Source organism: Actinoplanes sp. NPDC019969 (assembly GCF_055562375.1).
On the sequence record NZ_JBVHFK010000001.1, the window covers coordinates 906,385 to 962,833 of the forward strand.

The 56,449-nt window shown below is 70.0% G+C and carries 57 protein-coding genes (2 of these 57 running past the window's edge); 32 read left to right on the top strand and 25 right to left on the bottom strand.

Going from position 1 to position 56,449, the window contains the following annotated elements:
• From ACZ3II_RS04335 to ACZ3II_RS04345, 3 genes are all read right to left on the bottom strand, one after another.
• Positions 1–411 carry the 5' portion of a nucleoside deaminase gene (locus ACZ3II_RS04335; RefSeq protein WP_465516159.1) on the bottom strand. Its footprint begins 36 nt before the window's first position, so 411 of the gene's 447 nt are visible here — the first part of the coding sequence; the start codon lies at positions 409–411; its stop codon lies off the left edge, out of view.
• Entirely contained in the window at positions 408–914 is a 507-nt protein-coding gene (locus ACZ3II_RS04340; protein ID WP_465516160.1) for a tRNA adenosine deaminase-associated protein, read from the bottom strand. The genes ACZ3II_RS04335 and ACZ3II_RS04340 overlap by 4 nt, the downstream gene beginning before the upstream one ends.
• 356 nt (positions 915–1,270) lie before the next feature.
• Positions 1,271–1,672, bottom strand: coding sequence for a hypothetical protein (locus tag ACZ3II_RS04345; RefSeq protein WP_465516161.1), 402 nt, complete (start codon positions 1,670–1,672; stop codon positions 1,271–1,273).
• A gap of 115 nt (positions 1,673–1,787) precedes the next feature.
• Between ACZ3II_RS04345 and ACZ3II_RS04350 the strand changes: the two genes are divergently transcribed.
• From ACZ3II_RS04350 to ACZ3II_RS04360, 3 genes are read left to right on the top strand one after another with little or no spacing between them, the layout of a single operon-like run.
• Entirely contained in the window at positions 1,788–2,531 is a 744-nt protein-coding gene (locus ACZ3II_RS04350) for a M23 family metallopeptidase (RefSeq protein ID WP_465516162.1), read from the top strand.
• Positions 2,532–2,541: 10 nt separating this feature from the next.
• The gene (locus ACZ3II_RS04355; protein WP_465516163.1) at positions 2,542–3,474 is read left to right on the top strand and encodes a prephenate dehydrogenase; all 933 of its coding nucleotides are present in this window, start codon (positions 2,542–2,544) and stop codon (positions 3,472–3,474) included.
• A gap of 40 nt (positions 3,475–3,514) precedes the next feature.
• Positions 3,515–4,084, top strand: a complete 570-nt coding sequence (locus ACZ3II_RS04360) for a DinB family protein (protein WP_465516164.1) — start codon at positions 3,515–3,517, stop codon at positions 4,082–4,084.
• A 50-nt stretch (positions 4,085–4,134) separates the two neighbouring features.
• On the opposite strand, the gene mtnA is transcribed toward ACZ3II_RS04360, so the two are convergent.
• The gene (gene mtnA / locus ACZ3II_RS04365) at positions 4,135–5,097 is read right to left on the bottom strand and encodes an S-methyl-5-thioribose-1-phosphate isomerase (RefSeq protein ID WP_465516165.1); all 963 of its coding nucleotides are present in this window, start codon (positions 5,095–5,097) and stop codon (positions 4,135–4,137) included.
• A 2-nt stretch (positions 5,098–5,099) separates the two neighbouring features.
• Entirely contained in the window at positions 5,100–6,947 is a 1,848-nt protein-coding gene (locus tag ACZ3II_RS04370; protein WP_465516166.1) for a M48 family metallopeptidase, read from the bottom strand.
• A gap of 105 nt (positions 6,948–7,052) precedes the next feature.
• Here ACZ3II_RS04370 and ACZ3II_RS04375 point away from each other — a divergent pair, with 105 nt between their 5' ends.
• From ACZ3II_RS04375 to ACZ3II_RS04435, 13 genes are all read left to right on the top strand, one after another.
• The gene (locus ACZ3II_RS04375; protein WP_465516167.1) at positions 7,053–8,111 is read left to right on the top strand and encodes a PHP domain-containing protein; all 1,059 of its coding nucleotides are present in this window, start codon (positions 7,053–7,055) and stop codon (positions 8,109–8,111) included.
• A 20-nt stretch (positions 8,112–8,131) separates the two neighbouring features.
• On the top strand, positions 8,132–9,802 hold the full coding sequence (locus ACZ3II_RS04380; RefSeq protein ID WP_465516168.1) for a DUF885 domain-containing protein: 1,671 nt from the start codon (positions 8,132–8,134) through the stop codon (positions 9,800–9,802).
• A 473-nt stretch (positions 9,803–10,275) separates the two neighbouring features.
• The gene (locus tag ACZ3II_RS04385) at positions 10,276–11,343 is read left to right on the top strand and encodes a hypothetical protein (RefSeq protein ID WP_465516169.1); all 1,068 of its coding nucleotides are present in this window, start codon (positions 10,276–10,278) and stop codon (positions 11,341–11,343) included.
• A gap of 1 nt (position 11,344) precedes the next feature.
• Positions 11,345–14,299, top strand: a complete 2,955-nt coding sequence (locus ACZ3II_RS04390) for a sensor histidine kinase (RefSeq protein WP_465516170.1) — start codon at positions 11,345–11,347, stop codon at positions 14,297–14,299.
• Positions 14,296–14,742, top strand: a complete 447-nt coding sequence (locus ACZ3II_RS04395; RefSeq protein ID WP_043533024.1) for a roadblock/LC7 domain-containing protein — start codon at positions 14,296–14,298, stop codon at positions 14,740–14,742. The genes ACZ3II_RS04390 and ACZ3II_RS04395 overlap by 4 nt, the downstream gene beginning before the upstream one ends.
• On the top strand, positions 14,739–15,200 hold the full coding sequence (locus tag ACZ3II_RS04400; RefSeq protein WP_465516171.1) for a DUF742 domain-containing protein: 462 nt from the start codon (positions 14,739–14,741) through the stop codon (positions 15,198–15,200). The genes ACZ3II_RS04395 and ACZ3II_RS04400 overlap by 4 nt, the downstream gene beginning before the upstream one ends.
• Positions 15,178–15,804: a GTP-binding protein gene (locus ACZ3II_RS04405; RefSeq protein WP_465516172.1), complete on the top strand. Its 627-nt coding sequence runs from the start codon at positions 15,178–15,180 to the stop codon at positions 15,802–15,804. Before ACZ3II_RS04400 ends, ACZ3II_RS04405 begins: the two co-directional genes overlap by 23 nt.
• Before the next feature lie 114 nt (positions 15,805–15,918).
• Positions 15,919–16,815, top strand: a complete 897-nt coding sequence (locus ACZ3II_RS04410) for a hypothetical protein (protein ID WP_465516173.1) — start codon at positions 15,919–15,921, stop codon at positions 16,813–16,815.
• Positions 16,816–17,103: 288 nt separating this feature from the next.
• On the top strand, positions 17,104–18,432 hold the full coding sequence (locus ACZ3II_RS04415) for a glycosyltransferase (protein WP_465516174.1): 1,329 nt from the start codon (positions 17,104–17,106) through the stop codon (positions 18,430–18,432).
• Positions 18,433–18,466: 34 nt separating this feature from the next.
• Complete coding sequence (gene wecB / locus ACZ3II_RS04420; RefSeq protein ID WP_465516175.1) at positions 18,467–19,654, top strand: non-hydrolyzing UDP-N-acetylglucosamine 2-epimerase; 1,188 nt, start codon at positions 18,467–18,469, stop codon at positions 19,652–19,654.
• Positions 19,654–21,249 carry a DUF2334 domain-containing protein gene (locus tag ACZ3II_RS04425; protein ID WP_465516176.1) on the top strand — a complete coding sequence of 532 codons (1,596 nt, stop codon included), beginning with the start codon at positions 19,654–19,656 and terminating at the stop codon, positions 21,247–21,249. Before wecB ends, ACZ3II_RS04425 begins: the two co-directional genes overlap by 1 nt.
• Before the next feature lie 11 nt (positions 21,250–21,260).
• Positions 21,261–21,611 (top strand): hypothetical protein, encoded by a 351-nt coding sequence (locus ACZ3II_RS04430; protein WP_465516177.1) that lies wholly within the window; start codon positions 21,261–21,263, stop codon positions 21,609–21,611.
• A gap of 38 nt (positions 21,612–21,649) precedes the next feature.
• Positions 21,650–22,072 carry a VOC family protein gene (locus ACZ3II_RS04435; protein ID WP_465516178.1) on the top strand — a complete coding sequence of 141 codons (423 nt, stop codon included), beginning with the start codon at positions 21,650–21,652 and terminating at the stop codon, positions 22,070–22,072.
• On the opposite strand, the gene ACZ3II_RS04440 is transcribed toward ACZ3II_RS04435, so the two are convergent.
• Positions 22,069–22,818 (bottom strand): dienelactone hydrolase family protein, encoded by a 750-nt coding sequence (locus ACZ3II_RS04440; RefSeq protein WP_465516179.1) that lies wholly within the window; start codon positions 22,816–22,818, stop codon positions 22,069–22,071. The genes ACZ3II_RS04435 and ACZ3II_RS04440 overlap by 4 nt on opposite strands.
• Positions 22,819–22,953: 135 nt before the next feature.
• On the opposite strand from ACZ3II_RS04440, the gene ACZ3II_RS04445 reads away from it, so the two are divergent.
• A complete protein-coding gene (locus ACZ3II_RS04445) occupies positions 22,954–23,517 on the top strand; it encodes a TetR/AcrR family transcriptional regulator (RefSeq protein ID WP_465516180.1) in 564 nt (187 codons plus the stop codon).
• Positions 23,518–24,160: 643 nt separating this feature from the next.
• Here the strand turns inward: ACZ3II_RS04445 and ACZ3II_RS04450 are convergent.
• Positions 24,161–24,760 carry a TetR/AcrR family transcriptional regulator gene (locus tag ACZ3II_RS04450; RefSeq protein WP_465516181.1) on the bottom strand — a complete coding sequence of 200 codons (600 nt, stop codon included), beginning with the start codon at positions 24,758–24,760 and terminating at the stop codon, positions 24,161–24,163.
• A gap of 103 nt (positions 24,761–24,863) precedes the next feature.
• Between ACZ3II_RS04450 and ACZ3II_RS04455 the strand changes: the two genes are divergently transcribed.
• The 4 genes from ACZ3II_RS04455 (at position 24,864) to ACZ3II_RS04470 (ending at position 29,478) form a co-directional block, all read left to right on the top strand.
• The gene (locus ACZ3II_RS04455) at positions 24,864–25,307 is read left to right on the top strand and encodes a MarR family winged helix-turn-helix transcriptional regulator (RefSeq protein ID WP_465516182.1); all 444 of its coding nucleotides are present in this window, start codon (positions 24,864–24,866) and stop codon (positions 25,305–25,307) included.
• Positions 25,304–26,863, top strand: a complete 1,560-nt coding sequence (locus ACZ3II_RS04460) for an MDR family MFS transporter (protein ID WP_465516183.1) — start codon at positions 25,304–25,306, stop codon at positions 26,861–26,863. The genes ACZ3II_RS04455 and ACZ3II_RS04460 overlap by 4 nt, the downstream gene beginning before the upstream one ends.
• A gap of 136 nt (positions 26,864–26,999) precedes the next feature.
• Positions 27,000–28,571 (top strand): GGDEF domain-containing protein, encoded by a 1,572-nt coding sequence (locus ACZ3II_RS04465; protein ID WP_465516184.1) that lies wholly within the window; start codon positions 27,000–27,002, stop codon positions 28,569–28,571.
• Positions 28,572–28,656: 85 nt separating this feature from the next.
• Positions 28,657–29,478 (top strand): SAM-dependent methyltransferase, encoded by an 822-nt coding sequence (locus tag ACZ3II_RS04470; protein ID WP_465516185.1) that lies wholly within the window; start codon positions 28,657–28,659, stop codon positions 29,476–29,478.
• 185 nt (positions 29,479–29,663) lie between these two features.
• Here the strand turns inward: ACZ3II_RS04470 and ACZ3II_RS04475 are convergent, their stop codons facing one another.
• A complete protein-coding gene (locus ACZ3II_RS04475; RefSeq protein WP_465516186.1) occupies positions 29,664–30,023 on the bottom strand; it encodes a hypothetical protein in 360 nt (119 codons plus the stop codon).
• Positions 30,016–30,264 carry a hypothetical protein gene (locus ACZ3II_RS04480; RefSeq protein WP_465516187.1) on the bottom strand — a complete coding sequence of 83 codons (249 nt, stop codon included), beginning with the start codon at positions 30,262–30,264 and terminating at the stop codon, positions 30,016–30,018. Before ACZ3II_RS04480 ends, ACZ3II_RS04475 begins: the two co-directional genes overlap by 8 nt.
• Before the next feature lie 263 nt (positions 30,265–30,527).
• Between ACZ3II_RS04480 and ACZ3II_RS04485 the strand changes: the two genes are divergently transcribed.
• Entirely contained in the window at positions 30,528–30,764 is a 237-nt protein-coding gene (locus ACZ3II_RS04485; RefSeq protein WP_465516188.1) for a DUF397 domain-containing protein, read from the top strand.
• A gap of 35 nt (positions 30,765–30,799) precedes the next feature.
• On the opposite strand, the gene ACZ3II_RS04490 is transcribed toward ACZ3II_RS04485, so the two are convergent.
• Positions 30,800–31,690 (bottom strand): helix-turn-helix domain-containing protein, encoded by an 891-nt coding sequence (locus ACZ3II_RS04490; protein WP_465516189.1) that lies wholly within the window; start codon positions 31,688–31,690, stop codon positions 30,800–30,802.
• 273 nt (positions 31,691–31,963) lie between these two features.
• Here ACZ3II_RS04490 and ACZ3II_RS04495 point away from each other — a divergent pair, with 273 nt between their 5' ends.
• The 5 genes from ACZ3II_RS04495 (at position 31,964) to ACZ3II_RS04515 (ending at position 33,809) form a co-directional block, all read left to right on the top strand.
• Positions 31,964–32,245 carry a hypothetical protein gene (locus tag ACZ3II_RS04495; RefSeq protein WP_465516190.1) on the top strand — a complete coding sequence of 94 codons (282 nt, stop codon included), beginning with the start codon at positions 31,964–31,966 and terminating at the stop codon, positions 32,243–32,245.
• Positions 32,242–32,394, top strand: coding sequence for a hypothetical protein (locus ACZ3II_RS04500; protein WP_465516191.1), 153 nt, complete (start codon positions 32,242–32,244; stop codon positions 32,392–32,394). Before ACZ3II_RS04495 ends, ACZ3II_RS04500 begins: the two co-directional genes overlap by 4 nt.
• A gap of 10 nt (positions 32,395–32,404) precedes the next feature.
• Positions 32,405–32,740, top strand: a complete 336-nt coding sequence (locus ACZ3II_RS04505; protein WP_465516192.1) for a winged helix-turn-helix transcriptional regulator — start codon at positions 32,405–32,407, stop codon at positions 32,738–32,740.
• Positions 32,741–32,814: 74 nt separating this feature from the next.
• A complete protein-coding gene (locus tag ACZ3II_RS04510) occupies positions 32,815–33,429 on the top strand; it encodes a malonic semialdehyde reductase (RefSeq protein ID WP_465516193.1) in 615 nt (204 codons plus the stop codon).
• Positions 33,430–33,506: 77 nt separating this feature from the next.
• A complete protein-coding gene (locus ACZ3II_RS04515) occupies positions 33,507–33,809 on the top strand; it encodes a hypothetical protein (protein WP_465516194.1) in 303 nt (100 codons plus the stop codon).
• Here the strand turns inward: ACZ3II_RS04515 and ACZ3II_RS04520 are convergent.
• Positions 33,787–34,623 (bottom strand): phosphoribosylaminoimidazolesuccinocarboxamide synthase, encoded by an 837-nt coding sequence (locus tag ACZ3II_RS04520; protein ID WP_465516195.1) that lies wholly within the window; start codon positions 34,621–34,623, stop codon positions 33,787–33,789. The two genes, ACZ3II_RS04515 and ACZ3II_RS04520, sit on opposite strands and share 23 nt — an antisense overlap.
• Before the next feature lie 115 nt (positions 34,624–34,738).
• Between ACZ3II_RS04520 and ACZ3II_RS04525 the strand changes: the two genes are divergently transcribed.
• A complete protein-coding gene (locus ACZ3II_RS04525) occupies positions 34,739–37,828 on the top strand; it encodes a DUF3427 domain-containing protein (RefSeq protein ID WP_465516196.1) in 3,090 nt (1,029 codons plus the stop codon).
• Positions 37,829–37,888: 60 nt separating this feature from the next.
• Here ACZ3II_RS04525 and ACZ3II_RS04530 read toward each other — a convergent pair whose 3' ends face one another.
• The 6 genes from ACZ3II_RS04530 to ACZ3II_RS04555 all read right to left on the bottom strand — a co-directional run bounded on the left by ACZ3II_RS04530 (position 37,889) and on the right by ACZ3II_RS04555 (position 43,941).
• Positions 37,889–39,115: an MFS transporter gene (locus ACZ3II_RS04530; protein ID WP_465516197.1), complete on the bottom strand. Its 1,227-nt coding sequence runs from the start codon at positions 39,113–39,115 to the stop codon at positions 37,889–37,891.
• 161 nt (positions 39,116–39,276) lie between these two features.
• Positions 39,277–40,359 (bottom strand): outer membrane protein assembly factor BamB family protein, encoded by a 1,083-nt coding sequence (locus ACZ3II_RS04535; RefSeq protein WP_465516198.1) that lies wholly within the window; start codon positions 40,357–40,359, stop codon positions 39,277–39,279.
• Positions 40,360–40,419: 60 nt separating this feature from the next.
• Positions 40,420–41,037 (bottom strand): DUF305 domain-containing protein, encoded by a 618-nt coding sequence (locus ACZ3II_RS04540; RefSeq protein ID WP_465516199.1) that lies wholly within the window; start codon positions 41,035–41,037, stop codon positions 40,420–40,422.
• Positions 41,034–41,858, bottom strand: a complete 825-nt coding sequence (locus ACZ3II_RS04545; RefSeq protein WP_465516200.1) for a lytic polysaccharide monooxygenase — start codon at positions 41,856–41,858, stop codon at positions 41,034–41,036. Before ACZ3II_RS04545 ends, ACZ3II_RS04540 begins: the two co-directional genes overlap by 4 nt.
• 92 nt (positions 41,859–41,950) lie before the next feature.
• On the bottom strand, positions 41,951–43,258 hold the full coding sequence (locus ACZ3II_RS04550) for a HAMP domain-containing protein (RefSeq protein WP_465516201.1): 1,308 nt from the start codon (positions 43,256–43,258) through the stop codon (positions 41,951–41,953).
• On the bottom strand, positions 43,255–43,941 hold the full coding sequence (locus ACZ3II_RS04555; RefSeq protein WP_465516202.1) for a response regulator transcription factor: 687 nt from the start codon (positions 43,939–43,941) through the stop codon (positions 43,255–43,257). Before ACZ3II_RS04555 ends, ACZ3II_RS04550 begins: the two co-directional genes overlap by 4 nt.
• 36 nt (positions 43,942–43,977) lie before the next feature.
• On the opposite strand from ACZ3II_RS04555, the gene ACZ3II_RS04560 reads away from it, so the two are divergent.
• Positions 43,978–44,586 carry a DNA mismatch repair protein MutL gene (locus ACZ3II_RS04560; protein WP_465516203.1) on the top strand — a complete coding sequence of 203 codons (609 nt, stop codon included), beginning with the start codon at positions 43,978–43,980 and terminating at the stop codon, positions 44,584–44,586.
• 480 nt (positions 44,587–45,066) lie between these two features.
• Positions 45,067–45,615 (top strand): biotin transporter BioY, encoded by a 549-nt coding sequence (locus tag ACZ3II_RS04565; protein WP_465516610.1) that lies wholly within the window; start codon positions 45,067–45,069, stop codon positions 45,613–45,615.
• Between the two features lie 56 nt (positions 45,616–45,671).
• Here the strand turns inward: ACZ3II_RS04565 and ACZ3II_RS04570 are convergent, their stop codons facing one another.
• Positions 45,672–46,391: a YqjF family protein gene (locus tag ACZ3II_RS04570; protein WP_465516204.1), complete on the bottom strand. Its 720-nt coding sequence runs from the start codon at positions 46,389–46,391 to the stop codon at positions 45,672–45,674.
• A gap of 15 nt (positions 46,392–46,406) precedes the next feature.
• The gene (locus ACZ3II_RS04575; protein ID WP_043532996.1) at positions 46,407–46,778 is read right to left on the bottom strand and encodes a hypothetical protein; all 372 of its coding nucleotides are present in this window, start codon (positions 46,776–46,778) and stop codon (positions 46,407–46,409) included.
• A gap of 267 nt (positions 46,779–47,045) precedes the next feature.
• Between ACZ3II_RS04575 and ACZ3II_RS04580 the strand changes: the two genes are divergently transcribed.
• Positions 47,046–47,381, top strand: coding sequence for an ArsR/SmtB family transcription factor (locus ACZ3II_RS04580; protein ID WP_465516205.1), 336 nt, complete (start codon positions 47,046–47,048; stop codon positions 47,379–47,381).
• Here ACZ3II_RS04580 and ACZ3II_RS04585 read toward each other — a convergent pair whose 3' ends face one another.
• The 6 genes from ACZ3II_RS04585 to ACZ3II_RS04610 all read right to left on the bottom strand — a co-directional run bounded on the left by ACZ3II_RS04585 (position 47,382) and on the right by ACZ3II_RS04610 (position 54,216).
• Positions 47,382–48,740, bottom strand: coding sequence for a calcium-binding protein (locus ACZ3II_RS04585; protein WP_465516206.1), 1,359 nt, complete (start codon positions 48,738–48,740; stop codon positions 47,382–47,384). It abuts the gene before it with no gap.
• Between the two features lie 61 nt (positions 48,741–48,801).
• Positions 48,802–49,635: a phosphotransferase gene (locus ACZ3II_RS04590; RefSeq protein ID WP_465516207.1), complete on the bottom strand. Its 834-nt coding sequence runs from the start codon at positions 49,633–49,635 to the stop codon at positions 48,802–48,804.
• Positions 49,636–49,947: 312 nt separating this feature from the next.
• The gene (locus ACZ3II_RS04595; protein WP_465516208.1) at positions 49,948–50,739 is read right to left on the bottom strand and encodes a sugar phosphate isomerase/epimerase family protein; all 792 of its coding nucleotides are present in this window, start codon (positions 50,737–50,739) and stop codon (positions 49,948–49,950) included.
• Entirely contained in the window at positions 50,736–51,875 is a 1,140-nt protein-coding gene (locus tag ACZ3II_RS04600; RefSeq protein WP_465516209.1) for a dihydrodipicolinate synthase family protein, read from the bottom strand. Before ACZ3II_RS04600 ends, ACZ3II_RS04595 begins: the two co-directional genes overlap by 4 nt.
• Complete coding sequence (locus ACZ3II_RS04605) at positions 51,872–53,014, bottom strand: Gfo/Idh/MocA family protein (protein ID WP_465516210.1); 1,143 nt, start codon at positions 53,012–53,014, stop codon at positions 51,872–51,874. The genes ACZ3II_RS04600 and ACZ3II_RS04605 overlap by 4 nt, the downstream gene beginning before the upstream one ends.
• Positions 53,015–53,121: 107 nt before the next feature.
• Positions 53,122–54,216, bottom strand: a complete 1,095-nt coding sequence (locus tag ACZ3II_RS04610; RefSeq protein WP_465516211.1) for a threonine aldolase family protein — start codon at positions 54,214–54,216, stop codon at positions 53,122–53,124.
• A 58-nt stretch (positions 54,217–54,274) separates the two neighbouring features.
• On the opposite strand from ACZ3II_RS04610, the gene ACZ3II_RS04615 reads away from it, so the two are divergent.
• Positions 54,275–56,449, top strand: partial view of a DUF4132 domain-containing protein gene (locus tag ACZ3II_RS04615; protein ID WP_465516212.1) — the 5' portion only. The gene runs 1,431 nt beyond the window's last position; 2,175 of the gene's 3,606 nt are visible here — the first part of the coding sequence; the start codon lies at positions 54,275–54,277; its stop codon lies beyond the right edge, outside the window.

A 56,449-nucleotide genomic window follows, 5' to 3' on the forward strand; every position in this document is an offset into this window, starting at 1 on the left:
GGGTTCGAGGACGCCTGCGTAGACCTCGGGACGGTGGTTGAGACGGGAGTCGCGGACCACGTCCCAGAGCGAGCCGACAGCGCCGGTCTTGGGTTCCCAGGCGCCGAAGACCAGGGTCGAGATCCGGGCCAGGACCAGCGCTCCGGCGCACATCGTGCACGGTTCCAGGGTGACCACCAGGGTGCAGCCCTCCAGCCGCCACTCGCCCACCGACGCCGCGGCCCGGCGGATCGCCAGCACCTCGGCGTGCCCGGTCGGATCCCCGGTCAGTTCCCGCTCGTTGCCGGCGGCCGCCAGTTCGGCGCCGTCCGGGCCGAGGATCACGGCGCCGACCGGGACGTCCTCGGGAGAGGTGGATGCGACGGCCAGCGCCCGCCGCATCCACTCCTCATGCTGCCTGCGGCGTATCACGCCTCGCGCAGCTCCTCCATCTCGTCACCGCAGCCGATCTTCTGGCAGATCTCCGCGGTGACGTCGGACGGCAGCATCCCCTCCATGCCGCAGAGGGCGAGCAGCCGCTGGGCGTTCACGCCCAGGTCGCCGAGCAGGTCGGCGTCGCCGATCGGGTCGGCGTCCGGATCGGCCGGCTTGTCGTCCTCGTCGTCGGCGGCGGCCAGCTCGTCCAGCCCGAGGGCCGGAGTCTCCACCTCACCGAGCAGCACCGAGCCGATCCGGGACTCCTCGGCGAAGGCCGAGTCCGAACCGAAGACCCGTACGTCCTCGCCCTCGTCGAGACGCAGGATGGCCAGGTACTCGTCGTCGCTCTCGACGAACAGCAGCGCGAGGTCGGCGTCCGGCTCGGCATCCCTGAGCGCGTCCACCACCTCGTCGATGTCGGCCAGGGCCGAGAGGTCCAGCTCCGACGCCGTCCAACCGTTCTTGCTCCGGGCGACAGCGGCAGCGAAAATCGACACGATTCCCCCAACGCGACTCTAATCTCTCAGCGCCTGACGGTAGCGGGTGGGACGGCGGGCGCATCGCGCCACGCCTTGACCGACCCGAAGTCAGTTGGCCGGGCGGCGGCGCGTGGCGATCAGCTCACGGATCCGGAGACCGCGCAATCGCGGCGACCGCATCGACTCTCGTGTGGATTTCGCCTGCGCGAGAGCCGCCAGCAACTGAAGACGACGGCGGCTGCGATCGGGGTCGAGCCGCTGTGGCGAGGGGGCCATGTGCCGAGCGTGCGACAGGCCCGCACGTTCGTCAAGGGTCGATGGCCACATCGGCCTGACCAGTGCTCACAGCTACCAAAAGGGCACGTCGCGTGGCGTTACCAGAGGGGCCAGTCGAGGGTCTGGTACCACTGGAGGTTCACCAGGAACAGGGCGATCGACAGGCCGATCCCGCTCGCCACGGCGACGCCGACGGCCACGCCGCGGTCGCCGAGGACGGCCAGGAGGAGAGCGACGATCCAGGCGGCGACGGCGGCGCCGAGGGTCCACCACGCGTACGACCCGAGATCGTCGCCGAGACTGCCGAAGAGCACGAACCAGAGCGTCGTCGCCGCCAGCCCGCTGATCACCGCGCCGGCCGTGATCGGATGCGGCTCCCGGTAGAACGGGCGGGGCGGCAGCGCGGTGAAGACCGGGGCGGAGTGGGGCAGCTCACGAGGTGGCAGATAGCCGGGCGGCGCAGGCTCGGCCGCGGCCCAGGAGACTTGCCGTTCTGCCATTTCGCGTTCCCCTCCTCACGCCTACCACTGCAGCGTAGCCACCCGGCACGGTCCTGCACGATCTCCGGTCTTCTGCCAGGATGTCGCGGTGCGCCTACTCCGTACCCTCTCGGGTTTGACGATCGCAGCGGTCTGCCTGGCCGGTTGCGGGTCCACCACCGGTGGGTCGGCGTCGCCGGCCACGACGCCGCAGTTCGTCGACCCGGCGGCACAGTCCTCGGCCGCCGCGCCGCCCGTGACCGCCTCGATCCCGCAGACCGTGCCGGGCACGTCCGCGCCGGCCTCGCCCGCGCCGGCTTCGCCCTCGGTGACGCCGAAGGTGAGCAAGAGTGCCGGCCCGTCGCCGGCGAACGTGACGTACGCCTTCCCGGTCACCGCCGCGAACGTGGACTGGCACGACACCCACTCGAAATACCCGGCGACCGACCTGTTCGTCGACTGCGGCAAACCGTTCGTGGCCACCACCAGCGGTGTCGTGCTCGAGATCAGCCTCAAGGACACCTATGTGAAGGGCAACCCGGACGGGCCGGCCAACGGCGGCCTCTCGGTGTCGATCCTCGGTGACGACGGGGTGCGCTACTACGGCTCGCACCTGAGCAAGGTGCTGACCGGCATCAAGGCGGGGGTACGGGTCAAGGCCGGCCAGCAGCTCGGCCTGACCGGCAAGACCGGCAACGCCAACAACGTCTGCCACCTGCACTACGGCATCTCCCCGCCGTGCGCGCGGACCGGTGACTGGAAGGTGCGGCGCGGCGTCGTCTGGCCGTACACCTATCTCGCCTCGTGGCGTAAGGACGGCCGGAAGAGCCCGGCCGCGGCCGTCGCGGCCTGGAAGAAGGAGAACAACTGCACCGCCTAGAGTCGGCGGAATGCGTATCGCGGTCATCGGACTGGGACTGATCGGCGGCTCGCTGCTGCGGGCTCTGGCGCGGGCCGGGCACGACGTCGTGGGCTTCGACGCCGACCCGGGGACGCGGGAGCTGGCCCGGGCGGCCGGGTTCGCCGTCGCCGGGTCGGTGCGCGAGACGGTGGCGGGCAGTGATGTGGCGGCGGTGGCCGTACCCCTGCCGGTCCTGCCGCAAGTGGCCGCCGACCTGCAGGGGTATGGCGGCCTGGTGACCGATGTGACGTCGGTGAAGGGTCCCGTCCGGGACCTGTTGCGGGGTTTCCGGTTCGTCGGCGGGCATCCGATGGCCGGCAAGGAGACGTCCGGGTTCGCCGCGTCGGAGGCGGATCTGTTCGACGGGTGTGCCTGGGTGCTGTGCCTGGAACCGGACGAGACCGGCCTCGGCGACTGGCTGGCGCTGGCCGCGCTGTTCACCGGGATGGGCGCGCGGGTGGTGCCGGTGACCGCCGACGAACACGACACCGCGGTCGCCCGGATCAGTCACGTCCCGCACCTGTTCGCCGCGGTCCTGGCCGGGCAGCTCACCACCGACCCGCTGGCCGGCGCCCTGGCGGCCGGCTCGTTCCGGGACGGCACCCGGGTGGCGGCGACCCGGCCGGAGCTGATCGCCGCGATGTGCGGTGGCAACAGTGACGCGGTCCGGCAGGAGTTGAGCCGGCTCATCGCGGAGCTGGAGACGCTGGCGGGCGCACTGGCGAAGCCTGAGCTGGCCACGCTGCTGCGGCCCGCCTCGGAGGCCCGCCGGGGCTGGCCCGTGCCGGCGGGTGCCCCCGCGCCGGTGGCGGCGGACGTCGCGGCGCTGCTGGCTCTGGGCCGGTCGGGCGGATGGGTGACGTCGGTGAACGACACCGGGCTTGTCGGATTACGGCCGGAAACTGACCGCAAAGGCTCCTAGCGTGGTGGGTGTCAACGACGCCACCCGCAGGGAGCCTCAGATGCCCGGTCAGGTCCGCCCCGTCGCCGACGAGCAGGACGGTCTGCTCGCCTACCTCACCCAGATGCGCTACGTGATCAAGCTGACCGCGCACGGCCTCACCCCGGAGCAATTGCGCGCCACCCCGAGCGCCAGCGCGCTCAGCGTCGGCGGGCTGATCAAGCACTGCGCCTCCACCGAGGAGGGCTGGATGACCACGGTCCGCGGCGAGCAGCGGGAGGTCGACTACGCCGCCTACGAGCGCAACTTCGCGCTCGCCGACGGCGAGACGGTCGAGGAGCTGTTCGCCTACTACGACCGGGTGGCCGAGGCGACCGAGAAGACGGTACGCGACATCGCGAACCTCGATCACCAGGTGCCGATCGACAAGTCCGTGCCGTGGAACCCCAAGGAATACGACTTCTGGACGCTGAGGTGGGTGCTGCTGCACCTGATCCAGGAGACCGCCCGGCACACCGGCCACGCCGACGTCATCCGGGAGACCGTCGACGGCGCCACCGCGTACCCGCTGATGGCCGCCGCCGAAGGCTGGCCGGAGAGTCCCTGGATGAAGCCCTGGAAGAAGAGCTGAAGCGTGTGTAGTTCGGGCGCGTATGGCGGCCGAACTACACACGCTGGAACCTAGGGTTTCTCGCCGCGGTCGACGCGGATCACCCGGCGGTCCGTGACGATCGCGGTGACCAGGTCGTGCGGCGTGACGTCGAAAGCCGGGTTCACCGCGTCCGCCCAGGCGGTGACCTCGGCCGACCCGCGGTCCTCGATCTCGACGTGCGCACCGGACGGGGTGTCCACGTCGACTGTGGACTCCGGGGCGACCACGAGGAACGGGATCCCGGCCCGGTGCGCGCCGAGCGCGTGGGCGTACGTCCCGATCTTGTTGATGACGTCGCCGTTGGCGCAGATCCGGTCCGCGCCGAGGATCACCGCGTCCACCTCCCCGCGGGCCATCAGGAACGGCCCGGCCGAATCCACCGCGACCCGGTGCTCGATGCCCCACCGGGCCAGCTCCCACGAGGTGAGCCGGGCGCCCTGCAGCAGCGGCCGGGTCTCGCTGGCGATCACCCCGGCCAGCCGGCCCCGCTGGTGCAGCTCGCCGACCACGCCGAGGGCGGTGCCGACGGTCACCGCGGCCAGACCGCCGGTGTTGCAGTGGGTGAGCAGCCGGGGCCGGTCCCCGCACAGCTCGGCGACCAGGTCGGCGCCGAGCCGCGCCATCGCCGCCGACGCGGCGATCTCCTCGTCGCGGACCGCGCAGGCCTCGGCCAGCACGGCCTCCGGCCCGCGCGGGATGGATGCGGCGGCCCGGCGGGCGCCCCGGGCCAGGTTCACCGCGGTCGGGCGGGCATTCTCGATCTTGTGTACGGCCACCGCGAGCGCCACCGGATCGTCGAGGTGGATCCGCGCCGCCAACGCCACTCCGAAAGCCCCGGCCACACCCAGCGCCGGGGCGCCCCGCACCGCGAGCGACTGGATCGCCGCGATCAGCTCGCCCACGGTGTGCAACCGGAGCACCCGTTCCTCACCCGGCAGGGCCGTCTGGTCGATGATCTCGACGGCCCCGTCCACCCAGTCGATGGTCCGCACGATCACTCCGCCCGCTCGCCGAGACTCTTCAGCACCGCCTCGAGGGTGTCCTGGCTCTTGCCCAGGGCATCACCGGTCCAGCGTCCCTTGAGGTGCACGGTCACGCCACCGTGCAGGTCGATCTCGGCCTGGATCGGCACGTTCTTGATGATCCGGGTGCCGGTGACCTCCTCGTACGGGAGGAAGCGGTAGTGCTTGGCCAGCACCGCCGGGTCGTTGTTGGACAGCAGCTCCTTGAGCCGCTTCTCGCCCTCGTCGGTGCCCTTCGGCGCGGGCAGCACGACGAACCCGCGGTCCAGCAGGATCAGGTCCGACTCCTGGTCGTCGACGCGCACGTTGGCCAGCGCGCCGATCACGTCCGAGCCGCTCGCGGTGGCTCTGGTCTCGACCGCCCGGGCGGCCTCGACGTGGACGCCGATCGCGGCGAGGTGCTGCCGGGCGGTGTCCACGGTCTCCGGGGCGACGGCCAGCTTGGCGATCTCCTCGAAGTCGGCGGGGCGCCCGTCCCGGCCGACCAGGCGGGCCGGCGCGGTCCAGGAGTGCTGCCAGCCGACCACCCCGGAACGGACCGCGGCGAGGGTGATCAAGGTGTCCATCGGCTCGGCGAAGGCGACCGCGGCCTCCTTGCGGGTGGCGTCCGGGAAGAACTCGGCGGCCAGTTCGCTGAGCCGGCCGGCCGCGACGAGCTGGAAGATCTCGGCCAGGCCGGCTTCCGGCACGCCGAGCAGGCGGGCCGTGGACCGGAAGACCCGGTCGGCGCGGCGCTGCTGGGTGGCGGTGACCGACGCGGCGGTGAACTGGTCCCAGGGCAGTACGGTCCGGTCGCCGAAGTCGAAGACCTCGCGCTGCAGGGCGATGCCGGCCCCGGCGACGTTCGGCAGCAGCACGGTGGCCGGGCGCCGGTCGGGGGCGTGCTGCACCGGCGGCAGCGCCCGCATGGCCGCGATCCGCTCGCCGATGGCCGGGTGCGTGTCCCAGCGGGACGTCTCGGTGTCCGGCTCCTGGTCGCGCAGGTGGGCGAGTTCCTCGCTGCGGGAAGCGTAGAGCTGGCCGAAGCCGCCGAAGATGTCGTCCGGCGCGTAGCCCAGCTCCAGGCCGTAGGCGACGTACCGGCCGAAGTAGAAGTCCCAGGCGGCGTCGACGACCGGGATCTCGCGCATCGACCCGACCGCCGCGTCGAGCCCGGCGACCCGTACCGACACCTCGTCGGCCTCCAGCTCCTGCCGCCGGCCGACCGCGTTGCTGGCCAGCAGGTAGAGCCGGCCGTAGCCCTTGAACACCCAGCCGAACACGTTCCACTTGCCGACCCGGCTGAGGGTCTCGAACATCGCCTGCCGGCCCCGGTACGCGACCGCGGCGAGCCGGGTGTGCGATCCGGAGTAGTGGCCCAGCTCGTGCGCCAGCACCGAGCGCATCTGGTCGACGGTGAAGGTCTGCAGCAGCGGCAGGCCGAGGTAGAGCCGCCGTCGCCCGGCGACCAGGCCGAGCAGCTTGGTGTCCTCGCTGACCGCGGCGTTGACCTCGGGCACCAGCCGGATCTCGTCGGGGGCGCGGGTGCCGGCCTCGGCGGACATCTCCCGGACCGTCGACCACAGGACCGGCGCCTGGTCCGGGCTGATCAGCAGGCCGTGCGGCTCGCTCGGCTTGGACTTGAGCGCCTGCCACAGACCGGCGACGACCGCGCCGACCGCGGCCAGCAGGAGCCAGCTCAGTTTGGCCGCTCCCGCGCTCTGCGAATGCGTCCAGATCTCGTAGAGCAGCCAGCCGACCAGCGCGAGCTGGACCAGGCCCAGCACGTAGAAGCCGACCAGCATCGCCACCGACAGTGCGGCGCGCAGGGCTGTGGACACGGTCTCTTCCTCCCCCGTTCGTCACCGCCCGTCCGGACGGCCGTCGGAAGATACCGGCTTCGATATGCCACGGGCAAGATCCGTTATAGGGCATAGGCTGCGGTTATGGCATCCCGTGACCCGGTCGCCGACCTGCGGCGCATCGCGTTCCTGCTGGAGCGGGCGAACGAGGCCACCTACCGGGTCCGCGCGTTCCGGTCGGCGGCCGCCACCGTGGCGAAGACGCCGCCCGACGAGCTGCTGGCCCGGGCCGGGGCGGGCACGCTGGCGAAGCTGTCCGGGGTGGGCGAGGTCACCGCCCGCTGTGTGACCGAATCGCTGGCCGGTGAGGAGCCGGTCTATCTGCGGCGCCTGCTCAGCACCGAGGGCGCGGACCTGCCGGCCGAGGCCGCGGCGCTGCGGGCGGCGCTGCGCGGGGACTGTCACGTGCACTCCGACTGGTCCGACGGCGGCTCGCCGATCGAGGAGATGGCGCTGGCCGCCGCCGACCTCGGCCACGAGTACTTCGTGCTCACCGACCACTCGCCGCGGCTCACCGTGGCCCGCGGCCTGACCGCCGACCGGCTGCGCAGACAGCTCGATCACGTGGCCCGGCTGAACGAGGCGCTGCCCGACGGCTTCCGCATCCTGACCGGCATCGAGGTGGACATTCTCGAGGACGGCAGGCTGGATCAGGAGGAGGAGTTGCTGGCCCGCCTCGACGTGGTGGTCGGCTCGGTGCACAGCAAGCTGCGTGACGACGCGGCGAAGATGACCCGCCGGATGGTCGCCGCCGTCGCGAACCCGCACCTCGACGTCCTGGGCCACATGACCGGCCGCAAGGTGTCGGCGGCGGGTCCGGGCGACGCCGCGCACTCCACGGCCCGGACCCGGCCGCCCAGCGACTTCGACCTGGAGAAGGTGCTGGCCGCCTGCCTGGAGCACGGCAAGGCCATCGAGATCAACTCGCGGCCGGACCGGCTGGACCCGCCGAAGCGGATGCTCACCGTCGCGGTCGAGGCCGGCTGCGTGTTCACCGTCGACACCGACGCGCACGCGCCGGGTCAGCTCGACTGGCTGGACTTCGGCTGTGAGCGGGCGGCGCTGTGCGGCGTGCCGGCCGACCGGATCGTGAACACGTGGCCGGCGGAGCGCCTGCTCAAGTGGACTGCGTCGCACGCCTGAGGTCCCGTAGGGTCGGCGAGGTGGGACGAATTGACGAACTCGCGAACCGATACGTCGACGACTGGGCCGAGCTCAACCCGACGGGGGCCACCGCCGCCGGCATCACCGGTTACGACGACAAGACCGACGACCTCTCGCCGGACGGCTTCGCCGCCCAGGCCGGTCTGCTTCGCAAGACCATCAGCGATCTCGACGTGACCGAGCCGGAGCACGAGTCCGAGCAGGTCGCCAAGGACGCGATGATCGAGCGCCTCGGCCTGCAGCTGGCGCTGTACGACGCCGGTTACGCCGCCACCGACGTCAGCGTGATCTCCAGCGGGTTGCACGGGCTGCGGATGGCCTTCGACATCATGCCCACCGAGGGCGAGGAGGCGGTCGCCAACATCGCGGCCCGGCTCACCGCGTTCCCGCGGGCCCTCGAGCAGTACCGCCGGACCCTTCTCGAGGGCGCCGGCAACGGTCTGATCAGCGCCCGGGCGCAGCTGCTGGCGGTGGCCGAGCAGTGCGACGCGTGGACCGACCCGGCCCGTGACGACTTCTTCCACGGGCTCGCCCGGCGGGTCGAGGCCGCCGGGACGCTGGCCACCGAGATCGAGCGGGGCGCAGCCGCGGCGACCGCCGCCACGGCCGCCTTCGGCGCGTTCCTGCGCGAGGAACTGGCCCCGCGCGGCCGGGACAAGGAGGCCGCCGGGCTGGAGAGGTACACGCTCGCCTCGCAGTACTTCCTCGGCGCCAAGGTGGATCTGCAGGAGACGTACCTCTGGGGCTTCGCCGAGCTGGACCGGCTGGAGCGGGAGATGCGTGCGGTGTCCGCCCGGATCGCCGGCGCCGGGGCCTCGGTGGACCAGGCGGTGGCCGCGCTGGACGCCGACCCGGCCCGCAACATCGGCACCAAGGAGGCCTTCCGGGACTGGATGCAGGCACTCTCCGACCGGGCCATCACCGAGCTGAACGGCACCCACTTCGACATCGAGCCGCCGGCCCGGAAGCTGGAGTGCTGCCTCACCCCGACCAGCGACGGCATCATCTACTACACCGGCCCGAGCGAGGACTTCTCCCGGCCGGGCCGGATGTGGTGGGCGGTGCCGGAGGGGCAGGCGTCCTTCTCCACCTGGCGTGAGGTGACCACGGTCTACCACGAGGGGGTGCCCGGCCATCACCTCCAGATCAGCCAGACGCTGCTCCGCGCCGACACGCTGAACCGCTGGCAGCGGCTGCTCTGCTGGTGTTCCGGGCACGGCGAGGGATGGGCGCTGTACGCCGAGCGCCTGATGGACGACCTGGGCTACCTCTCTGATCCGGGCGACCGGCTGGGCATGCTCGACGGCCAGGCGCTCCGGGCGGCCCGGGTGATCGTCGACATCGGCATGCATCTCGAGCTGGAGATCCCCCGGGACAACCCGTTCGGCTTCCACCCGGGCGAGCGGTGGACACCCGAGCTGGGCTGGGATTTCCTGCGGGCGCACACCCGGATGCAGGAGGACGTGCTGCGGTTCGAGTGGAAGCGCTATCTGGGCTGGCCGGGGCAGGCGCCGTCGTACAAGATCGGTGAACGGATCTGGCTCCAGGCGAGGGACGAGGCGAAGCAGCGGAAGGGACGTGACTTCGACCTCAAGGGCTTCCACCGGGACGCTCTGAACCTCGGGTCGCTCGGTCTGGACCCACTGCGAAAGGCACTGGCCAGGATTTGAGTCATACGGGCCTCTCCGCACCGAAACGGGACGGAGGGGCCCGTTTTTATGTGTTAACGCGATTACCCGGCGTGACTTTCTTTCGCAGAGCCACCATTCCGACACGCTGTGTGAATTTCGGTACGCCGAGATGTAACAAATCCGAAGTAGAACTCATATTCACGTCGGCACGACGGTACGGATACGATCTCTCGCGGCGCTCCGGACTTGGCATTCCCCCACCCCCGGCCCCCCGGCTGAACGTTCGTACAGCCAAGGCGGCAGCGCCGCGTATCCCCCGATCAGCCGAGCGAACTCTGACCCTTGGAAAGGGGTTTTCTGAGGATTTCTCGGATAGATTGACCCGGATCGGTGCGCCCGCATGGCTACTCTCCGTAGCCTCCAATTGGCCCATCGCGTGTGCATGGCGGAGGACTAAAGCAATGTCAGTCTCGGTGAACAGCCGGCGAGCCCGTTTACGCTCCGCTCTCGCGGTGGTGCTGACGGTTCTCGTGGTGCTGCCGACCGCAGGCCTGTTCCTGCGCGTCCTGGATGAGAACTCGACTCAGCGGGACGAGACGGAGATCAAGCAGCAGGGCGTCGAGTACCTCGCGGCGCTGGCGCCGCTGATCAGCGGCCTGGCCGAGTCGCAGTCGTCGGCCCTGCAGGGCGTGACCGCGGAGCCGGCCACCCTGACCGCCGCCGTCGCCCGGGTGCAGGGCGTGGACGAGCGTCTCGGCGACGAGCTGGAGACCACCAGCCGCTGGGCCGGCCTGAAGGAGAAGATCGGTCGCCTGCCCGGCATCACCGGCAACTCCGACCAGGTCTTCCAGGCGCACGTCGAGGCCGGTGACCTCGCGCTGGAGCTGTACGGCGAGGTGCGCGAGAACGCGAAGCTCAACCAGGACCAGCAGAGCGACATCTGGTTCCTGCAGGAGGCCATCGCGGTCGACATGCCCGAGGCCGTCACCAACGTGAGCCGGATGGGCGACCTGGCGAACATGGTCGCCGCCGCCAAGGCGAGCAAGCGCGCTCAGCTCCAGGTCGAGTTCGGCGCCGCCGTCATGGCCGTCGAGGAGAGCGTCGACGAGCTGACCGACAACCTGCAGGCCGCGGCCGAGGACACCTCGAGCTCCACGCTGGCGAGCAACACGGTGAACAACCTCGACCAGTTCCGCCGCGGTATCGAGGCGGCCAACCGTGGCGCCAACTTCGGCGGCACCCCGGACGTGTCCACCCTGGTGACCGCGCAGGGCACGCTGACCAACGCCCTGGGCGCGCTGACCACGGTCCTGCTCAAGGAGACGTCGACGCTGCTCGACGAGCGGCTCGACGAGCTGAACTACCGCCGGGCCGAGGCCTGGGTGCTGCTCGCCGTCGCCATCGCGCTGATCGTGGTCGCCACCATCTGGACCTCCGGCCGGGCCGTCAAGGTCCGCGGCGAGGGCGCCGAGGGCGCCACCGGTGGCCTGGACGTCTCGGTCAAGGGTGACAACCCGCCGTCGGCGCCGGCCTACCCCGCCGGCGGCTTCGGGACCGGCACGCCGGCGTGGGAGCGTTAAGGTGCTATTCGGTAAGTTCCGCATTCTGGGCAAACTCGCCCTGCTCATCCTGGTGCCGCTGCTCGGCGTCGTCGGCCTGGCCGTGCCGGTCATCTGGGAGCGTATCGAGACGGCCACCACCGCCGGCAACATCTCGGACACCGTCCAGCGCGCCACGAAGGTGAGCGCGGCGGTCATCGAGCTGCAGGAGGAGCGGCTGCTCTCGGTCGGCTACAAGCTCGGCCTGGTGGACCGCCCGACCCTGGTGATCCAGAGCGCCGAGGCGGCCGACTCGGTGGCCGGTCTGGCCACAGACGAGGACAACCCGGTCGAGATGCGCCGTGCCATCGCCGGCGCCGCCCGGCTCAGCAGCACCCGGCAGAACGTGCTGAACGGGTCGATCGGCGTCGTCGACATCATCGACGACTTCACCGACTCGATCACGCCGCTGATCGACGGTCTCGGCCTGTCCACCAGCGCCGACCTGACCACCGGCGTCGGCCAGCAGGTCTACGCCCTGGACCGCGCCATGCGCTCCGACGACCTGATCAGCCAGGCCTCCTGCTACCTCGCCTCGGCGGTGGTCGCGGCCGGCAAGGAGCCGCAGGCCGCGACGCTGCTGCTGAGCCAGTTCAGCTCGACCTTCGCCCAGCTGTCGTCGATCATCACGACCTCGAAGGTCTACTTCACCGACGCGCAGTACAAGCTGTATCTGAGCACCCAGCAGGCGTTCAACTCGCGCGTCGGCCAGAAGTTCACCGCCGCCCTCGCGTCGAACCCGACGCTGGCGCTGCGGGACCTGAAGATCAAGACGCTGTACCCGTCGCTGCAGACGGTGACCATCCTCGGTAGCTTCGTCGAGAAGCGCGTGGCCCACGACGTGGACAACGCGGTCCTCGAGAACCGGGACAGCGCCATCCGGCAGTCGGTGCTCATCGGTGGCGGCGCCATCCTGCTGCTGATCCTGGTGGTCACGCTGTCGATTTTCATGGCCCGCGCGGTCGCCCGGCCGCTGCGCCGTCTCACCAGCTCGGCCGACCGGATCGCCCGTGAGGCCGAGGCCGAGCTCGAGCGGGTGGCCGACGACGAGGCCGAGGCCCAGGTCCGCCCGATCCGCCTGGACCCCGTCGACGTCGAGGCCCAGGACGAGATCGGTGACCTGGCCCGCGCGTTCGACCGGGTGCAGACCACCGCGGCCCGGCTGGTGCAGCGCCAGGTGGACGGCCGCCGGAACACCGCCCAGATGTTCGGGCACGTCGGCCGTCGTACCCAGAACCTGGTCGGCCGTCAGCTGAGCCTGATCGACTCCCTGGAGCGCCGCGAGACCGACAGTGACCGCCTGCGCGAGCTCTACCGCCTGGACCACATGTCCAGCCGTCTGCGCCGGAACGCGTCCGCGCTGGTCGTGCTCTCCGGTGGCGCCGGCGCGAACGACCACATGGCCCCGCTGCCCCTCGGTGACGTGGTCCGTCTCGCCCTCGGTGAGATCGAGGACTACACCCGTGTCGAGGTGGACATCCCGGACGAGATCGTCGTGGTTCCGGCCGTCCTGGCCGACCTGACGCTGCTCCTGGCCGAGCTGATGGAGAACGCCACCACGTTCTCCCCGCCGCACACCAACGTCACGGTCACCGCCGACGAGCTGCGCGGCGGCGCCCGCCTTGCGATCATCGACCACGGCCTGGGCCTCGCGCCCGAGCGTCTGGCCGAGGAGAACGCGCGACTGACCCGCCGTGAGCGCCTCGACCTGGCGCCCACCGAGGTTCTGGGTCTGTTCGTGGTCGGCCGGCTCGCCCGCCGGCACGGCATCGAGGTGACCCTGACCGACACCCCGGACGGCGGTCTGACCGCCTGGATCGACCTCAACTCCTCGCACCTGATCGCCCGGGTGGAGAACCTCGCGCCGATGGCGCCGGCCGCCTACCCGGGACCGGCCGCGGTGCAGGCGCCGCAGCCGGTGCCGCAGATCGCCGCCGAGCCCGCCCCGTACGGCACGAACACCGCCTACTCGGGTGCGCTGCGTGGCAACACCACCGAGGTCGCGATCGCCAGCGCCGGGGTCCGCTCGGTGCCCGGCAGCCAGCAGCCGTTCGACCCGGTGGTGCTGAACCGCGCCACGCACATCGTCGAGTCCGGCAACTCGTGGAACGCGTTCGGCCCGGCCTCCGCGCCGGCGCCGGACACCGCCTCCGACCCGTACGCGGGCCAGCCCGTCTACGACGCCGAGCCGGTCTGGACGCCGCCCGCGGCCTACCAGGCGCCGGCCTACCCGTCGGCCGGCGGCTACCCGGAACCGGTGCAGCAGTACGACATGGGCACCCCGGTGGCCGGCCGCGTCCCGGCCGCGCTTCCGGAGCTGCCGCCGGCGCAGCCGAGCTGGAGCGCCGAGGTGGCCGTCCAGCCGACCTGGAACATTCCGGTCTCCCCGGCGGCCCCGGCTCCGGCGCCCGTCGCGGAGACGCCGGCCGTCCCGGCGCCGCCGCAGGAGCGTTCCGGTGGCCCGGCCCCGCTGCGCCGCCGGGTTCCCGGCAGCCAGCTGCCGGAGGAGAGCAAGCCGCACCAGCTGGCGGCGCCGAAGTCGGAGGACGACGCGCTCGCCGCCCGGGCCGCGTTCGACGCCTTCGAGGCCGGTGTCAGCAAGGCCCAGTGGGACGCCGGTGACACCAGCGTCTCGATGCCGGCGCCGGACCTCAGCCACTCGTCGTGGAACACGCCGGCCCCGGTGTCGCCCGCGGTTCCGGTCACGGTGCCGGCCACCCCGCCGCCGCCTCCGCCGGCCTCCAACGGTTCGGCTCCGCTGACCCGTCGTGTACCGGGTGCGACCCTCCCGCGCGACGAGATGCACCAACCGATCACCCCGCCGGCCCCGGCCACGCTGGATCCCGAGGCCGCCCGGGCTCTCATGGATCAGTTCGAGTACGGAGTCGCGCTCGCACTGAATGAAAGTCAGCCACAACACGAGGGACAACCGCGATGACTTCCCCTTACTCCACCGCGCCCAGTCAGCTCAGCGCCGAAGCCAAAACCTTCAACTGGCTGCTGGACTCGTTCACCTCCGGCACCGCGGGCGTGATCGAAGCGATCGCCGTCTCCTCGGACGGTCTGCTGATGGCGATGTCGGCGATCAAGGACCGGCCCAACGCCGAGCGTCTCGCCGCTGTCGTCTCCGGTCTGACCAGCCTCGCCGGCGGCGCCGCCAGCTGGTACCGGCTGGGCGCCCTGAACCGGGTCATCATCGACATGGCCGACGGTTACCTGCTGGTCACGGCGATCAGCGCGGGCTCGGTGCTGGGCGTCATCGCGGACCGGTCGGCCAACCTCGGCACCCTGGCGTACGAGATGACCCTCTTCGCGAGCCGTGCCGGTGGCGCGCTGAGCCCGCGTCTCATCGCCGAGCTGAAGAACGCCGTCCAGCAATGACCTACCCGGACCCCGACGACCCGGTTCCTCCGGCGCGCCCCGGAGTCCGGCCCTTCCTGCAATCCGGTCCTCAGCACTCGACCGGTGGCTACACCCCTACCGGGGAACAACCGCCGGTCGAGGCATCGACCAACAAGCTGCGCCCGTTCGTCATCACGTCCGGGCGGACCGATGGAGGCGATCCCGACATCGGTATGGAGACTCAGGTGACGCTGGTGCCTGGTGCGCCACCGTCCCGGCTCTCACCGGAAACCAGGGCGATCGTGTCTCTCTGTGAGGAGAGCCCGATCTCGGTAGCCGAGATCTCCGCACGCTTGCGCCTGCACCTGGGCGTCACCCGCATCCTGGTCGGCGATCTCCGCGCCGCCGGTCAGCTCGACGTCCACGTGCTGGAGAACGACACACCCGACCCCGACACCATCATGCGAGTGATCCGTGGACTTCGATCCATCAGCTAACCGCGTCGTCGGTACCGCGCGCATACCCGGCGCTCCGGCGCCCAAGAAGGCGCCGGTCCCGGTCAAGATCATCGTGGCCGGCGGCTTCGGGGTCGGCAAGACGACCACCGTCGGCGCCATCTCCGAGATCGCGCCGCTCACCACCGAGGCCGAGATGACCTCGGAGTCGGTCGGCATCGACAACCCCGGTCAGGCGGTCCTGAAGACCGGCACGACCGTGGCGATGGACTTCGGCGTCCTCACCATCGACCAGACCCTGAAGCTCTACATCTTCGGCACGCCGGGCCAGACCCGGTTCGCCTTCATGTGGGACGACCTGGTCAAGGGCGCCCTGGGCGCACTGGTCGTGGTGGACACCAACCGCATCGACGACTGCTATCCGGCGGTCGACTACTTCGAGCGGGCCGGCCTGCCGTTCGTGGTCGGCGTCAACACCTTCAACGGGCAGATGGCGTACAGCGTCGACGAGGTCCGGTGGGCCCTCGCGGTGCGTGAAGACGTGCCGGTCATATCCTTCGATGCACGCTTCCGCGCATCGGTGCGCGACGCCCTGCTCGTGGTCCTGGACCAGGCTCTCGACAAGGCGATCCGCATGAAGTCGTAGGGTGTGGACCCGGTCGCCCGGTGACGGTCTCCCGCAACCCGCGGACGGGACGGTTCCCAAACCGGCCCGCGGAGGGGCAGAGTTGGGTATCGGGCGACCCGTAGGAAAAGGACGGTGACCGTGCGAGGCGGACTGGACGACGCGCTCGACAAGCTCGCCCGGCGGGACGAGTTGCGGCGGCGCGCCGCCGCGGAGAGCGGTAACAGCGGCACTCCGCCGGCGGTGACCGAGCTGGTCGAGGCGATCGCGGGAGTGATCTCCCGCAATCCCCAGCTGGGTGTCACGGTCGGTGTCGAGGGCGCCGGCGATCCGGTGCTGCTGCACTTCGCGATGGCTGACGGCGTGGTGCAGGTGACCGCCGACAACACGGTCGCGGCCCGGGCCACCGAGGCGGGCCCGCGGCACGCCGATTTCGAGATCGACGTCGAGGAGCCGGTCGAGGAACCCGTCCCGGCTCCCGAGCAGACCCCGCCGCCCGCGCCGCCGTCCCCGTCACCGTCGGCATATGAGCCGGCTCCCGCTCCGGAGCGACCACGGGCCAGCCACGACGACCAGGACCGGTTCGGCCCGACCGATTTCGATTACGACTTCGCCGAGCCCGCCACGGCCGAGCAGCCTCTGGTCGCTCCCCGGCACGAGGCGCCCGCGCAGTCGTTCACCCCCGAGCGGCAGTACGGCCACGAGCACCTCGGTTACGAGGCCGCCGGCTACGCCGATCAGGGCAACATCACCCCGCATCCGTTCGCGGCGACCCCACCACCGCCGGTGCCACCGCAGACACCCCCGCATCCGTACGCGGCCGCGCAGCCCTCCTACGCCCCGCACCCGTACGCCGATGCCCCGGCTGCCCCGTTCACCGCGCAGCACGCCGAGCCGCAGCCCGGTTTCCCGGAGCCGCTGCCCGAGCCGATCCCGCTGCAGGTGGAGCGCCCGGAGGAGACCGAGATGGCAGCCCGTCGCCTGGCCGCCATGCTGCGCGACAACCCCAACCTGCTCGACAACCCGCAGTAGCCTGCCTATTACTCGCAGTAATCACTGCCTCGCGGCCCCATTAGTCACTCTCTGAAGTCACATGACTCCACACTGACACTGCCGCGAAATGCCGGAATCGCCCCTGAACGCGCCCGGTTTCGCCAGGTCAGCGAAGTCTGAGATGTCTGTGTTAGCCCTTTCGGCCAGCTTTGACCTCCATCCATCTCACGCCCCTTGAGTGACGCTCGGTAGTTCCCTAATGTCCTATTACGTCCACGCCACCAAGCGCGGACGACACGGACAGTGAGCATCACGGGGGAGGCACCGATGTCCGCTTCGGATAGCTGGCTGATCGTCGTCGCCGGATACGCCCTGCTGCTCGCCTGGCCGATCTCCACCGTGGTCCTGGTCTGGTTCGCGCTCCGCTACTCGGGCACGCACCGCGCCCGGTCGGTCAACCGCTCGGTGGCCGGCGGCGACGGTCGCCCCGAACACTTCTGGATCATCGTGCCGGCCCTCAACGAGGAGGCCGTCGTCGCCAACACGGTCGGCGCGGCGCTGAAGCTGCGGGGCCCGGCCGGAACCCTGTCCCGGGTCCTGGTCGTCGACGACGGCTCGGACGACCGCACCCCCGAGGTGCTCGCCGCGATCGACCACCCCCGGCTGCACGTCATGCGCCGGGACCTGCCCGAGGCCCGGCAGGGCAAGGGCGAGGCACTGAACGCCGCCTACCGGCACATCTCCCGGCTCACCGCCGAGGCCGGCGTCCCCGCCGAGAGGGTCGTCGTCGGCATCATCGACGGCGACGGGCAGGGCAGCGAGAACATCCTCGTCGAGGTGTCCCGGCTGATGCGCGACGAGCGGGTCGGCGCGGCCCAGGTGCAGGTCCGGATCCGCAACCGCAACAAGCTCCTCGGCGCCGTGCAGGATCTGGAGTTCGGCGCGATCGTCGACGCCTGCCAGAACCTGCGGGACGCCCTGGACACCGTCGGCCTCGGCGGCAACGGCCAGTTCAGCCGCCTGTCCACGCTGCAGACCCTCGGCTCGGCGCCCTGGTCCAGCTGCCTCGTCGAGGACCTGGAACTCGGCCTGCGGATGCACCTCGGCGGCGTCGCCATCCGCTACACCTCCCGCGCCTCGGTCACCCAGCAGGCGGTCGTCGACATCCGTCGGCTCACCCGGCAGCGGACCCGCTGGGCGCAGGGCAACATGCAGTGCGCCCGCTACCTGGGCCGGCTGGCCGCGTCACCGCGGGTCGCCCGGATCGCCCTGGCCGAGATGCTGCACTACCTGCTCTCCCCGTGGGCCAACGCGATCGTCACGGTGGTGCTCATCGGGACCGGGATCGCCGGGCTCGGCGGCCTGCTCGCCGGGCACCCGATCAGCTTCCTGCCGACCTGGGCCGCGCTGGCCGAGAGCGGCGGCGTCTGGCTCGCGGTGACCACCTTCCCGGGCGTGCTCTGGGCTCTGGTCCACAAGCGCAAGCACGGCGACGAGCGCACCGCCCGGATGCTGACCGCCGCTCTCGCGTACCCCGCCTTCCTGATCCTCGGTCTCGCCGCGACCTACCGCGCGCTGGGCCGGCAGGCCAGCGGCCGGCAGGGCTGGGCCAAGACCGAGCGTCTCGCCGAAGAACCCCTCGTCATCACCGCCTGAAACACCCTTCCCCCCTTCGAGAAAAGGCTCCCCCATGTCTCGTCGTGAAGTCCACCTGGTCGGCGGCACCCGCCCCGAAGCCGTCAAGCTCGCTCCGGTCGCGCTCGCCATGCGCGAGGCCGGCCTGCTCACCCCGGTTCTGCTGGCCAGCGGGCAGCACCCGGCGATGGTCACCCAGGCGCTCGCCGCCTTCGACCTGGAACCCGACATCACCCTGCAGGTCGAGCGCACCACCGGCGGCCAGGCCGAACTGCTCACCGCGATGATCCGCGAGCTGGACGAGCTGTGGTCGGTACGCACCCCCGCCGCCGTCATCGTCCAGGGCGACACCACCACCAGCCTGGCCGGCGCCCTGGCCGCGTTCTGGCGGCGAATCCCGGTCGTCCACCTGGAGGCCGGCCTGCGCTCCGGGGACCTGGAGTCGCCGTTCCCGGAGGAGGGCAACCGCCGCCTGGTCGCCCAGGTCGCCGCCCTGCACCTGGCGCCCACCCCGCTGGCCGCGATGAACCTGCTGGACGAGAAGATCGCCGCGACGGACGTGCTGGTCACCGGCAACACCGTGGTCGATGCGACGCTCGCGGTGGCGGCCCGCAAGATGCCGTTCGAGAACCCGGACGTGGCCGCCGCCCGCGCCGGCAGCACCAACCGGCTGGTCCTGGTGACCGCGCACCGCCGCGAGTCGTGGGGCGAGCCGCTGGACCGGATCCTGGGCGCGGTCAAGGAACTGATCGCCCGGTACGACGACATCGACGTGATCCTGCCCAGTCACCCGAACCCGGCGGTGCGGCAGCAGGTGGCGGCGGCACTGTCCGGCGTGGAGCGGGTGACGATCACCGACCCGCTGCCCTACCCGGACCTGTCCCGGCTGCTGTCCGAGGCGTACCTGGTGCTCACCGACTCGGGCGGCATCCAGGAGGAGGCGCCGTCGTTCGGGGTGCCGGCGCTGGTGCTGCGGGACGTCACCGAGCGGGTGGAGTCGCTGCACGCGGGCTGCGCCAAGCTGGTCGGCTCGGACCCCGAGCTGATTGTGGCGGAGGCGTCCGCGCTGCTGGACAGCCGGGTGCGCCGCGACGCGATGACGGCGGGCGGTAACCCGTACGGCGATGGCCGTGCCGCCGTCCGCACCGCGCAGGCCACCGCGCACCTCCTCGGTCTCGGCCCCGCGCCGGAGGCCATGCCCGTCGCCCACCAGTCCGCCCTCACCACCGGAGTGATCGTCTGATGCGCGCCACCATCGTCTCCCGCCGCAGTGTCCTCGTCGCCGGTGCGGCCGCAGCGGCAGTCGCCACCGTCGGTTTCCACGCGATGGAGGCCGACGCCGCCGGCGTCACGACCACCAGCCGGTCCGGCAGCGCGGCGCCGGGCGGGGGCACGGCCAAGACCCTGGTGCTGTACGACACCACCGGCGACTTCGGCTGGCTCGGCGAGGTCTATGCCACCCAGACGGCGAACCTGAGCTCGCACTTCGGCTCGTGGACGGCCGCTCCGGTGGCGAAGTACAGGTCCGGTGACCTGAAGAACTACACCGCCGTGATCTACCTGGGTTCGACGTACGACGAGCCGCTGCCGGCCGCGTTCCTGGCCGACGTGATCGCCTCGACGAAGCCGGTGATCTGGGTCCGGGACAACGTCTGGCAGCTCACCAGGGTGGACGGTTTCGCCGCGAAGTTCGGGTTCACCAGCGGCCTGTACGACTTCGGCGACGTCGCCGAGGTCTCCTACAAGGGCCGGACCCTGACCCGCAGCGACGACAACAAGTCCGGCCTGATGAACCTGGCGATCAGCGACGCCGCCAAGGTCACCACGCTGGCCGCGGCGAAGCGGGCCGACGGTTCGGCGCTGCCGTGGGCGGTCCGGTCCGGCAACCTGACGTACGTCAGTGAGATCCCGTTCTCGTACGTCACCCACGACGACCGCTACCTGATCTTCGCGGACCTGCTGTTCGACGCGCTCGCCCCGAAGACCGCCGAACGGCACCGGGCCCTGGTCCGGATCGAGGACGTCGGGCCGGACGCCGACCCGGCCGAGCTGACCGCCATCGCCGACTACCTGTCGTCGATGAAGGTGCCGTTCACCGTCGCGGTCTACCCGCGGTACCGGAACCCGAAGAGCGGCGAGGACTACACGCTGCTCACCAAGCCGGCCGTGGTGAGCGCGCTGAAGTACATGAAGGCCAAGGGCGGCACGCTGCTCATGCACGGCTACACCCACCAGTACGGGGCGGTGAACAACCCGTACGACGGTGCCAGCGGCAACGACTTCGAGTTCTACACCGCGCACGTCGACTCGGCCGACCGGGTGATCTACGACGGCCCGGTCAAGGAGGACTCGGTCGCGTGGGCCACCGCGCGGATGGTCACCTCCGGCGCGGTGTTCGCGGCCACCGGGCTGGGCGCTCCGAAGATCTTCGAGTTCCCGCACTACGCGGCCAGCCCCGCCGACTACCAGGCGGTGCACAACCTGTTCGGCAAGCGGTACGACCGGGGCCTGTACTTCCCCGGCGTGCTCACCGGTGGCGCGTACGACTACGGCCGCCAGTTCGGGCAGTTCTTCCCGTACCTGGTCCGCGACGTCTACGGCTCGGCGGTGGTGCCGGAGAACATCGGCAACGTGGAGCCGGAGGCCTACAACACCCATCCGGTACGGCTGCCGGCCGACCTGATCGCCAGCGCCCGGCGCAACCTGGTCGTCCGCGACGGCGTGGCCAGCTTTTTCTACCACCCGTACCTCGGCGTCGACTTCCTCAAGGAGCTCGTCCCGGGCATCATCGAGACCGGCTACACCTTCGTGAGCGCCGACACGATGCTGAAGGGCTGAGGGGCAACCGCATGGACGTGGTCGACTTCTGGGTCCGTTCGTGGACCGGCGACGATCTGCCCGGGGCACGGCAGCTGCTGACCCCGGACGTGGAGACCGAGTGGAACCTCGACGCGCCCGTCGACGACGAGGAACTGCTGCAGGTGCTGCACCGGATCGCCGCCTTCGCGGACGGGGTCACGGTGGTCGCGCGGACCGACGCGGTGGACGGCTCGGCACTGATCTACGACCTGGCGGGCCCGTTCGGCACGGCCCGCCTGGTCGAGTTCCTCGGCGTCGACGATCAGAAGATCAACGAGATCAGGCATGTGTACGACGTGACGGCGATCGATCGATTTTTTCCCGGCCTGTACGCCAATTAGGTCAGATTCCGTCCGGAACCGTGGGTAGCGTGCGGTTCATGGCTTACGACTTCCAGGTCACCGTGGACTGCACCGACCCGCACGCGCTCGCCGACTGGTGGGCGGAGACCCTGGGCTGGACCGTGGAGCCCCAGGACGCGGCGTTCATCAAGGAGATGATCGCCAAGGGGTACGCCACCGACGCCGAGACCATCCACCACAACGGCAACCTGGTGTGGCGGACCGGCGCCGCGATCAACCACCCGGAGACCGGCCGGCGGATGCTCTTCCAGTTCGACGAGTCGCCCAAGACGGTCAAGAACCGGATGCACGTGGACATCCGACTGGACGGGGACGACCGGGAGGCCGCGCGGGACCGCCTGGTCGCCCGCGGCGCCGTCTTCCTGTGGGCCGGTCAGCAGGGCCCGCACGCGTGGTTCACGATGGCCGACCCCGAGGGCAACGAGTTCTGCCTCAGCTAGGGCAGGGTTCGGTCCAGCAGCTCGAACAGCGCCACCCAGTGACGCTGTTCCGCGGCCTCGTCGTGCATCGAGGTGTCGCTCATCGTGAAGCCGTGCGGAGCGCCCTCGTACAGCTCGGAGGTGTACTCGACGCCCGCTTCGGCGAGAGCGCCCTCCAGCGCCTCGATGTGCTCCGCGGTCATCGACCCGTCGTTGTCCGCGTGCCCGAAATAGACCTCGGTGTGCAATGCCGGGATGTTCCGATGCGGGCTGTCCGGGGCGTCGGTGACGATCCCGCCGGCGTGGAAACTCGCGAGCGCCGCGAACCGCTGCGGGTGCGACTCCACCGCGACCAGCGCGTTCCTGCCGCCCATGCAGTACCCCACGATGCCGGCCGGTCCGTCCACGATCTCCGGGCGGCTGTCCAGGAACGCCAGGTAGGCGGCGGTGTCCGCGGCGATCCGGTCGGCGGTGAGCGCCTTGATCATCGGCATCAGGCGGCCGAACGCGGCGCCCCGCTTCGCGCCGTCGGTCAGCTCGTCCGGCGTCACCAGCGGGCCGGCGGCGTCACGATAGAGGAGATTCGGCACGAGTACGGCGTACCCCCGCTCGGCGATCTTCGCGGCCATCTCCATGAGCCGCGGCCGCAAGCCGAACGCATCCATGAACATCAGCACCGCGTGGTACGGGCCCGGCCCCTCCGGCGTGACGAGATACGCCTCGGCGACACCGTCCGCGGCCGGCACCTCAAGCTGGATCTGTGGCATTCCCGCACCTCCTGTACCCATCCTGACGATCAAGCGGACCGTAACACCGGATCTCCGCATCCACCGGTTCCCCGTCGCATCCGGCGACTCGCCACGTCGTATCCCGCGCCCTGGGCACGTCGTATTCTGTGGCGCATGGCCACCCGGCTGCGCGCGGATGCCCGGCGGAACCGAGCGGCCCTGCTCGCCGCGGCCCGCGAGGTCTTCGCCGAACAGGGTCTCGATGCCTCGTTGGACGAGATCGCCCGCCGGGCCGGCGTCGGCAACGCCACCCTCTACCGCCGGTTCCCGAGCCGCCGCCACCTGATCGCCGAAGTCTTCGCCAGCCACATGACCGCCGCCGTCCACCTCGCCGAACAGGCCCTGGAACACCCCGACCCGTGGACCGCCTTCGTCGGCTACCTCACCCGGGTCTGCGAACTGCAGGCCACCGACCGCGGACTCGCCGAACTCCTCGCCACCAGCGCCTTCGACAGCGACGAACGGCTCGCCGCCCTCCGCGCCGCCGCCCAGCGCCGCGCCGTCGACGTGCTGACCCGGGCCCAGCGCGCCGGCCGTCTCCGCGCCGACTTCACCGGCCAGGACTTCGCCCTGTTGATGATGGCGAACGCCGGCGTCGCCCAGCACTCCGACGACCCGCACGCCTGGCGCCGCCAGCTCACCCTGGTCATCGGCGGTCTCGGCACCCGCCAACCCTGACCCGAACCGGCTGCCGGAAACTCCCGCCCGCCGAGACAGCCATGAGAACCAGCCACACAAGATCCACGGTCGGCCCTGGACGGACTCGCACAAGATCCGGAAGGGGTGCGATCTTGGGTGCGCGAGTTCGGCTCGACGCTGGCCCTCGGAAGCGTTGCCGCAGATCGGAGGCGAACCGGCGCGGCTCGCCCCGCCCTGCCGGCAGCGATCCCCGGACGATCATCCCCGGCTTCACGGGCAAGTCCCGCAAGATCGCAGCATTGGACGGGCGGCTCGGCCGGGAGCTTGCCGCAGAAGCCTCGCATCGAAAGCCGGAACTCCAAGATCGCGGCAGCGGGAGGGCCTGAGGACTCGGCCGCAGCTCGATCTCGAGCAGTTGATCACCGCAAACGGCCGCCGTTCGCGATCTTGTGCGCTTCGCACCGATAGCTTCGGACCAAGAACGACAAGCCTCGCGATCTTGGCCCGGAAATGCCGGGTTTCCGGAGCCGAAAGCCCAAGAACGGGCAGCTTTTCGATCTTGTGCGATCCGCTCCGCACCGAGCACCCCAAGATCAGGCACGTAGGCCGGCATCTTGCGCGATCCGCTCCGCACTGGACGCCTCAAGATCGGGCGCGCGGGCCGGCGTCCTGTGCGCCGGGCCTATGTCAGGCGCTCCAGTCCCCGGCCGGTCTCGGCCATGGAGTCGCGGGCCAGCTCCCAGAACGTGATCTCCGCGGGATGCTCCAGCCACACGTTCATGGAGACCCGCAGCACGGCCAGGAAGGTGGCGGCGAGCAGTTTCGCGCGTACCCCCAAAGGGTCTTGATCTTTGAGGCGGACCGCGACCTCGGCGCTGATCTCCCGCTCCATCGCGGCGAAGGTCTGCGCCTGCGCCGCCGCGAGTGACGGATGGCGGCGCACCAGCCGGCTCTGCTCGATCCACTGAGGATCGAGGTCACCGAGTTCGCCGTAGTAGCTCGCGGCGGCCCCGGTCAGCGCCGCCCACGGTGACTCGCTCGCGGGGCGGGCCCGGATCTGGTCGGCGAGCAGGCGCATCCGTCGCAGGTCGCCGTAGAAGAGTGCTTCTTCCTTGTTGGCGAAGTAGTTGGAGAACGTCCGCCGGGAGACGCCCGCTTCGTCGGCGATGGCTTCGACGGTGACCCGCTCGGGGCCGTGCTCGAAGGCGAGCCGGAGCGCCGCGTCGTGCAGGGCCTCCCGGGTCGCCGCCTTCTTGCGTTCGCGAAGACCCGCCGCATTCATGACCTGAGCCTACCGGCGTGTGACTCAGTTCCCAATGCGCAAACTTGCACACCCGGCAACTTCGGCAGATAGTTGTATGCAGCAAGCATCACGGGGAGGCGCCATGACGCAACGGCACGGGCTGATGGAGGCGTTCCACGATCTCCTCAAGGCCGTCCGCCTGCTCAAGCAGCGACAGCCGACGATCGCGCCCCTCGGCCTGCTGGCCGCGATCCGCCGCCGTGAGCCGACTGGCAACTGCCACATCAAGGAGCTGGCCACCGACCACGCCCTCGATCCCTCGACCGTCAGCCGCACGGTCGCCGCCCTGGTCCGCGACGGTCTGGTGATCCGGACCGCCGATCCGGCCGACGGGCGCGCCAGCACGCTGCGGCTCACCGGCAAGGGCAACACCGTGCTCGACGAGGTTCGCGCCCACTACGAGGACCGGATCACCGCGGCGCTGCACGACTGGACACCCGAGGAGATCGCCACGCTCACCGCGTCCCTCAACCGCTTCGCCCACGACCTGATCGCCCAGGAAACAACCTTGGAGGCCGCGCGATGAGCGCACCGACCCTCGACCGGGTGGAGCAGCAGCGCCCGATGAACCACCGCGAGATCCTGGAGGCGCTCTCCGGCCTCCTGCTCGTGCTCTTCGTCGCGATGGCCAGCTCCACCATCGTCTCCACCGCCCTGCCGAAGATCATCGGCGATCTCGACGGCACCCAGACGCAGTACACCTGGGTGGTCACCGCGACCCTGCTGACGGCGACCGCGTCCACCCCGATCTGGGGCAAGCTGTCCGACCTCTACAGCAAGAAGCTGCTGGTCCAGATCTCGATCGTGGTCTTCATCCTGGGTTCGGTGATCGCCGGCTTCACCCAGAACACCGAGCAGCTCATCGCCGCGCGGGCCTTCCAGGGCCTGGGCATGGGTGGTGTGCAGGCGCTGGTGCAGGTCGCCATCGCCGCGATGATCCCGCCGCGGGAGCGGGGCCGCTACAACGGCTACCTGGGCGGCGTCATGGCCCTCGCCACCGTCGCCGGCCCGCTGCTCGGCGGCCTGATCGTGGACACCGAGGCGCTCGGCTGGCGCTGGTGCTTCTTCATCGGCGCGCCGGTCGCCGTGATCGCCCTGATCGTGCTGCAGAAGACCCTGCACCTGCCGGTTCAGCGCCGCGACGACGTGAAGATCGACTACTTCGGCGCCTCACTGATCGCCGCGGGTGTCAGCATCATCCTGATCTGGGTGTCGTTCGTGGACGACGCGTTCGCCTGGGCGTCCTGGCAGACCGGCGCGATGGTCGGTGGCGGCGTGCTGCTGCTGGCGCTGGCCGTCTGGGTCGAGTCGCGGGTCGCCGAGCCGGTCGTGCCGCTGCCCATCGTGCGGCAGCGCACCACCGCCCTGGCGATCATCGGCAGCCTCTCGGTCGGCATGGCGATGTTCGGCGGTTCGGTCTTCCTCGGGCAGTACTTCCAGATCGGCCGGGGTTACAGCCCCACCGAGGCCGGCCTGCTGATGATCCCGATGATGCTGGGCATCATGATCTCGTCGACCATCGCGGGCAAGGCGATCACCAAGAGCGGCAGGATCAAGCCGTACGTGGTGGCCGGCACGATCATCCTGGTCGCCGGGTTCGCCGGGCTCTCGGTCCTCGACCACGAGACCCCCCTGTGGTACATCGGCTGCGTCATGGCCCTGGCCGGCATCGGTGTCGGCATGTCGATGCAGAACCTGGTCCTCGCCGTGCAGAACACGGTCTCGCTCAAGGACATCGGCGCGGCCAGCTCGACGGTCGCCTTCTTCCGCTCGCTCGGCGGCACGATCGGTGTCTCGGTGCTCGGCGCGGTGCTCGCCCGGCGGGTGGCCGACTCGATGACCGAGCAGCTCACCGCACTGGGTGTGCCGGCCGGCAGCGCGTCCAGCGGCGGCGGCAGCCTCAACCTGGCCAGTCTGCCGGAGCCGATCCAGCACGTGGTGCGGACGGCGTACGGCGACGCCACCGGCCACATCTTCCTGATCTCCGCGGGTGTCGCGGTGATCGGCGTGCTCGCCGCGATCGCGATGAAACCGACCAAACTGCGCTCGACGGTCGACCTGGTGAAGATCGACACCGAGTAGGCAACATCACGTCGCACTCCCTGGGGTCAGCTGCTTACGCAGAGCTAGCCTCGGGGAGCGCGGCGTTTCCTCTCAGTACCGGCCAACCGCCGCCGATGGCCCTTGAGGGAAAGTTGCGGCGGCGAGGAGGCGGTTGATGGGGGCAGTGGATGCTGACGTGCTCTCGGCTTCGCTCCTCGCCATCGAGGACGAGCGCTCCTGGGACGCGCGGGCCGAGCTCGACCGAGCCCTGCGCATCGAGGAGGCGGCCCTCGCCCTCGGCGATCCGCTGCTGGTCCACCGGGCCCGGCTGTGCCAGGCCAACATGCGCCTGCGTTCCGGTGACGTGGCCGGCGCCTCCGAGCAGATCTGGCAGGTGCACGAGTGGGCGGTCGCCAACGACGCCCGGGTCCTGATGGCCCGCACCCACATGATCTGGGCCGCCATCCACCAGCACCTCGGCGACGCCGAGCAGGCCCTGGAGCACGCGCTGCTCTCGGTCGAGCTGCTCGACGACGACGCGACCACGCACATGCACATCTGGCACCGCACCAAGCTGGCCGACTCGCTCTGGGCGGCCGACTCGATGGACGCGGCCCGCATCCGTTACGCACAGGCCGAGGAGCTGGCGGTGCTCGCCGCCTCGCCGGCCCTGTTGTGCCTGCTCAACAACCGGGCCTACGCGGAGTTCTCCTCCGGTGACCAGCAGCGCGCCGTGGAGGCGGCGGACCGTCTGCAGCGACTCGCCGCCGAGCGGAATCTGCGGCTCGAGCCGGCCTTTCTCGACACGATCGGGACGATTCAGATCGGCAACGGGCGCTTCGCCGAGGCGGAGGCCACCATGCGGCTGTGCATCGAGCGCCACAACGAGGGCAAGCACGAGGACGGCGACGGTCTCCCGGAGTATTTGCTGACGCTCGCTCAGGCCCAGCGCGGTCTGGAGGCCTATGACCGGGCCCAGGCGAGCCTCGACGAGTCCCGCGCGCTCTGCTTCGACCGGAACGCGATCGACATGATGGTCCGCGTGCATCAGGAGCAGGCGGAGCTGCATGCCGCCCGGGGTGAGTTCGCCGAGGCGTTCGCCATGCACAAGACCTTCTTCGCGGCGTACCAGAGTCGCCACTCCCTGCAGCGGGAGGCGCGGACCCGGACCCGGCAGGCGATGTTCGAGACCGCCGAGGCCCGGCAGGAGGCGGAGCGGTTCCGTGAGCAGGCCCGCCGTGACCCGCTGACCGGCCTGCACAACCGCCGGCACGTGGACGAGACGCTGCCCGCCCTGATCGAGTCCGACCCGTTCCTCACCATCGCGCTCGTCGACCTCGATCACTTCAAGCAGATCAACGACCGACTGTCGCACAACGTCGGCGACGAGGTCCTGATCGAGGTGGCCGGCATCCTGTCCGGCGGTGTCGCCGCGGCCTGCCCGGCCGGTTTCGCCGCCCGGATGGGTGGTGAGGAGTTCCTGGTGGTGCTGCCCGGCACTGCGGCCGGCCGGGCCGTCGTGCTGCTCGACCAGATCCGCCGGACGGTCCGCGACCACTGCTGGCGGGAGCTGACCCACGGCCTGCCCGTGACGGTCAGCATCGGGGTCGCCGCCAGCGCCGATGTCACCGCGCCGACCCAGCCCACCCTTCTGTCCACTGCGGACACTCACCTGTACGCTGCCAAGCACGCCGGACGCGACCGGGTCGTCTCCGCGACCTCACGGGGTTACGCCTCAGCCGCCTGAGCCCGCCGTTTCCAGGGGTTAAGGCGATCGATCGTTGCGGCTAGGCTGGTCGGGTCGCAGTGATTTGCATCGCAAGGAGGCGGTCGTGGCAGAGGGCAGTCCCGCACCCACCGAGGTTGCTCCGCCCGGGGTCAACATCAACGTGCCGCACTCCGCCCGCATCTACGACTACTGGCTCGGCGGCAAGGACAACTTCGCGGTCGACCGCGCCGTCGGGGAGGCGATGATCCAGGCCATCCCGCACATGCGGTTGATGGCCGGGGAGAACCGCAAGTTCGTCCACCGGGTGGCCCGTGACCTCGTCATCAAAGAGGGCATCCACCAGTTCCTGGACATCGGCACCGGCATCCCGACCCGGCCCAACCTGCACGAGATCGCCCAGCAGCACGAGCCGACCACCCGCGTGGTCTATGTGGACAACGACCCGATCGTGCTCGTCCACGCCCGCGCCCTGATGATCAGCCACTCGTCCGGCCGCAGCGAGTACATCGGCGCCGACATCCGCCAGCCCGCGTCGATCCTCACCGACCCGGCGCTGCTCGACACCCTCGACCTGAAGAAGCCGGTCGGGCTCACCCTGATCGCGATCCTGATGCTGCTCGCCGACGCCGACGACCCGTGGGGCAGGGTCGAGGAGCTGCGTGACGCGCTGCCCTCCGGCAGCTGCCTGGCGATCACCCATCCGACGGCCGATTTCGCCCCGGACGCGGTGGCCATGGCGGTCGCGGCGGCCACCGGGGCCGGCATGACGCTGGTGGTCCGGGCGAAAGAGGCGGTCCAGCGGTTCTTCGGCGACTGGGAGATGCTCGAGCCGGGCCTGACCCCGGTGTCGGCCTGGCGCCCGGACGCGCCGGTGGTCGACCCGGAGGCGGCCTACTACTGGGCCGGGGTCGCCCGAAAACCCTGATCAAAACCTTGCGGCGTACGGGGCACAGGCCACGATTCGTGCGTGCGCTGTGACGAGTGGGCTGCTTTGGGCGTACTCAAGCGAGTTGTAGAACGACGGATGGCCCGGCGGATGATCGCCGGGCCATTCCATCGCATCAGCCGGGTGGGCGGCCCAGCACGGGGAACCGCGCCGCCCACCCGGTGTCACACGGGCGTGCTGCGCAACGCCCGAAATCGTGGCCGCTTCGGAGCGGACGGGACCGGGACGCGGCTCGCCCGGACCAGCATCTCCCGGACCGCGCCCTCGCGGCCGGAACGATCGATCACGATGCCGCGCACGCCGAGCCACATGTCGCCCTCGTGCGGGATGGGCTGGGCCCAGTTGACCCGCTGCAGGCGCAGCCGGATCGGGCCGATGCCGTAGCAGTAGTCCGACTCGGCGAACTCGAGCACCGGCCAGGACGGGCCGCTCTGCCGCAGGCGGTTGCCCCGGACGTGCGGCGCTCGCACCTGCGGGGGCCGGGCAGCCCGCTGCCGGCGGTGGCAACGAACGAGCTCAGTCACGCGCGTCGGACTCATCCTCCTCGGCATGCGGCTTCCGGGAGGTCGCCCCGGCGGGCCGGCTCAATGCATACCTGACCCCGCCGAACCGGTGGGTCACCGTGGTCGCCCGGGTGGAGGCCGCGAACACATCGTCCGCGAACGGCTCGTCCCGGTAGAGCAGCGGGTTTCCCCGGCGCGGGCTGTCGACCGCACCGGGGCCACTCGATTCGGGGTGTTCCGGGCCGATGTTGGGCATCGACATGTTCGCCGTCCTCTCGCTAAGGACGCCCCCGCCAGGGAGCCTCGCGCCGAGGCCGCAGACTGTCGCTCCGCGACCGACCCATCACCCTGCGATGTCACCCTGAGTAACACCCCATGGAGAGTTGTACGTGCGTTATCATGCTCAGAATCCCGTGACTACGCAAGGCCAGATGCACGTGCATTTGCATCGCCGCCAGATTTGGGCACGCGGAACCCACCGAACCCGGATCGATGGGCGATCCGGGCAGAATTAGGGAGCTTGGAATGACCTACGCGGTCAACGGCATGCCTGCCGGCGAACTGCAGGGAGTCACCTGGCAGAAGAGCCGTCGCAGCAACCCGAGCGGCAACTGCGTCGAGTGCGCCGTCCTGCCCGGCGGCGACGTCGCCGTCCGCAACTCCCGGGACCCCGAGGGTGCGGCGCTGATCTACACCCGGGCGGAGATCGAGGCGTTCCTCGGTGGCGTCCGCGACGGGGACTTCGACAACCTCATCGCCTGAGCCTCAGGCCCGTCCGGTTCTCTCTGGGCGGGCCTTCAGGCCGGTCTGCCGACCTCGTTCAACAGCTTCTCGAGGATGTCCGGCGTGTGGTTGGGCGGCTCCGCATCGATGCAGACCCGCTCCATCGCCATCGCGTAATGGTCCACGTCCTCGCGCTTGTCCAGGTAGATCGCGCTGGTCAGCTGCTCCACATAGACCACATCGGGCAGCTCCGGCTCGGGGAACCGCAGGATCGCGAACGGGCCGCCGGCCGCCGCGTGCCCACCCGCCTGGAACGGGATGATCTGCAGGCGGACGCTCGGCATCCTCGACACCTCGATCAGCGCCTCGATCTGCGCCCGCATCACGTCGACCCCACCGATCGGGCGGCGCAGCACCGCCTCGTCGATGACCGCCCACAACTGAGGGCCACCCGGACGGGTGAGAATCTGCTGCCGCTGCAGGCGCAGGTCGACCCGGCGGTTGATCTCCTCGGCGCTGGCGCCGGCATGACCCAGCATGATCACGGCCCGGGCGTACTCCGGGGTCTGCAGGAGACCGGGCACGAACTGGATCTCATAGGTCCGGATCAGCGAGGCGGCCGCCTCCAGCCCCAGGTATGCCTGGAACCAGTTCGGCAGGACGTCACCGAAGTGCTGCCACCAGCCCGGGTTGTTGGCCTGCCGGGCGAGGCCGATGAGAGCGTCGCGCTCGGCGGAGTCGGCGACGCCGTACATGGTCAAGAGGTCGGCGACGTCGCGTTCCTTGAAGCTGACGCGGCCCAGCTCCATACGACTGATCTTGGAACCGGAGGCACGGATCTCGTAACCCGCGGCCTCCCGGGTGATCCCTCTCGACTCCCGCAGCTTGCGCAGCTGGGAGCCGAGCAGGATGCGCAGCACGGTCGGGCCGCCGCCCGGCGCCTCCTCCTGCGAACCCGCGCTCACCTGACTCCTTGTCGCTGCACTGTGACTGCCCGCCGCAGCCTTACGCATCCTAGAGCGGAGATCGTCTGCCGCGAAAGCTGTAGAGGCACGCTGCCGTATCGTCGCCGCTTGCGGATGCACGTGCATCCACGCTTGCTAACGCACTTGATGACGAGCATGATAGCGGACAGACACGTACCAACCGTTGACATTGCTCGACTGTTGACACTTGCGCTGTCTTCTCCGCCCGCTCGTGATTCCGCCAAAGTCCTCAAGACTTCTGGAGGCATACCCATGCCGAACCTGATGGCGTCCACGCCCACCGTGACTCCGCCGCACCGCGACCCGGCAGAGGTCGCCCCGGCGGAGAGCTACCGGCCATCGGATCCCGTGTGGGTGTATCGGGACGGCTGGCGGCCCGGCGTCATCGAGGCGGCCTCCCCACGGGCGGTCACCGTCACCTACCGGGCCGGCATCGACACCTTCACCGCGCCCTATGTGACGTCGCGGGCCGACCGCGACCCGTCCCTCGACCAGCGGAGCCGGCGGCTGATCCGCCGAGGCCTGCTGACATGACCGGCGCCGTCACCGTCTCCGCCCTCGTGGGCGTGCTCACCCTGGTCGCCGGCGTCGCCCTCGGGTGGCACCTGCGACGGTCCACCGAGCGGTGCCCCGCCTGCGAGCAGGACCTCACGATCCCCGTCGCACCCGGTCAACCCGTGTAGCTTTACCGGCATGACAGCGGTCGACGAGCACCACGGGACATGCGCTCGTCGCGATGCCGCGCTGTCCCGCGCCTTCGAGTTCCTCGGCCGCCGGTGGAACGCCGCGGTCCTCGGCAAGCTGCAGAACGGGCCGATCGGCTTCCGGGAGCTCTCCCGCAGCATCGACGGCATCAGCGACTCGGTCCTGTCGAATCGGCTGTCCTCGCTGGTCACGGCCGGTCTCATCGTGCGCACGGTGGATGAGGGGCCGCCGGTCTCGGTGTCGTACGGGCTTACGCCGGCCGGGCGGGCGCTGATGCCGGCGCTCGACGAGATCGCCGTGTGGGCTCAGCAGCACCTGCCCTGATCCTCCATCTCCGGTGATCGACCTCACCGGATCTTCGCGTGGCTTTCTGATCGTAAGTCGCTAGCTTTTTAGAAGTGGATACTCTTTCTGAAGCAGGTCGCGCCCAGCTCGACAAGTCCGGCCGCGAGCTGCTGTTCACCGAGGCCCGCACGGTCTCCTCGTTCGCACCGACCCCGGTCACCGACGAGGAGCTCGCCGAGATCTGGGACCTGGCCAAGTGGCCGCCGACCGCGGCGAACACGCAGCCGCTGCGGGTGCTCTACGTCCGTACCGCCGAAGGCAAGAAGCGCCTGATCCCGCACCTGGCCGAAGGCAACCGGGCCAAGTCGGAGAGCGCGCCGGTCGTTGCGGTCCTGGCCCTGGACACGGCGTTCCACGAGTACGTGCCCGAGGTCTTCCCGCACAACCCCGGGCTCAAGGACGTGTACGAGGCCAACGAGCCGCTGCGCCTGACCAACGGCACGTTCAGCGCCGCCCTGCAGGCCGGCTACTTCATCCTCGCGGCCCGCGCCACCGGGCTGTACGCCGGGCCGATGACCGGGTTCGACAAGACCGGCGTCGACGCCGAGTTCTTCCCGGAAGGCCGGTACAAGTCGCTGGTCGTGGTCAACCTCGGCCACCCCGGCGAGAACCCGTGGCGCGACCGGCTGCCCCGCCTGTCGCCGGAGACCACCGTGCAGTGGGCATGATCCTTTGAGAACGGCCCGGCGGCCATGTTTGACGCCGCCGGGCCTTGGGTAGGCGCTGCGCACCCGCTGCCGCTCGGATGGGAGTGACCGCTGTGCTCAAGCCGGAGGATCAGCAGACCTTCGCCAGTCTGATCGCCCAGGCCCAGATCGACGATCCCGCCTTCGGCGCTTTCGGCGAGCGCACCGATCGGCTCCACCAGCCTCCGGCCCGATGGACGGTCCTGGCGGTGACGCTGTGGGCCATCGCCCCGATCTGCATCATCTTCGGCGGCTGGACCGGCGTGATCGAGGCGGTGCTGGCCGTCTGTTACGGCACCCACCTGATCCGCAAGCGCCAGCGGTGGTCGGCTGCCCTGCTCAGCGCCAGCGATCGCCGGTGAGACGCTCGTAGACCTCGACGTAGCGGTTCCGGGTGGCCTCGACCACCTCGTCCGGGATCTCCGGGCCGGGCGCCGTTCGGTTCCAGTCGGTGAGCTGCCCGGACCAGTCCCGCAGGAACTGCTTGTCCAGGTAGCGCGGCACGCTGCCGGGCTTCCACTCGTCGGCCCCCCAGAACCGTGACGAGTCCGGCGTCAGCACCTCGTCACCGAGCTTCAGCACGCCGTTCGCGTACCCCAACTCGATCTTGGTGTCGGCGATGATGATGCCCTTGGCCGCCGCGATCTCCGACCCCCGCCGGTAGACCTCCAGCGTCACCCGGCGCAGTTCCTCGGCCAGGTCCTTCCCGACCCGCTGCACCGTCTGCTCGAAGTCGAGCGGCTGGTCGTGCCCACCACCGACCGGCTCCTTGGTGCTGGGCGTGAAGATCGGCTCGGGCAGCTTCGACGCCTCGATCAGCCCCGGCGGCAGCGGGTTGCCGGAGACCGCCTGGTCCCGCTCGTAGTCCTTGAGACCCGACCCCGCCAGGTAGCCCCGGGCGATGCACTCGACCATGACCATCTCGAGCCGTTCACAGCGGATCGCCCGCCCGGCGAACGCGGCCGGCACATCGGTCGCCGAGATCACGTGGTTCGGGACGACGTCGCTGAGCTGCTCGAACCACCAGAGCGACAGCTGGGTGAGGATCTTCCCCTTGTCCGGAATCGGCGTCGGCAGGATGACGTCATAGATCGAGATCCGGTCCGAGGTGACCAGCACAAGGTCATCCCCGTCGCTGTAGACGTCCCGAACCTTGCCGGAGTGCAGAAGCTCCACGTGTTCCCCTCGAAGCTGGCGGGTGAGGTGCGCTTTCACGCTACCGAACGCGGAAGTGACCAGCAGATCGCCTCCAGGACCGGCTGGGCACTACCTCAGCGGGCAGACTGAGCTCGTGTCAGATGAGTTGATCGCTGGGCTGTACGACAACATCCTCACCGAGTCGTTGGCGGCCCGTATCGCGGAAATCGATCCCCAACTCGTCAAAGTGCAGGAGCTGAGACAGGCCGACGCTTCCGACCGTATCGCCCGTCTCCTGGCTCGCCAGATCGAGCGAGCCCTGGACTCTGTGCCTGATCGGCTCCGCGTCGCCGTTGGCGTTCAGCTAGCTCAGGCGTTACTCGGCGAACTGCACGAGCAATTGCCGCAGTCGAACGCGCTCACCGAGAAACCGACGCTTCCGGGAAGTGCGCTCGCCGCCATCGGTTCGGTGGACCTCGGCGGCACGGTCCGATTCCCGGAACAACCGCTGATCCCGCTTATCGATACCACCCTGCTCACCAATGCACCTGGAGAGCCGACCGTCGGCAGCCAGATCTTGACCGAGATCGAGTCCGCCGACTCCATCGACCTGGTGATGGCGTTCATCAGGCGCAGCGGGCTCCGACGCTTCATCCCAGCGCTCCGCCGACACTGCAACGCCGGCAAGCCGTTCCGGGTGCTCACCACGACCTATACCGGCTCGACCGAAGCGGAAGCTCTGGATCTGCTCACCGAGTTGGGCGCTGAGGTCCGTGTCTCCTACGACGTGACAACCGCCCGGCTGCATGCCAAGGCGTGGCTGTTCCATCGGCAATCGACGTTGAGCACCGCTTATGTCGGATCCTCCAACCTGACACATTCGGCGCTCATCGACGGCATGGAGTGGAATGTCCGGGTTGCTGCCGCACGCAACCCAGACGTGGTGGAGAAGGTTTCCGCGGTCTTCGAGACGTACTGGCAGAACCGCGATTTCGTTCCGTACGTCGAAAGCGAGTTCCGTGAGCAGCTCGAACGACAGGACACCCGCAGCAAGCCGAAGTCGCGGCTCAGTCCGCTCGAGATTTACCTCAAGCCGTTCCAGGAACAGCTCCTGGAGTTGATCGAAGTCGCCCGGCAGAACGGCCGGCACCACAACCTGCTGGTCTCCGCCACCGGCACCGGCAAGACCGTGATGGCCGCCGTCGACTACACCCGCCTGAGGCAGCGACTTCCCCGAGCGCGACTGCTCTTCATCGCTCATCGGCGGGAGATCCTCGACCAGAGTCTGGAGACGTTTCGGCAGGCGCTCCGTGATCCGGACTTCGGTGAAGTCTGGTTCGGCGGGAAAAAGCCCGAGGAATATGAGCACGTCTTCGCCTCGGTGCAGACCCTCAACAGTTACGGTCCGGAGAACCTGCGGGAAGACCACTTCGATGTCGTCATCATCGACGAGTTCCACCACGCCCGCGCCAACTCGTACGAGCGGATCCTCAACCGGTTGAAGCCTCGAGAGCTTCTGGGACTGACCGCAACACCGGAACGTGCTGACGGACTCTCGATCCTGCATTGGTTCGACGGGCGTATCGCGGCGGAACTACGGCTCTGGGACGCCATCGAGCAGCATCGACTCGCGCCGTTCGTGTACTACGGCATTCACGACGGTATCGATCTGACCGAGATCCCCTGGCGGCGGGGCCAAGGCTACGACCTCGCGAGCCTGACCGAGGCGTACGTCGGTAACGATCTTTGGCTGCGATCTGTCTACAACGCGCTCTACGCGCGTGTGGACGACATCGCGACGATTCGCTGTCTCGGCTTCTGCGTCAGCATCGCCCACGCCCAGTACATGGCCGAGCAGTTCCAGAATTTGGGTGTCGCGGCGGTCGCCATTTGGGGAGACACGCCAGAGGAGGGACGACAGAAAGCGCTACTGCAGTTGGCGCGCGGCGAGGTCAACGTCATCTTCTCGGTTGATCTCTTCAATGAAGGAGTAGACGTGCCGTCTGTCGACACCCTTCTTCTCCTCCGCCCCACCGACAGTCCCACGCTCTTTCTGCAGCAACTCGGGCGCGGTCTTCGGCTTCACCACGGCAAGACGGTCTGCACGGTGCTCGACTTCGTCGGGACGCACCGCCGAGAATTCCGCCTCGACCAACGCTATCGGGCGTTACTCGGCGGCACCCGCAGCGAGGTGGAGAAGGCTGTCGAAGCCGGTTTTCCCTTCCTCCCGGCCGGCTGCCACATGGAATTGACCAAGGTCGCGCGCGACATCGTGCTTCGCAATATCCGGGAAGCGGTGCCTTCGCAGTGGCCAGCCCGGATTAGAGAGTTGGCGGCACTCCATCAGAGCCGAACCAGCGTGTCACTGTCCGACTACCTTGCGGAGACGGGCCTGGAGCTTGCCGACATCTACGCCAACAACCGCAGCTGGTCGGATCTTCGGGAGGCAGCCGGGCTGGCGGTGGCCACCAACGGACGTTTCGAGAAAGATTTGCGGCGCGCCCTCGGCCGGCTCCAGCACATCGACGATCGGCAGCGACTGGACACGTACCGAGCCTTCCTCTCCGGGGAAAAACCGGATCCGGAGACGATGACCGGTACCAACCGGCGCCTGCTGCGCATGCTTACCGCATCGTTGGGCTCTCAACTGCTGCAGAAGGAGGACAGCCACAAGGACGCTGTCGAACTGGTCTGGTCGCATCCACAGGTCCGAGCCGAACTTGAGGAGCTACTCCACGTTTTGCGAGATGCCCCTGATCATCTGCAGAACGTGGCGTTGCCGGGTGTACCGCTGCAAACGCATGCGCGATACACCCGGATCGAGATCATGGCGGCGCTCGGCGAAGGCCGCTATGCAAGGACGCCACCATGGCGTGAAGGGGTGTACGACGCCAAAGAGATCGGTGCTGACATCCTGGTTGTCACCTTGGACAAGACCAGCGGCGACTTCTCACCGACCACCCGCTATCGCGACTACGCCATCAGCCGTGACCTGTTCCATTGGGAAAGCCAGTCGGGCACCACGGAGAACAGCCCAACGGGCAAGCGGTACCAGAACCATGTGGCGATGGGACGGTCGATTCTTCTCTTCGCCCGAGCCCGGGTCACAGATCGCGCGTTCTGGTTTCTCGGTCCGGCCGAGTACGTCAGCCATGAGGGTGAGCAGCCGATGGCGGTGACCTGGCGCCTGAAAACACCACTCTCCGGGGATCTCTACACCCGGTTCGCCGCTGCCATTTCGTAGTCAGACCGCAGAACGGAAGATGCCGACCAGCTGTTGGGCTGGTCGGCATCTTCTCTCTGATCAGGCGGGCTGTTCGGCGGGGCGGCCGAGGACGAAGGCCAGGTTGAGCGACCGCCCCTTCAACCGAACCAGAGCCAGGCCGCCGATAACCGCGGCGATGGTGGTCACTGCGCCGGCGGTCAGCAGTGCACCGCGAGCCCCGAGGGAGTCACACAGCCAGCCGATGGCCGGAGCCCCGACGATCCCGGACAGGGAGGAGACGATGCCGACGGTGGCGAGGACGCGGCCGCGCATCTCCTCGCGCGTGTCCAGCTGGATGCGGGTGGAGACGACGGTGTCGAAGACGACGGCGCCGGCGGCGATCGGGAGGATCAGGGCGGCGAAGCCGAGGATGTTCGGGGCCAGCGCCGAACAGAACTGCAGGGCGCTGATCACGAAGCCGGTGCCCACCAGAACCCGGAGCGTGGACTTGCCGGTACCGGCGAGCAGCAGACCCCCCGCAACGGCGCCGACGGCGAAGACCGTCGACAACAGACCGTACGAACCGGACGAGCCGCCCAGCGGGCCGGAGACCATGGCGGCCATCGAGACCTGGTAGTTGCGGCCGAGGGAACCGAGCACGAACGACAGCGCCAGGACGATCAGGATGACCGGCTGGCCGAGCAGGTAGCGGAAGCCGGCCAGCACACCGCCCTGACCGGCGGGGGCGGAGGCGAGGGAGCGCATGTCGCCGAGGCGCATGGCGAGCAGGGCGACGATCACGGCGAGGTACGACACCGCGTTGATCAGGAAGAGGGCGGACGGGCCGGTGATGCCGATCAGCACGCCGCCGAGGGCCATGCCGCCGATCCGGCCGGCCGAGCTGAGGACCGAGCCGAGCGCGAGGGCGGAGGCCAGGGCGTCCTTGGGCACCAGGGCGGAACCGAAACGGCCGAGCACCGGGCCTTCGAAGGAGCCGATCACACCGGACGCCAGCGCGACACCGTAGATGAGCCAGTTACCCGAGGTCGGCAGGATCAGGGCGAGGGCCAGCAGCGCCCGCACCGCCTGGAACGCGATGAGCAGCGGCCGGGCCGGAAGCCGGTCGGCCAGGGCGCCGCCCCAGCTGCCGAGCAGCAGCACCGGCAGGGACTGCAGCATGACGACCGCGCCCATCGCGGTGGCCGAACCGGTCGCGGACAGGATCAGCCAGTTCAGCGCCAGCACCTGCATCCACGTACCACCGACTGAAACGAGGTCGGCGGCCGCCCACAGGCGGTAGTTACGCTCTCGGAGCGGCGCGAACATCGGAGCCAAGGTGGCGGCACCCCCACAGGGAAAACGGCGCCGTATCTCGGCGCCGCCTTCCCCTTCGGACCGGGTGCTCCAGCGACAAAGCGGGTTCGGTCAGGCACAACCCAACCGCAACCCCGGAGCCTTGGGTACGGGCCGCAGCAACCGATCCGCAATCAAGAAGCCGCTGTGTACGTACTCAACCGCCCGTCGTCGACCTGGTGGATCCGGCCGCCCGCGATGAGCAGGTCACCCGGGAACGCCGGCCCGGCGACCTTGCCGTCGGCCGTGTTCAGCACCGGCCCGCCCGCGTAGAGCAGCCCTCCGGCCAGCACCGGCTGCCGCCCGTCGATCTTCTGGCGAACGGTCCAGGCCCGCTTGCCGTCCCGTACGTTCAGCGCTTCGACGTTCTTGCCGTTCACCCGGTAGACCCGCCGGCCGTCGACGGCGATCAGCTCGTTTCCGGCTCCGCTCGCGGTCCATGCCATCGCTCCATCCGCGATCCGCACTGCGGAAAGAACGTTCGTTCCTCCCGTCACGAAGAACCGATCAGCGTCCGCCGCCTGAGCCGTCCACACCCCGGCCCGCTGCCATCGCTGCTTGCCGTCGGTGACCGACAGCGCGAAGCTGTTCCCACCCACCCGCGCCAGGATCACCCCGTTCGCGGAGACTTCCGAGGTCAGCGCGTTCGCCCGGCTCCACAGCGCCCGCCCGTCGCGGACCGCGTACGCCGCGATGCCGTCCTCGTCCGACGGTGACCCGCCGGACACCACGATCACGCCCTTGTCGACGACGACCGCGTTCACCGGCCGGTCCAGTCGCTGTTTCCACCGGGGCAGGCCGGTCCGCGCGTCGAGGGCGAGCAGCGTGCCGTCCGGGTCGCTCTGTGAGTTGCAGTCGCCGCCGGCCACGATGACCAGGCCGTCGGCCACGGCCAGGCGGGGCGTCTCGGTGTCGGCCGGGTCGTCCCACCCGTACCGCCAAAGGGTTTTGCCGGTGTCCGCCGCGAAGGCTGCGACGCCGAGCTGATCGCTGACATGGACCCGGCCGCCCGCGAGGACCGGCGCGGAGAAGCCCGTGCAGCTCTCGTTGGTGCGGAGGACGGCCTGCCACGTCCGGGTGAGCTGCCGGACGCTGCCGCTGTCGATCACGGTTTCCCGCGGGTTGTAGTGGCTGTCCTCGGCGTCGTAGCCGGGGTGATCCCAGAGCGGCGGGACAGCGAGGACGAGGGACAGCACGGCACTGCCTAAAAAGTACATATTCCAGAATTTAGGCGAAAAAGGGCGACCCATGAGGGGCCGCCCTGATTTCCGTCATGATCAGCCGGCGAGCAGCTTGAGCATCTGCTGGACCTGATCGGTACGGGACTGCTTGACCCGTTCCGCGAAGGACATGGCCAGCTCGTTGCCGCCCTTGTCCAGTTCGAGCTGGGCGAATTCGACCGCGTTGTGCTGGTGCGCCACGAAAAGGTTGAGGAAGGCCATCTCGAACTGCGCCTTCTTCACCGTGCTCAGCGACGCGATCTCCTCGTCGCCGGTGCTCGGCATGCCGCCGTGGTCGGCGTGCAGGCTGACCCGCTCGTCGAGGGTGGCCGGCTTGCCCCATTCGGCGAGCCAGCTCTTCATCAGCTTGATCTCGTCGGCCTGGGTGACCTGCACGGCCTTGGCCAGCTCGGCGACCTGGGGCCGGGTGGCCCGCTTGGCCGCGGTCTGCGCCATCTGCTGACCCTGTTCGAGGTTGTCGATCAGCATCTGCAGGAACATCACGTCGGTGTCGTTGAACGTCGAGCCGGCGGTGATCTCGGAGACGTTCTTGACGTTCGCGGTCTGCGCGGCGGTGGCGGCCGGCGCGGCCTCCTTGGCGACGTCGGTGCCGCACGCGCCGAGCAGGAACGGGGCGGCCGCGACGACGAGAGCGGCTACGTGACGGCGCTTCACAGCGGCAGCCAGAGGGCGAGCGTCCAGATGCCGGGCTCCCAGCTGCGGATCGAGGTGTGCGCCTGGCGGGTCTGGTAGGAAACGCCCTGGTAGGTCACCACGTCACCGACCTTGTACGCCACTCCGGGCGCCCACTCGCTCCCGGTCGCGGGGGCCGTGGTGGCCGGCGGCTTGGTGGCCGTCGCGGTCGCGGTCGGCGCCGTGGTCGGAGCCTTCGTCGGTGCGGTGGTGGGCGCCGTGGTCGGTGCGGTCGTCGGCGCCGTCGTCGGGGCGGCCGTGGTCGGCGCGGTCGTCGGCGTGGCCCCGCCGGAACCACCGATGTTCACGTCCACGCAGTTGTAGAAGGCGTTGACGGTGTCCCCGATGTTCCAGACCGCCAGGACCGTCTTCTTGCCCGAGTACTTGCTCAGGTCGACGGTGTGCGAGACGGAGGCCGCGGGGATGGCGTTGTTGTCGTTGAACGTGGCAACCGCGGCGCCGTCCACGTAGTACACCCAGGTGGCGGTCCGGTGCCGGGCCGTCAGCACCCAGTTGAACGTCACCGACTTGCCGACCGTGGTGGCCGGCCAGTTCTTGGAGTTGTCGTTCAGTTCCGGGAAGGCGGCGTTGCCACCGTTGCACTGCTTGGACCCCTTCGGGGCCTCCACGCTCTGCGGCTCGAACTGGATGGCGCCACAGTTCGCGACGGTGCCGGCGGCGCACAGCGCCTGCCGGCTCGGGGGCGAGGAGACGTAGCCGTGTGCCAGGGCGGGCGACGCGACGACCAAAGACGATGCGACCATCCCGAGGGTAGCCAGCGGGTAGGCGATCTTCCTGCGCATGTCAGCTCTCCAGTGTTGTCGACCTGGCTGTTACAGGCCGGAACATTAGGGAGGGCTGCCATAACAGAGCCTTAAAGGAACCGGAAACCGCGCTAAAAACGACGTTTGCGCTGCTCAGCCGGCTCCGGCACAGGTGCATGGAGGAGGAAGCCGATCCGTGCGCCACCCAGCGGGCTACGGTCGATGACGAGCTGACCGCGGACAGTATCGGCGGCGCGGCGCACGATGTCCAGACCCAGCCCGGTCGAGCCGGCGCCGCTGACACCCCGCTTGACCGCGGTCTCCGGGTCCGGGATGCCGGGGCCGGCGTCGTCGACGAGCAGGCCGCTGGCCGAGACGCTGACCCGGAAGGCGGTCCCGTCCGGGGTGTGCGAGAAGACGTTGCCGAGCAGGGCGTCCACCACCAGGATCACCTCGCTGGCCGGCATCGGGATGAACACCGGCTCGTTGCCGCCGACCACCTCCCACGGCCGCTCCTGGTCCTCGGCGAGCACCGACCAGAAGGCCAGCCGGTCGGCCAGCACCTCGACCATGTCGCACTGCTGCGAGCCGCGTTTCTCGATGCTGCCCAGCCGGGCCCCGGTGATGATCGCTTCGAGTTCCTCGTCGAGCAGGTCACAGGCCTGCCGCATGCGCTCGGCGATCGGGCCGGGCGGCATCGCCTCCACGTCCAGGCGCAGGCCGGTCAGTGGGGTCCGCAATCGGTGCGACAGGTCGGCGGCCAGCTCGCGCTCCCGGTCCAGCAGCCGGCGCAGGTCGTCGGCCATGGTGTTGAAGGCGCTGGCCGCGTCCCGGAGTTCGCGCGGGCCGACCGGGGTGAGGCGCTCGTTGAGGTCGCCGCCGCCGAGCCGCCGGCTGGCCGCGGCGAGCTGGCGGGTGGTCCGGACCAACTGGCTGCCGAGCCGGTCGGCGAACAGGGTCGAGCCGCCGACCAGCAGGATCGCGAGACCGCCGAGGGCGAGCCAGGCGGTGCCGACACCACGGCGGGTGTCCTCACGCGGCACGAAGACCTCGACCACGACGGTACGGCCGTCGGTGAGCACCGTCGGCTGCAGGTAGGCGACCCCGTCCTCGGCCTCGGCGGTGGCGGCCTGCCGGTCCTGGGCGGCCCGCCGCACCGTGGCGTCGGCCAGGTGGGTGGTGCCGATCGCGTCCTCGGCCGGCAGGTGGATGGCGAGCCGGCCGGCGCTGCCGGCGGCGGTGCTGGCCACCGCGTTGGTGAGGGTGACCGGGTCGCTGTTGACGCCGAGCACGGTGACCATCGAGGTGGCCTGCTGCCGGGCCTCGGCGATGGCCCGGTCGTACGCGATCTGCCGGGTCGCCACCGCCAGCGGCACCAGGAACGCCAGCGCCACCATCGAGGTGATGGCCAGCGCCAGCCGGTTGAGTGCCCATCTCATCGCGGATCGACCATCATGACGCCCACTCCCCGGACCGTGTGCAGGTAATGCGGTTTCGCGGCGGTCTCGCCCAGTTTGCGGCGCAGCCAGGAGATGTGGACGTCGATGGTCTGCTCCTCGCCGATCCGGGCCTGCTGCCACACCTGGTTCATCAGCTCGCGCCGGCTGATCACCTGGCCGACCCGCTCGGCAAGGTACGCCAGGACGTCGAACTCGCGCCGGGTCAGTTGCAGCGGCTCGCCCCGCAGCTCGACCCGGCGCTGCCTCGGCTTGATCACCAGGTCACCGACGGTGATGGTGTTCGGTTGCTGTTCCTGGGTGGTCCGGGCCCGGCGCAGCACCGCGGAGATCCGCGCCAGGATGTGGCCGCCGGAGAACGGCTTGGTCACGTAGTCGTCGGCGCCGGCGCTCAGCAGCGCGATGATGTCCGCCTCGGAGCGCCGGGCGGTGGCGACGATCACCGGCACGTCGGAGACGGTCCGCATCATCCGCAACGCGTCGGTGCCGTCGATGTCGGGCAGCCCTAGGTCGAGGATCACGAGGTCGGGCCGTTCCTGGGTGACGATCTTCAAAGCCTGGGCGGCCTGCCCGACGGGCCGCACCACATGCCCGGCATCGGTCAGCGCCCGCGTCAACGCGGCCGTGATGATGCGGTCGTCCTCGACCAACAGGATCATCGCCATGGCGACAACCATAGGACCTGGTGAGAGGATGGCTTCGTGCGATCTTCCAGGTGGGTGCCGGTAGCCGGCTGGTGTCTGGCCACCGCGACGAGCATCGTTCTCTCCTCGGTGGCGCTGTCCCCGGTGCTCAGCGCGGCCCGCGCCGAGTCGGGCGAACTGCCCGACATCGATTCGCTGCCGGCGCCCGCCGCGGTGGCCGAGACGAGCGAGGCGCCGGCCGCCGAGACCACCGCACCGACCCGGCCGGCCCGTCCCACGGTGTCGGCCACGCCGTCGCGGACCCGATCGGCCCCGGCCTCGAAACCGGCCGTCACGACCACGACCACGGCGCCGGCGCCGGTTCGGACCACGACGACCAAACCGGCGACCACCACCGAGGACGGCTGGACGGTAACCACCAGTGACGGCGTGAAGACCTATGTGAAGTCGTTCACCACCGACGGTGGCAGCGCGGTGATCCGGATGACCAGCGCGGGTCTGGTCTCGCTGGTCACGGCCACTCCGGCGGACGGTTACCGGGTGGAGAAGACCGGCTCCGACACGAACCTCGCGGTCTACTTCACCTCGACCGGCCGCAACTTCATCATCCACGCACAGTGGTGGAACAACACGCCCCTGGTCGAGGTCAACGAGATCGGCGGCTGAGGATCCGGCTGGCTCTCATGGCTGTCTCGCGGGCCGCGAGACAGCCATGAGCCCCAGCCGGGGTATGGCAGCGCAAGGGTTTTCCCCGATTCGGTGGGGGGCTGCGGTGCCTAACGTCTCCCTCAAGTCATCCGGGTCACCGCCGGACTCCGCTCGTCACCCCCGGGCGGAAGAGGGACACCGCACCGACCGCCGCCACCGCGGCGGCGCCGGCGAGGCGTTCACGGCGCCGGATGACGTCCACGACAGCCCGCAGTGCCTGCCTGCCGGCCGGCCCCACGAGGGATCGGTCATCAGGGGTCGTTTCGGGACGGCGCAGCGATGCGCCATCTCGAAACGATCACTACCGGATCACGGCTGGCTGCCGAGGCTGCCGCTCAAGATCGGAGGGACCTATGGTTCCTCCTACGTGTACGGACAGGAGGCCCTCCGGTGACCTACAGCGCATTCAGCCTGGCCCCTGGGCGGGCCACCGGTGTGATGGCCGACGTCTGGGGCCGGTCCGCGGTCCGTGACGTGATCCTGACCCTGGGCGCCGCCGGCGCCGTCGGTCTCGCCGCACAGATCGCCGTCCCGGTTCCCGGGTCCCCGGTCCCGATCACCGGCCAGACGTTCGCGGTCCTGCTCGCCGGCGCCACCCTGGGCGCGGCCCGTGGCGCCGCCGGCATGCTGATCTACATGCTGGCCGGCGTGCTCGGTGTCCCGTGGTTCGCCGCCGGCGCGTCCGGCTGGCCCAACGCGACCGCCGGGTACCTGATCGGTTTCGTCATCGCTGCCGCCCTGATCGGCCAGCTCGCGGCCCTCGGCGCGGACCGCAGCCCGGCGCACACGATCGGGCTGATGGCCGCCGGCACCGTGGTGATCTACCTGGCCGGGGTGCCGTGGCTGGCGTTCTCCACCGGCATGGACCTGACCACCGCGATCAGCACCGGCCTGGTGCCGTACCTGATCGGTGACGTGCTGAAGACCGCGCTGGCGGCGGCTCTGCTGCCCGGCGCCTGGGTGCTCATCAACCGCCGTAAGGGCTGAAACCCACAGGCTGTGCACACAGCCTGTGGATAACCCGAACAGATGTGCGAAGTCGGTCAGCCGATGATCCGGGGCAGGCCGATCCGGGTGCGTACGCCGGGTGACGCGTGCACCAGCGGTGCCCCGGGCGGCTCGGGGAGACCGGCCGCCGTCGTCAGGTCCTGCCGCAGGTCCAGCACGTGCGCACGGTGCAGCACCCACGGCGGATGCCACACGTCGACGGTCGCCAGCCGGCCGCCGACCACGGTGTAGAGCCGGTATTGGGTGGTCAGGTAGTGGTCGATGCGCCCGAGTTCGGCCGCCGGGAACGGCTCGCCGGCCCGGACCCGCAGCCGGTAACCGGCGCCCCGTGGCTCGTAGCGGCGGCTGCCGCGGTACTCCGTCACGTCGCCGTCGGTGCGCAGCGACATCCGCGCCCACCGGTACGGCAGGTTCAGGGTGGTGCGGGCGGCCACCACGGCCGGCAGCCGGGCGGCGTCCAGCGAGAAGAAGAAGATGCCGGCGCCGCCGTCCGGGCCGCGGACATAGGTGCGCAGATTGGTCTCCGGGAACGCCGACAGCCACGGCAGCGACGGCAGCCAGGGTGGGCGGATCCCCTCCATCAGGAAGGGGAGCATGCCCACCCAGACCTGGCCGTCCTCGGCGTCGGGGGTGAGACCTGGGGGAAGCAGCGGAGCGACCGCCTCGGCGGGATAACGCCAATGCAGGAACGTCATCCGCCGCCAGTGTTGGATCATCATGGCGGTGCGGATCTCCGCCATCGGGGGCGCCAGCACGCCCCCAGTCTAGATCTAGATGTCGAGGCTGCTCTCGATCCGTTTGAGCTGGTGGCGGGCCAGGGCGAGATTGGCGCGGTCCTTGTTCAGCGCCAGGTAGAGGAACAGGCCCTGCCCGGACCGCCCGGTCAGCGGGCGCAGCAGGTGGTACTGGGTCTCCAGGGTGACCAGCACGTCCTCGATGTGCTCGTGCAGGCTCAGCATCTCCATCGTGCGCAGTTTCGCCCGGATCACCTCGGTGTTGGCGGCCGCTGCCACCTGCAGGTCGAAGTCCCGGGTACCGCCGGCGATTCCCAGCGCCATGCCGCTGGAACGGTCGACGAGCGCGACGCCGATGGCGCCGTCGATCTGCATCGCGTCTTTCAGAGCCACATCCATGTCCGGCATCTCGGGGTGTCCTCCCACGTCGCTTCGGTCTGATCCGAGCGTCCACGACACCTGCCGGAACCGGTCGCACATCTTGTCCGCCCCGGTGACCACCCACCATGGGTTGATTGTCCGTGTAGTCGTCCGATTGAAGATTTCTGCAACTCGGAAACTGCTTATCACCGCATTTTCACAAACCCAGGATCTGCTGGGGTACGCCGTAACCAGGCTCGTGTCCACACGGTTGGAGGGGTGGTAGAGCCGGGGTCTGGGCGGAGGGGACGCGTCGTGTCAGTGCCGCTGTACCAGGCGAAGGCCGAGATGTTCCGGACACTCGGCCATCCGGTCCGGATCCGGGTGCTGGAGCTGCTGCAGAGCGGCCCGCAGCCGGTCCGCGACCTGCTCGCCGAGATCGACGTGGAGGCGTCGAACCTGTCTCAGCAGCTCGCCGTCCTGCGCCGGGCCGGCATCGTCACCTCGTTCCGCGACGGCGCCCTGGTCATGTACGCGCTGAGCACCCCGGACGTCGCCGACCTCCTCGCGGCCGGCCGCCGGATCCTGGGCGCGGTGCTCACCGACCGCGACGGTCTCCTGGTGGAGCTCCGCGCCCAGAAGTCACAGTGATCAAGGCTGGACGATCGACTCACAGTTCTGGGTGGTGTCGAGGTTCCAGCGGAAACAGGTGTCACCACTCGGCGCTGTGACGTGCTCGCCGCCGTCGAGCCAGTCGGCCGCGCCGTCGTTGCCGCCGTCGAGGGTGTCGTCGCCCTCGTACCCGTTGAGGCTGTCCTCGCCGCCGTTGCCGATCAGCGTGTCGTCGCCCGGGCCACCGATGAGGTGGTCGGCTTTCGCGGTGCCGGTGAGGCGGTCGTTCATGCTGCCGCCGATCAGGGTCTCGACGTCGGCGGCGATGGTGTCGCCCTCGCCGGCGGCGCCGTCGTCGCCCGTGACACCGTCCGCGTCCGCGGTGACCGCCGTCGTCCAGTACTGGTAGTAGTCGACCTTGTCGTGGCCGGCGCCGCCGGAGTAGTAGTCCGCGTCCGCACCCTGGTTCGGCTCGGCTTCCAGGCTGTTGGTGGGGTTGATGTTGTCGCTGCCGTCGCCGCCGTAGACCTTGTCGACCCCGTGGTCACCGGCGAGCCGGTCATCGCCGGCGGCACCCGAGACCAGGTCGTCGCCGGGGTCGCCCCAGATCAGGTCGTCGCCCGCGGCGCCGTACAGGCCGTCGTTGCCCTCACCGCCGCGGATGTAGTCGTTGTCGGCGTCGCCGCCGATGACGTCGTTGCCGCCCTGCCCGAACAGCTGGTCCGCGCCGTCGCCGCCGTAGATGATGTCGACGCCGTGGCTGCCGAAGATGGTGTCCTTGCCGGCGTCGCCCCAGATCCGGTTCACGCCGGTCCAGACCGCGGCGTAGTCGTCGCCGTTGCCGCCGTAGACCCGGTTCGACCCCAGCCAGCCCTCGAGCCGGTCCGCGCCGTCGCCACCGGAGAGCAGGTCGTCGCCCTCGTGACCCCAGATGCTGTCGTTGCCGGCCCCGCCGTAGAGCGCGTCCGCCCCGGCGTCCCCGCCGAGCCAGTCACCCGACGTCCCGCCGCCGAGCGTGTCGTTGCCGGCGCCGCCGCTGGCGTACAACGGCACGTTCGTCTGGTTGAGGATCGTGTCGTTGCCGTCGTAGGTGTAGACGACCACCTGGGTCGGGGCCGTGGCCGGTGTGCACCGGACCACGGTGCTGTCCCCGGCGACCGCCCGGCAACCCGCGCCGGCCTTGATCGGGACCAGGTCGTCGATCGTCACGGTGTTGCCGGACCGGGTCACCACGACCCGGTTCTGCTTGCCGGCGGCTGCGTTGAACTGCACCTTCGTGGTCTGCGTGACGGCCGCCACGCCGACCGTGGCGGCCTGTGCGGGCGCGGCCAGAACGGTGGCGGAGGCGGTGGCGAGGAGTGGCGCCGCGACGCGCGGCAGCCAGATGGAACGGGACAACGTGGACCCTCCCCAGGGATCCGGCGGCCGCTGTGCCGCACGGTTCAGAGATCGTAATTGGTCATCGATGTCTCACGCTGCCCTGCTCCGGGGCGGCTTGCCGTTTCGGCCTGAGGGCGGCTGCCAGGGTGGCGAGCCAGCGCTTCCGTTCGTACACCGCAGGGGTTTGATCCTCGGGCGCCGGCGCAGCCGGTGTGATCTCGACCGGTCCCCGAATCTGCCGCAAGCGGGCCGCGAACACCGCCATGCTGTCGATCGCCGGAACCGGCGTGAGCACCTCGTCGAAGAGCCCGGTGAGACCCGGCCAGACCGCGATGAGCCGGTCGTCGTCCTCGCCCCGGCCCGGCCACGGACCGCCGGTGATCAGGCGGAACAGCACCGCCGCCAGATCGGTGACGTCCCCGCTGACGGTCGGCGCGGGTTTGCCGGCCGGGCGTGGCTCCGCGAAGTCGCTGATCATCGGAGTGCCGGCGGGGGTGATCAGCACCGACTCCGCCCGGATCCTGCCGTGCGCCATCGGCGGGCGCATCGTGTGCGCCCAGGCCAGCGCGTCGGCCAGGGTGATCACCAGGTGCAGGGCCTCGGCGGGGGTGTGCGGCACGTCGGTGAGCGGGCGACCGTCGATCAGGTCGAGGGCGAGCCAGGGGCGCCCGGTCGCGGTGATGCCACCGGCCCGGACCGGCACGATCGACGCGTCGGTGCCCATACCGACCGAGGCGGCGACGAAGGTGGCGAAGGCGATCTCCTCGGCCCGGCCGCCCGCGAACCGGTGAAAGAGCTTGAGCACTGCCCACCGCTTCGCCCGGTCGTCCCAGGCGCGGTAGCGGTCGGCATCCGGGCCGGTCCCGATCCGTTCCAGGCGGCTGTAGCCGGCCGGGGTGTCGATCCCCGCCACATGTCACCATCCCTCGACGAAACTTCGGATTACGGATCTCACCGCAGGGACACCGGCAGCGGCAACGGCCTCCCGGTCATCAAGATCAACCGAAGATTCCTTGCCGGGTGCGGCCGGGCGGCTCCCGCGTGCAGTATCTCGTGACCGGGCTCCCGGTGGTAGCGGCGAATCGTGTCAGAGATCCGATGTGGACCGCGTCCGAAGAACGCGGCTGGTTCTCATGGCTGTCTCAGCTCAGCTGAGACAGCCATGAGAACCAGCCGTCAGGGTGGGCCGGTCCGCGGGCGTCGTTGACCGCGGACCGGAGTCTCGTCAGATGCTCCGGTACCCGGCGATGGTGTCGGCCAGGATCTCGCGCCCGGGCCGCTGCCAGAGTTCCTCGTTCATCACTTCCACCTCGATCGGGCCGGTGTACCCGGCCTTCTCCACCGCCACGTGGAAGGCGCGCATGTCGACGCAGCCGTCGCCGGGCAGGCCACGGCCGGTGAGCACGCCGGCCGGCAGCGGGGTGATCCAGTCGGCGAGCTGGTAGATCGCGATGCGCTCGCCGGCCTGTTCGATCTTCGGCAGCACGGTGTCGTCCCACCACAGGTGGTAGGTGTCGACGGTGACGCCGACCTGGCCGACCGGGTGCTGCTCGGCGATCGCGATCGCCTGGTCCCAGGTGTTGATGACGCAGCGGTCGGCGGCATACATCGGGTGCAGCGGCTCGATCGCCAGGGTGACCCCGGCGGCCGCCGCGTGCGGCACGAGCTGGGCGATCGCGTCGGCGACGTGCGCCCGGGCCCCGGCGATGTCCTTCGAGCCCTCCGGCAGGCCGCCGGAGACCAGGACCAGGACGTTCGTTCTTAATTCAAAAGCCTCATCGATGGCCCGGCGGTTGTCGTCGAACCAGCCGTCGAGCTGGAAGAAGCCGCTGCGGCACAGCGTGGTCACGGACAGGCCGGCGTCGCGGACCAGAGCGGCGGAACGCTCCAGGCCGTACTCCTGGACCGGCTCGCGCCACAGCGCGACCTTGTCGACGTTCGCCTCGACCAGGCCCTTGACCAGGTCGGTCAGCTCCCAGTGCTTGGCGGTGATCTGGTTGAAGGAGAAGCGGCTCATCCGGCGGTCACCTCGAAGAAGCGGTTCGCCCGGTGGGCGGCCAGGTCCGGGTCGGCCAGCAGGCCGGCGGCGTCGGCCAGTTCGATCAGCTCGGCGAAGTGCCGCACCGACCGGCCCGACTGCAGGCCACCGACCATGGTGAAGTGGTCCTGGTGGCCGTTGAGCCAGGCGAGGAAGACGATGCCGGTCTTGTAGTAGAACGTCGGCTTCTTGAAGATGTGCCGGGACAGCGGCACGGTCGGGGCGAAGATCCGGTCGTACTCGGCCAGGTCACCCCGGTCCAGGGCGGCGAAGGCGGCCGCCGCGGCCGGGGCGATCGCCGCGAAGATGCCGAGCAGCGCATCCGAGTAGCCCTGCTCGTCACCGCGGATCAGCTCCGGGTAGTTGAAGTCGTCGCCGGTGTAGAGCCGGACACCCGCGGGCAGGCGGCGGCGCAGGTTGATCTCGTGGTCCGCGTCCAGCAGCGAGACCTTGATGCCGTCGACCTTGGCCGGATTCGAGTTGATCAGCTCGAGGACCGTTTCGGTGGCTTTGTCCACGTCGGACGAGCCCCAGTAGCCTTCGAGCGCCGGGTCGAACGCGGTACCCAGCCAGTGCAGCACCACCGATTTATCCGACGCATCCAACAAGTCCTTGTAAATGCGGAGATAGTCATCGGCGTCACGCGCTGCGGCCGCAAGGTGCCGGCTGCACATCAGCACCGGCGAGGCGCCCGCGACAAGGACATCGGAGAGCTGCTCGGCATAGGCCTGCCCGATTTGTTCCAGCGACGCTTGTCCGGGGGCGAGCTGGTCGGTCGCGACCCCGGCGACGATACGGCCACCGACCGCCGCCGCCTCCGCGGAGGAACGCCGGACCAGCTCCTTCGTCGCCGCGTAGTCCAGGCCCATGCCCCGCTGCGCGGTGTCCATCGCCTCGGCGACACCCAGGCCGTGCGACCACAGGTGATGCCGGAAGGCGAGGGTCCGCTCCCAGTCGAGGACCGCGGGCTCACCGGGCGCGTTCTCGGCACGCGGGTCGGCGACGACGTGTGCGGCGGCGTACGCGATCCGGCTGGCCGGTTTTTCAGCGGACGAAGGCCAGCTCGTCGTGGAGAGCGTCAGTCTGCGCCCGTCGGGCAGGTCGACCGTGCTCACAGCGCGATCCGCTGACCGGTGCGGGCCGACTCCAGACCGGCCTCGGCCAGGCGCACGCCCCGGGCGCCGGCCGCGAAGTCCCAGTGGAACGCCTCGCCCGCGACGACGTGCCGCAGGAACGCCTCCCACTGGATCTTGAAGCCGTTGTCGAACTCCTCGTTGTCCGGCACCTCGGTCCACTCGTCACGGAACGACTTGCCGGTCAGCGGCAGGTCCGGGTTCCAGACCGGCTTCGGGGTGCCCGCCCGGTGCTGGATCTTGCAGCCGCGCAGGCCGGCGACGGCGCTGCCGTGGGTGCCGTCGACCTGGAACTCGACCAGTTCGTCCCGGTTGACCCGGACCGTCCAGGAGGAGTTGAGCTGGGCGATGATGTTGTTCTCCAGCTCGAAGATCGCGTAGGCGGCGTCGTCGGCGTCGGCCGGGTACGTCTCGCCGCGCTCGTCGACCCGCTCGGTGATGTGGGTGGCGATGGTCGCCTGCACCGTGCGGACGTTGCCGAACAGCTCCTCGAGCACGTAGTTCCAGTGCGGGAACATGTCCATCACGATGCCGCCGCCGTCGGCGAGCCGGTAGTTCCAGCTGGGCCGCTGCGCGACCTGCCAGTCACCCTCGAACACCCAGTAGCCGAACTCGCCGCGCACCGACAGGATCCGGCCGAAGAAGCCGCCGTCGATGAGCCGCTTGAGCTTGCGCAGGCCGGGCAGGAACAGCTTGTCCTGGACGACGCCGTTCTTGATGTTCGCGGCGGCGGCCAGCTCGGCCAGCTCCAGCGACGCGGCGGAGCTCTCGGCGAGCGGCTTCTCGGTGTAGACGTGCTTGCCGGCCGCGATGGCCTGACGGATCGCCTTCTCCCGCTGCTGGGTCACCTGGGCGTCGAAGTAGATCTCCACGTCCGGGCGGGCCAGCGCCGCGTCCAGGTCGGTGGTCCACTCGGTGAGGCCGTGCCGCTCGGCGAGGGCGGCCAGCTTGTCCGGGTCACGGCCGACCAGGACGAGCTCCGGCCAGATGTGGCCGCCGCCGGCCAGCGGCACGCCCCCCTGCTCACGGATGGCGAGCAGCGACCGAACCAGGTGCTGCCGATAGCCCATCCGGCCGGTCACACCGTTGATGGCGATACCGATCGATCTACGCGCTGCCATGTGGAACCCTCCGGCGGTCATGAGGAAAGCGCTTTCCTGCTGCTGGCAGCGTAGGCGGCCAAACGCCTTCCGACAAGTGCCCCGCTCGGCCCGGGTATCTCGGCCGGCTAACCGATCTGCTTCACCAGCAGGGCCGCGGCCGCCGTGACGTCCGCCGCCGTCCACTCCAGCGCCGGCGCGGCCACCGTGACCTCGGTCATCGCGTACCCCGGCACGTCCGCATCCACCCAGCCACCGGCGAACCACACCCGCTCCCGCTCGGCGACCGTCAGCACCGCCTCGCCGAGCACCGCCGCCGGATACGGCAGCCACAGACGGAACTGGTGGGTGTGCGGCGGGTGCGGGAACACCCGGGCGCCGGGGATCGCGGTGAGAGCGGCGGCGATGGTACGGGCATGGCTGACGTACTCCGGGAGCCGCGGCAACTCCTGATCGAGCCCGGCGAGAGCGGACAGCGCGGCCGGGAAGTGCTGGAAGATCGTTCCGCCGTAGCGGTGCCGCCAGGAACGGGCATAGTTCGCGAGATCAGTGGTACCGGCCAGGACCGCGCCGCTGATCCCGCCCAGCGACTTGTAGAACGAGACGTAGACACTGTCCGCCAGCGCCGCCACCTCCCGCAGCGACCGGCCCAGATGCGGCGTCGACTCCCAGATCCGGGCGCCGTCGAAATGCACCCGCGCGCCGATCGCCCGGGCCGCGCCACAGACCGCGACCAGTTCCTCCCACGACGGCAGCACGAAACCGGCGTCACGCAGCGGCAACTCGATCACCACGGTGCTCACCGGCTCGCCCAGGGCGGCGATCTCGGCTGCCGTCGGATTGCGCGGCCGGTCCGTGGAGGTGATCCCGCGCAGGCCGCTGAGCTGGGCGTACGCGTGCCGTTCGTGCACCTCCTGATGACCGAGGGGGTGCAGGGCGGCGGCGGGGATACCGGTGCGGTCGGCGCCGTACCGCAGCGCCACCTGCTGAGCCATCGTCCCGGTCGGGAACAGCACCGCGGCCTCGGTGCCGAGCAGCGCGGCCACCCGTTCCTCCAGCGCCTCGACCGGCCCGCCGCCGTAGAAGTCCGGCCATCCGTCGAGGTCAGCGCCGGTCTGCAGATCGGCGAGCCGCTCCCGCATCGTCTTCGGGCGGACGCCGGAGAGGATCCGGTCGCAGGACCGCATCGCGTTCAGGCGCCGCAACTGGAGATCGTCGGACATCTGCGGATGATCGCACGGGTGAGGGTTTTTGTCGGACCCTGTCGATACTGTGCGCGCCATGCGGAGTTTCGAGTTCGTCGCGGGCAGCTCGGCGAAGTTCTGGGAGATCTCACGGGCCGGCTGCGACGTGACAGTGCGGTTCGGGCGGATCGGGACCCAGGGGCAGACGAGCGTCAAGTCGCTGGCTGACGAGGCGGCGGCTGCTGCGCACGAGACCAAACTGATCAACGACAAACTGCGCAAGGGGTACGTGGAAACGGGTGCCGCCTCGGCCGCCTCCGCCTCGCCGCCTTCCACCTCCGCCTCGCCGCCTTCTCGCGTCGATGAGGATGTGTTCGTTCTGCCGTCGGCGTGGCATCGGTTCCGGGCTGCTCGCCGGGGTTCCGCTGATATCGGGCGGTTCGTCCCCAACTCTCAGGCGCGCGCCGCCCTCGACCGCGAGATCGCCCGCAACGACGACAAGATCCAGCGCATCCTCACCGCACGCACCACTGAGGAGTCCACCCGCCTCGCCGCCCGGGCCTGGCTGGACGGGGCCGCCGACGCCACCCCGCTCGGCGCCGCCGTCGTCAGCCTGATCGTCAAGGACTATTGGTGGAGCACCGGCAGCTGGGCCAACCCGCACAGTGACGTCTGGATCGCCGAGCGCGGGCTGCGTTTCGCCGCCGAGGCCGCGGTCACGCTGATGGCCCTGATCCTCGAGGACGATTACGCCGCGCCCTACCCGCGCTCCACCGCCGACGACAAGCCCGGTGTCCGGCACCGGCGGCCGGGTGAGACCAAGGCGTCCTGGGCGCCCGACACCTCGGTGCAGATCCTGCTGCGGGTCCGGCACGCCCTCGCCGCCGCTTCGCCCGAGGAGTACGCGGAGGTCGTCACCGCCCTGACGGCGTACCGCGCGGCGCACCCGCACGCCCGCACCGCCGTCTCCGCACTCCTCCCCGAACGGCGCGACTGGTTCGCGGAGGATCTCCACCAGGCCGCGGTCGCCGGCCACGACGACTACCTGACCACCCTGCTGCTGTGCGCGGCGAGCACAGCCGACGACGTGCGGACGCTGTTCCCGGTGGCCAACAGCTACACGATGTGCGAGTCGCTGCCGATGCTCGTCACCATGGTCGACGGGGTCGGCGCCGACGCGGCCCCGGCCCTGTTCCACTGGCTCGGCGACGCCGGCTCCGACGCCATCAAACGGCTGCTGTCCGTGCTGGCGCTGCTCCCCGGCGACGAGGTCACTCAGGGGCTGATCGACCGGGCCGACCAGAAATACGTCATGCCGGCTCTGCTGGAGCATGCCGAGCGCTTCCCGGGCCGGGTGCTGCGCCTGCTCGCCGAGAACGGCGCCGACGACCTGCTCCGCGGGCACCTGCTGCGGCATCGCGATCTCGTCGACGACGTGCCGCCGCGGGTCGGTCCCGAGGCCGCGGCCCGGATCGAACGGATCCTCGCCGCCGAGTCGACGGTTCCCGCCGTACCCCTCTCCGCCGTCCCCGCCCTGCTCGCCACCCCACCGTGGCAACGCACCGCTCCCACCGCGAAACCGATTGTCATCACCGGTCTCACCTGCGACGTCCCGCCCACCCTGGAGTGGCAGCCCGGCGAGCGCGAGCAATGGACCCGGACCCAGATCCATCGGTACGGCGGCGCCCGTGAGTGGCAGACCCACACCCGCCGGAGCCGTCTGAACGCGCGGGAGGCCGCGGTGCTCTTCCTCGACGCGCCGGAGGAGACCGCCCGGCAGGCGATGGATCAGTGGCAGCCCGACGACGTCTGGTCCGCCGGCACCTACCTGCGTCCGGTCGCCGCCCGGTTCGGCCTCGACGCGCTGCCCATGCTGCTGCGAGCGGCCCGCCGTGGACCGGCCGAGATGGCCCCGGTGATGCTGCCGTTCGGCACGCCGGAGGTCGCCGTCCTGGCCGCCGACTGGCTGGCCCGTCTCAAGTCCATCCGGCCGGTCGCGCTGGAGTGGCTGCTGCGGCACCCCGCCGTGGCCGCCCGCGCGCTGATCCCGCCGGCTCTCGGCAAGACCGGAACCGCCCGCAAGCAGGCGGAAAACGCGCTGCTCACTCTGCACAAGCACGGTCACACCGCGACCGTGCGCACAGCCGCCGAGGGCTACGGTGACGCGGTCGTCGCCGCCGTCGAGCCCCTGCTCGCCACGGATCCGGCCGCCGTCTACCCGGACAAGATCCCCGAGGCGCCGGGCTGGGCGGCCGCGAGCCTGCTGCCACCG

Bases quoted from the DNA above. Each gene is read 5' to 3' on its own strand.
- ACZ3II_RS04345 (WP_465516161.1), bottom strand. From the start codon at position 1,672: ATGGCAGAACGGCAAGTCTCCTGGGCCGCGGCCGAGCCTGCGCCGCCC.
- ACZ3II_RS04355 (WP_465516163.1), top strand. From the start codon at position 2,542: ATGCGTATCGCGGTCATCGGACTGGGACTGATCGGCGGCTCGCTGCTG.
- ACZ3II_RS04360 (WP_465516164.1), top strand. From the start codon at position 3,515: ATGCCCGGTCAGGTCCGCCCCGTCGCCGACGAGCAGGACGGTCTGCTC.
- ACZ3II_RS04375 (WP_465516167.1), top strand. From the start codon at position 7,053: ATGGCATCCCGTGACCCGGTCGCCGACCTGCGGCGCATCGCGTTCCTG.
- ACZ3II_RS04395 (WP_043533024.1), top strand. From the start codon at position 14,296: ATGACTTCCCCTTACTCCACCGCGCCCAGTCAGCTCAGCGCCGAAGCC.
- ACZ3II_RS04400 (WP_465516171.1), top strand. From the start codon at position 14,739: ATGACCTACCCGGACCCCGACGACCCGGTTCCTCCGGCGCGCCCCGGA.
- ACZ3II_RS04415 (WP_465516174.1), top strand. From the start codon at position 17,104: ATGTCCGCTTCGGATAGCTGGCTGATCGTCGTCGCCGGATACGCCCTG.
- wecB (WP_465516175.1), top strand. From the start codon at position 18,467: ATGTCTCGTCGTGAAGTCCACCTGGTCGGCGGCACCCGCCCCGAAGCC.
- ACZ3II_RS04425 (WP_465516176.1), top strand. From the start codon at position 19,654: ATGCGCGCCACCATCGTCTCCCGCCGCAGTGTCCTCGTCGCCGGTGCG.
- ACZ3II_RS04430 (WP_465516177.1), top strand. From the start codon at position 21,261: ATGGACGTGGTCGACTTCTGGGTCCGTTCGTGGACCGGCGACGATCTG.
- ACZ3II_RS04435 (WP_465516178.1), top strand. From the start codon at position 21,650: ATGGCTTACGACTTCCAGGTCACCGTGGACTGCACCGACCCGCACGCG.
- ACZ3II_RS04440 (WP_465516179.1), bottom strand. From the start codon at position 22,818: ATGCCACAGATCCAGCTTGAGGTGCCGGCCGCGGACGGTGTCGCCGAG.
- ACZ3II_RS04445 (WP_465516180.1), top strand. From the start codon at position 22,954: ATGGCCACCCGGCTGCGCGCGGATGCCCGGCGGAACCGAGCGGCCCTG.
- ACZ3II_RS04450 (WP_465516181.1), bottom strand. From the start codon at position 24,760: ATGAATGCGGCGGGTCTTCGCGAACGCAAGAAGGCGGCGACCCGGGAG.
- ACZ3II_RS04455 (WP_465516182.1), top strand. From the start codon at position 24,864: ATGACGCAACGGCACGGGCTGATGGAGGCGTTCCACGATCTCCTCAAG.
- ACZ3II_RS04460 (WP_465516183.1), top strand. From the start codon at position 25,304: ATGAGCGCACCGACCCTCGACCGGGTGGAGCAGCAGCGCCCGATGAAC.
- ACZ3II_RS04465 (WP_465516184.1), top strand. From the start codon at position 27,000: ATGGGGGCAGTGGATGCTGACGTGCTCTCGGCTTCGCTCCTCGCCATC.
- ACZ3II_RS04480 (WP_465516187.1), bottom strand. From the start codon at position 30,264: ATGTCGATGCCCAACATCGGCCCGGAACACCCCGAATCGAGTGGCCCC.
- ACZ3II_RS04485 (WP_465516188.1), top strand. From the start codon at position 30,528: ATGACCTACGCGGTCAACGGCATGCCTGCCGGCGAACTGCAGGGAGTC.
- ACZ3II_RS04495 (WP_465516190.1), top strand. From the start codon at position 31,964: ATGCCGAACCTGATGGCGTCCACGCCCACCGTGACTCCGCCGCACCGC.
- ACZ3II_RS04500 (WP_465516191.1), top strand. From the start codon at position 32,242: ATGACCGGCGCCGTCACCGTCTCCGCCCTCGTGGGCGTGCTCACCCTG.
- ACZ3II_RS04505 (WP_465516192.1), top strand. From the start codon at position 32,405: ATGACAGCGGTCGACGAGCACCACGGGACATGCGCTCGTCGCGATGCC.
- ACZ3II_RS04515 (WP_465516194.1), top strand. From the start codon at position 33,507: ATGGGAGTGACCGCTGTGCTCAAGCCGGAGGATCAGCAGACCTTCGCC.
- ACZ3II_RS04530 (WP_465516197.1), bottom strand. From the start codon at position 39,115: ATGTTCGCGCCGCTCCGAGAGCGTAACTACCGCCTGTGGGCGGCCGCC.
- ACZ3II_RS04535 (WP_465516198.1), bottom strand. From the start codon at position 40,359: ATGTACTTTTTAGGCAGTGCCGTGCTGTCCCTCGTCCTCGCTGTCCCG.
- ACZ3II_RS04545 (WP_465516200.1), bottom strand. From the start codon at position 41,858: ATGCGCAGGAAGATCGCCTACCCGCTGGCTACCCTCGGGATGGTCGCA.
- ACZ3II_RS04550 (WP_465516201.1), bottom strand. From the start codon at position 43,258: ATGAGATGGGCACTCAACCGGCTGGCGCTGGCCATCACCTCGATGGTG.
- ACZ3II_RS04555 (WP_465516202.1), bottom strand. From the start codon at position 43,941: ATGGCGATGATCCTGTTGGTCGAGGACGACCGCATCATCACGGCCGCG.
- ACZ3II_RS04565 (WP_465516610.1), top strand. From the start codon at position 45,067: ATGGCCGACGTCTGGGGCCGGTCCGCGGTCCGTGACGTGATCCTGACC.
- ACZ3II_RS04575 (WP_043532996.1), bottom strand. From the start codon at position 46,778: ATGCCGGACATGGATGTGGCTCTGAAAGACGCGATGCAGATCGACGGC.
- ACZ3II_RS04595 (WP_465516208.1), bottom strand. From the start codon at position 50,739: ATGAGCCGCTTCTCCTTCAACCAGATCACCGCCAAGCACTGGGAGCTG.
- ACZ3II_RS04605 (WP_465516210.1), bottom strand. From the start codon at position 53,014: ATGGCAGCGCGTAGATCGATCGGTATCGCCATCAACGGTGTGACCGGC.
- ACZ3II_RS04610 (WP_465516211.1), bottom strand. From the start codon at position 54,216: ATGTCCGACGATCTCCAGTTGCGGCGCCTGAACGCGATGCGGTCCTGC.